At 65.3% G+C, this 57,671-nt stretch carries 49 protein-coding genes, 2 tRNA genes and 1 riboswitch (1 of these 52 running past the window's edge); of the genes, 42 read left to right on the forward strand and 9 right to left on the reverse strand.

The annotated features are described in order from the left end of the window. The 16 genes from DAD99_RS16420 to DAD99_RS16495 all read left to right on the forward strand — a co-directional run. A partial coding sequence (locus tag DAD99_RS16420) for a dihydroxy-acid dehydratase (RefSeq protein WP_193342384.1) occupies positions 1 to 611 on the forward strand: 611 nt, incomplete at its 5' end. 383 nt (positions 612 to 994) lie between these two features. Next, the gene (locus DAD99_RS16425) at positions 995 to 2,902 is read left to right on the forward strand and encodes an acetolactate synthase large subunit (RefSeq protein WP_193342385.1); all 1,908 of its coding nucleotides are present in this window, start codon (positions 995 to 997) and stop codon (positions 2,900 to 2,902) included. A gap of 2 nt (positions 2,903 to 2,904) precedes the next feature. Next, positions 2,905 to 3,417: an acetolactate synthase small subunit gene (gene ilvN / locus DAD99_RS16430; protein WP_028271611.1), complete on the forward strand. Its 513-nt coding sequence runs from the start codon at positions 2,905 to 2,907 to the stop codon at positions 3,415 to 3,417. Between the two features lie 98 nt (positions 3,418 to 3,515). After that, complete coding sequence (gene ilvC, locus DAD99_RS16435) at positions 3,516 to 4,541, forward strand: ketol-acid reductoisomerase (RefSeq protein WP_193342386.1); 1,026 nt, start codon at positions 3,516 to 3,518, stop codon at positions 4,539 to 4,541. Positions 4,542 to 4,668: 127 nt separating this feature from the next. Beyond that, a complete protein-coding gene (serA, locus tag DAD99_RS16440; protein WP_193342387.1) occupies positions 4,669 to 6,258 on the forward strand; it encodes a phosphoglycerate dehydrogenase in 1,590 nt (529 codons plus the stop codon). Positions 6,259 to 6,462: 204 nt separating this feature from the next. After that, on the forward strand, positions 6,463 to 9,258 hold the full coding sequence (locus DAD99_RS16445) for an ABC transporter permease (protein ID WP_193342388.1): 2,796 nt from the start codon (positions 6,463 to 6,465) through the stop codon (positions 9,256 to 9,258). After that, positions 9,255 to 10,010 (forward strand): ABC transporter ATP-binding protein, encoded by a 756-nt coding sequence (locus tag DAD99_RS16450; RefSeq protein WP_185260865.1) that lies wholly within the window; start codon positions 9,255 to 9,257, stop codon positions 10,008 to 10,010. Before DAD99_RS16445 ends, DAD99_RS16450 begins: the two co-directional genes overlap by 4 nt. A gap of 34 nt (positions 10,011 to 10,044) precedes the next feature. Then, positions 10,045 to 11,604, forward strand: a complete 1,560-nt coding sequence (gene metG / locus DAD99_RS16455) for a methionine--tRNA ligase (RefSeq protein ID WP_193342389.1) — start codon at positions 10,045 to 10,047, stop codon at positions 11,602 to 11,604. 269 nt (positions 11,605 to 11,873) lie between these two features. Further along, a complete protein-coding gene (locus DAD99_RS16460; RefSeq protein ID WP_193342390.1) occupies positions 11,874 to 12,677 on the forward strand; it encodes a hypothetical protein in 804 nt (267 codons plus the stop codon). A 116-nt stretch (positions 12,678 to 12,793) separates the two neighbouring features. After that, positions 12,794 to 13,516 (forward strand): class F sortase, encoded by a 723-nt coding sequence (locus tag DAD99_RS16465; RefSeq protein ID WP_193342391.1) that lies wholly within the window; start codon positions 12,794 to 12,796, stop codon positions 13,514 to 13,516. 43 nt (positions 13,517 to 13,559) lie between these two features. Continuing rightward, positions 13,560 to 14,612, forward strand: coding sequence for a 3-isopropylmalate dehydrogenase (locus tag DAD99_RS16470; protein ID WP_193342392.1), 1,053 nt, complete (start codon positions 13,560 to 13,562; stop codon positions 14,610 to 14,612). Positions 14,613 to 14,724: 112 nt separating this feature from the next. After that, on the forward strand, positions 14,725 to 15,837 hold the full coding sequence (locus DAD99_RS16475; protein ID WP_193342393.1) for a branched-chain amino acid aminotransferase: 1,113 nt from the start codon (positions 14,725 to 14,727) through the stop codon (positions 15,835 to 15,837). A 177-nt stretch (positions 15,838 to 16,014) separates the two neighbouring features. After that, positions 16,015 to 16,812 (forward strand): MBL fold metallo-hydrolase, encoded by a 798-nt coding sequence (locus DAD99_RS16480; protein WP_309233334.1) that lies wholly within the window; start codon positions 16,015 to 16,017, stop codon positions 16,810 to 16,812. A gap of 56 nt (positions 16,813 to 16,868) precedes the next feature. Then, positions 16,869 to 17,645 (forward strand): fumarylacetoacetate hydrolase family protein, encoded by a 777-nt coding sequence (locus DAD99_RS16485; protein ID WP_193342394.1) that lies wholly within the window; start codon positions 16,869 to 16,871, stop codon positions 17,643 to 17,645. A 20-nt stretch (positions 17,646 to 17,665) separates the two neighbouring features. Next, positions 17,666 to 19,180 carry a glutamate--tRNA ligase gene (gltX, locus tag DAD99_RS16490; protein ID WP_193342395.1) on the forward strand — a complete coding sequence of 505 codons (1,515 nt, stop codon included), beginning with the start codon at positions 17,666 to 17,668 and terminating at the stop codon, positions 19,178 to 19,180. After that, on the forward strand, positions 19,180 to 19,917 hold the full coding sequence (locus tag DAD99_RS16495; RefSeq protein WP_193342396.1) for an HAD family hydrolase: 738 nt from the start codon (positions 19,180 to 19,182) through the stop codon (positions 19,915 to 19,917). Before gltX ends, DAD99_RS16495 begins: the two co-directional genes overlap by 1 nt. 92 nt (positions 19,918 to 20,009) lie before the next feature. Here DAD99_RS16495 and DAD99_RS16500 read toward each other — a convergent pair whose 3' ends face one another. Then, positions 20,010 to 20,447, reverse strand: a complete 438-nt coding sequence (locus DAD99_RS16500; RefSeq protein WP_227008142.1) for a hypothetical protein — start codon at positions 20,445 to 20,447, stop codon at positions 20,010 to 20,012. A gap of 230 nt (positions 20,448 to 20,677) precedes the next feature. On the opposite strand from DAD99_RS16500, the gene DAD99_RS16505 reads away from it, so the two are divergent. From DAD99_RS16505 to DAD99_RS16520, 4 genes are all read left to right on the forward strand, one after another. Then, positions 20,678 to 20,749: transfer RNA gene (locus tag DAD99_RS16505), tRNA-Gln, on the forward strand. A 144-nt stretch (positions 20,750 to 20,893) separates the two neighbouring features. After that, a tRNA-Glu gene (locus tag DAD99_RS16510) sits at positions 20,894 to 20,969 on the forward strand. A 163-nt stretch (positions 20,970 to 21,132) separates the two neighbouring features. Beyond that, entirely contained in the window at positions 21,133 to 22,902 is a 1,770-nt protein-coding gene (locus DAD99_RS16515; RefSeq protein ID WP_193342397.1) for a dynamin family protein, read from the forward strand. Continuing rightward, on the forward strand, positions 22,899 to 24,515 hold the full coding sequence (locus DAD99_RS16520; protein ID WP_193342398.1) for a GTPase: 1,617 nt from the start codon (positions 22,899 to 22,901) through the stop codon (positions 24,513 to 24,515). Before DAD99_RS16515 ends, DAD99_RS16520 begins: the two co-directional genes overlap by 4 nt. A gap of 6 nt (positions 24,516 to 24,521) precedes the next feature. Here the strand turns inward: DAD99_RS16520 and DAD99_RS16525 are convergent, their stop codons facing one another. After that, positions 24,522 to 25,061 (reverse strand): DUF1697 domain-containing protein, encoded by a 540-nt coding sequence (locus DAD99_RS16525; protein ID WP_193342399.1) that lies wholly within the window; start codon positions 25,059 to 25,061, stop codon positions 24,522 to 24,524. Positions 25,062 to 25,108: 47 nt separating this feature from the next. After that, entirely contained in the window at positions 25,109 to 25,828 is a 720-nt protein-coding gene (locus tag DAD99_RS16530; RefSeq protein ID WP_193342400.1) for an IclR family transcriptional regulator, read from the reverse strand. Positions 25,829 to 25,941: 113 nt separating this feature from the next. Here DAD99_RS16530 and leuC point away from each other — a divergent pair, with 113 nt between their 5' ends. From leuC to DAD99_RS16560, 6 genes are all read left to right on the forward strand, one after another. Then, positions 25,942 to 27,396, forward strand: coding sequence for a 3-isopropylmalate dehydratase large subunit (gene leuC, locus DAD99_RS16535; protein WP_185260851.1), 1,455 nt, complete (start codon positions 25,942 to 25,944; stop codon positions 27,394 to 27,396). A 9-nt stretch (positions 27,397 to 27,405) separates the two neighbouring features. Next, a complete protein-coding gene (gene leuD, locus DAD99_RS16540) occupies positions 27,406 to 28,008 on the forward strand; it encodes a 3-isopropylmalate dehydratase small subunit (RefSeq protein WP_185260850.1) in 603 nt (200 codons plus the stop codon). A 158-nt stretch (positions 28,009 to 28,166) separates the two neighbouring features. Continuing rightward, on the forward strand, positions 28,167 to 29,492 hold the full coding sequence (gene murA, locus DAD99_RS16545; protein ID WP_193342401.1) for a UDP-N-acetylglucosamine 1-carboxyvinyltransferase: 1,326 nt from the start codon (positions 28,167 to 28,169) through the stop codon (positions 29,490 to 29,492). Between the two features lie 10 nt (positions 29,493 to 29,502). Next, entirely contained in the window at positions 29,503 to 30,270 is a 768-nt protein-coding gene (locus DAD99_RS16550; protein ID WP_185260848.1) for a 1-acyl-sn-glycerol-3-phosphate acyltransferase, read from the forward strand. Next, the gene (locus DAD99_RS16555; RefSeq protein WP_193342402.1) at positions 30,270 to 31,319 is read left to right on the forward strand and encodes an NAD(P)H-dependent glycerol-3-phosphate dehydrogenase; all 1,050 of its coding nucleotides are present in this window, start codon (positions 30,270 to 30,272) and stop codon (positions 31,317 to 31,319) included. The genes DAD99_RS16550 and DAD99_RS16555 overlap by 1 nt, the downstream gene beginning before the upstream one ends. A 2-nt stretch (positions 31,320 to 31,321) precedes the next feature. Continuing rightward, positions 31,322 to 32,470, forward strand: a complete 1,149-nt coding sequence (locus DAD99_RS16560; protein ID WP_193342403.1) for a D-alanine--D-alanine ligase family protein — start codon at positions 31,322 to 31,324, stop codon at positions 32,468 to 32,470. Between the two features lie 47 nt (positions 32,471 to 32,517). Here the strand turns inward: DAD99_RS16560 and DAD99_RS16565 are convergent, their stop codons facing one another. Next, complete coding sequence (locus DAD99_RS16565; protein WP_193342404.1) at positions 32,518 to 33,021, reverse strand: DUF3515 domain-containing protein; 504 nt, start codon at positions 33,019 to 33,021, stop codon at positions 32,518 to 32,520. Between the two features lie 212 nt (positions 33,022 to 33,233). Between DAD99_RS16565 and thiL the strand changes: the two genes are divergently transcribed. Genes thiL through rsmD form a run of 4 tightly spaced genes read left to right on the forward strand, consistent with a single transcriptional unit; the run spans position 33,234 to position 38,077 of the window. Beyond that, positions 33,234 to 34,184, forward strand: a complete 951-nt coding sequence (gene thiL / locus DAD99_RS16570) for a thiamine-phosphate kinase (RefSeq protein WP_255527496.1) — start codon at positions 33,234 to 33,236, stop codon at positions 34,182 to 34,184. Positions 34,185 to 34,206: 22 nt separating this feature from the next. Beyond that, entirely contained in the window at positions 34,207 to 35,214 is a 1,008-nt protein-coding gene (locus DAD99_RS16575; RefSeq protein WP_193342405.1) for a DAK2 domain-containing protein, read from the forward strand. Beyond that, entirely contained in the window at positions 35,204 to 37,486 is a 2,283-nt protein-coding gene (locus tag DAD99_RS16580; RefSeq protein ID WP_193342406.1) for an ATP-dependent DNA helicase RecG, read from the forward strand. The genes DAD99_RS16575 and DAD99_RS16580 overlap by 11 nt, the downstream gene beginning before the upstream one ends. Before the next feature lie 9 nt (positions 37,487 to 37,495). Continuing rightward, positions 37,496 to 38,077, forward strand: coding sequence for a 16S rRNA (guanine(966)-N(2))-methyltransferase RsmD (gene rsmD, locus DAD99_RS16585; protein ID WP_193342407.1), 582 nt, complete (start codon positions 37,496 to 37,498; stop codon positions 38,075 to 38,077). A 3-nt stretch (positions 38,078 to 38,080) separates the two neighbouring features. Here rsmD and DAD99_RS16590 read toward each other — a convergent pair whose 3' ends face one another. Beyond that, complete coding sequence (locus DAD99_RS16590; protein WP_193342408.1) at positions 38,081 to 38,869, reverse strand: spermidine synthase; 789 nt, start codon at positions 38,867 to 38,869, stop codon at positions 38,081 to 38,083. Further along, positions 38,869 to 40,098, reverse strand: a complete 1,230-nt coding sequence (locus DAD99_RS16595; RefSeq protein ID WP_227008144.1) for an aminotransferase class I/II-fold pyridoxal phosphate-dependent enzyme — start codon at positions 40,096 to 40,098, stop codon at positions 38,869 to 38,871. Before DAD99_RS16595 ends, DAD99_RS16590 begins: the two co-directional genes overlap by 1 nt. A 43-nt stretch (positions 40,099 to 40,141) precedes the next feature. Here DAD99_RS16595 and coaD point away from each other — a divergent pair, with 43 nt between their 5' ends. From coaD to ftsY, 7 genes are all read left to right on the forward strand, one after another. After that, on the forward strand, positions 40,142 to 40,642 hold the full coding sequence (gene coaD, locus DAD99_RS16600; protein WP_185260839.1) for a pantetheine-phosphate adenylyltransferase: 501 nt from the start codon (positions 40,142 to 40,144) through the stop codon (positions 40,640 to 40,642). Positions 40,643 to 40,766: 124 nt separating this feature from the next. After that, positions 40,767 to 41,291: a DUF177 domain-containing protein gene (locus DAD99_RS16605; protein ID WP_185260838.1), complete on the forward strand. Its 525-nt coding sequence runs from the start codon at positions 40,767 to 40,769 to the stop codon at positions 41,289 to 41,291. Between the two features lie 36 nt (positions 41,292 to 41,327). Next, on the forward strand, positions 41,328 to 41,531 hold the full coding sequence (gene rpmF, locus DAD99_RS16610) for a 50S ribosomal protein L32 (protein ID WP_009356569.1): 204 nt from the start codon (positions 41,328 to 41,330) through the stop codon (positions 41,529 to 41,531). Positions 41,532 to 41,552: 21 nt separating this feature from the next. Next, on the forward strand, positions 41,553 to 42,311 hold the full coding sequence (gene rnc / locus DAD99_RS16615) for a ribonuclease III (RefSeq protein ID WP_193342434.1): 759 nt from the start codon (positions 41,553 to 41,555) through the stop codon (positions 42,309 to 42,311). Positions 42,312 to 42,319: 8 nt separating this feature from the next. Further along, positions 42,320 to 43,267, forward strand: coding sequence for a bifunctional DNA-formamidopyrimidine glycosylase/DNA-(apurinic or apyrimidinic site) lyase (gene mutM / locus DAD99_RS16620; RefSeq protein ID WP_193342410.1), 948 nt, complete (start codon positions 42,320 to 42,322; stop codon positions 43,265 to 43,267). A gap of 141 nt (positions 43,268 to 43,408) precedes the next feature. Next, entirely contained in the window at positions 43,409 to 46,999 is a 3,591-nt protein-coding gene (gene smc, locus DAD99_RS16625; protein WP_193342411.1) for a chromosome segregation protein SMC, read from the forward strand. A 56-nt stretch (positions 47,000 to 47,055) separates the two neighbouring features. Continuing rightward, positions 47,056 to 48,258, forward strand: a complete 1,203-nt coding sequence (ftsY, locus tag DAD99_RS16630) for a signal recognition particle-docking protein FtsY (RefSeq protein ID WP_193342412.1) — start codon at positions 47,056 to 47,058, stop codon at positions 48,256 to 48,258. Between the two features lie 80 nt (positions 48,259 to 48,338). On the opposite strand, the gene DAD99_RS16635 is transcribed toward ftsY, so the two are convergent. Next, the gene (locus DAD99_RS16635) at positions 48,339 to 49,580 is read right to left on the reverse strand and encodes an MFS transporter (RefSeq protein WP_375372260.1); all 1,242 of its coding nucleotides are present in this window, start codon (positions 49,578 to 49,580) and stop codon (positions 48,339 to 48,341) included. A gap of 226 nt (positions 49,581 to 49,806) precedes the next feature. Between DAD99_RS16635 and DAD99_RS16640 the strand changes: the two genes are divergently transcribed. Together DAD99_RS16640 and DAD99_RS16645 are read left to right on the forward strand one after the other, a co-directional pair. Then, positions 49,807 to 51,156 carry an ammonium transporter gene (locus DAD99_RS16640; RefSeq protein WP_193342413.1) on the forward strand — a complete coding sequence of 450 codons (1,350 nt, stop codon included), beginning with the start codon at positions 49,807 to 49,809 and terminating at the stop codon, positions 51,154 to 51,156. After that, positions 51,153 to 51,491: a P-II family nitrogen regulator gene (locus DAD99_RS16645; protein ID WP_056349123.1), complete on the forward strand. Its 339-nt coding sequence runs from the start codon at positions 51,153 to 51,155 to the stop codon at positions 51,489 to 51,491. The genes DAD99_RS16640 and DAD99_RS16645 overlap by 4 nt, the downstream gene beginning before the upstream one ends. 135 nt (positions 51,492 to 51,626) lie before the next feature. Here the strand turns inward: DAD99_RS16645 and DAD99_RS16650 are convergent, their stop codons facing one another. Beyond that, positions 51,627 to 53,030, reverse strand: a complete 1,404-nt coding sequence (locus DAD99_RS16650) for a glucose-6-phosphate dehydrogenase (RefSeq protein WP_193342414.1) — start codon at positions 53,028 to 53,030, stop codon at positions 51,627 to 51,629. An 88-nt stretch (positions 53,031 to 53,118) separates the two neighbouring features. Here DAD99_RS16650 and ffh point away from each other — a divergent pair, with 88 nt between their 5' ends. Both ffh and DAD99_RS16660 read left to right on the forward strand, forming a co-directional pair. Then, positions 53,119 to 54,699, forward strand: coding sequence for a signal recognition particle protein (gene ffh / locus DAD99_RS16655; protein ID WP_193342415.1), 1,581 nt, complete (start codon positions 53,119 to 53,121; stop codon positions 54,697 to 54,699). 103 nt (positions 54,700 to 54,802) lie between these two features. After that, a complete protein-coding gene (locus DAD99_RS16660; RefSeq protein WP_193342416.1) occupies positions 54,803 to 55,537 on the forward strand; it encodes an alpha/beta hydrolase in 735 nt (244 codons plus the stop codon). Between the two features lie 4 nt (positions 55,538 to 55,541). On the opposite strand, the gene thiC is transcribed toward DAD99_RS16660, so the two are convergent. Further along, on the reverse strand, positions 55,542 to 57,359 hold the full coding sequence (gene thiC / locus DAD99_RS16665; RefSeq protein WP_193342417.1) for a phosphomethylpyrimidine synthase ThiC: 1,818 nt from the start codon (positions 57,357 to 57,359) through the stop codon (positions 55,542 to 55,544). Continuing rightward, a riboswitch (TPP riboswitch) is annotated at positions 57,354 to 57,461 on the reverse strand. Its footprint overlaps the gene before it by 6 nt. A 155-nt stretch (positions 57,462 to 57,616) precedes the next feature. Here thiC and DAD99_RS16670 point away from each other — a divergent pair. Next, a protein-coding gene (locus DAD99_RS16670; protein WP_193342418.1) for a VOC family protein crosses the window boundary here: on the forward strand, positions 57,617 to 57,671 show its start. The gene runs 821 nt beyond the window's last position; only the first 55 of its 876 coding nucleotides appear in the window; it begins with the start codon at positions 57,617 to 57,619; the stop codon falls past the right edge of the window.

Below are 57,671 nucleotides of genomic sequence, written 5' to 3' on the forward strand. Positions count from 1 at the left end.
CTGCGATCAACCCGCCGGACCTGGACGGCAAGATCCTGCGTGCCATGGACAACCCGATCCACAAGACCGGCGGCATCACCATCCTGCACGGCTCCATGGCGCCTGAAGGTGCGGTAGTGAAGAGCGCCGGCTTCGATGCCGACGTCTTCGAAGGCACCGCCCGTGTGTTCGAGCGTGAGCAGGGCGCCCTGGCCGCACTGGACCAGGGCCTGATCAAGGCCGGCGACGTTGTGGTCATCCGCTACGAGGGCCCCAAGGGCGGCCCGGGCATGCGCGAGATGCTCGCCATCACCGGCGCAATCAAGGGCGCCGGGCTGGGCAAGGACGTCCTGCTCCTCACCGACGGCCGCTTTTCCGGTGGAACCACAGGCCTGTGTATTGGCCACGTGGCACCGGAAGCTGTCGACGGCGGCCCCATCGCCTTCGTCAAGGACGGCGACCGGATCCGGGTGGACATCGCCGCCCGAAGCTTCGACCTGCTGGTCGACGAGGCCGAACTCGAATCCCGCAAGATTGGCTGGGAGCCCCTCCCTGCCAAGTTCACCAAGGGCGTGCTCGCCAAGTACGCCAAACTGGTCCACAGCGCCAGCACAGGTGCATACTGCGGGTGATACCCAAGTACCTCAAGCCTCCGGTGGCGATGCAACCGCCGGAGGCGGCAGGGCTTAAGAAGGGCTGATCCATAGGCCCGGGCGGACGGCGCTTGCGCCGAAGGGCCGGGGTAGGATCAGTCCGTGGACAATGGAGTCCACACTGTGAGATGCGCACAGTCCTCGTTGACAGGCATCTCACGCAGAGGGAAAACTGAACGCATGATCGCATTCGTTACTGTCGGCGCCGCTTTGGGTGTATCCGTCGTCCTTACCAAGCGCGTGGCTGACTAGCCCGACTGGTAACGAACCGTCACGCGCAACCCCTCGAAAGCCACCAGGCTGAGGGGTTTTTTTATTTCCGCATTTTCCAAGTACACAGATGATCCACAAGGAAGAGTCCGATGAGCAAAGGATCGCCGATCAGCCCCTCGCTGATGGCTACTAAGTCCGCTGGAGCCCCGAAGGCTCCGGAACGCGCCGACCGAACGGCTGACCAGGCCGCCGTCGTCGCTGATCTTGCCGCTGTCTCTCCTGTCCTTGGGCCGAACAACGTTGTACCCCCAACGGTGATGACCGGCTCACAAGCTATTGTCCGATCGCTCGAAGAACTCGGCGTCGACGATATTTTTGGTTTGCCTGGTGGCGCGATCCTGCCTACCTATGACCCCTTGATGGCCTCCAGCATGAATCACGTCCTGGTCCGTCACGAACAGGGAGCCGGCCACGCCGCGCAAGGCTATGCCATGGTTACCGGCCGGGTGGGCGTCTGTATCGCCACCTCGGGACCCGGTGCCACCAACCTCGTTACCGCCATCATGGATGCCCACATGGATTCCGTGCCGCTGGTGGCCATTACCGGCCAGGTATCCAGCGGTGTGATCGGCACCGACGCGTTCCAGGAAGCCGACATTGTCGGCATCACCATGCCGATCACCAAGCATTCGTTCCTGGTGACCGACCCCAATGACATCCCTCACGTTATGGCGGAGGCCTTCCACCTGGCCTCGTCCGGCCGTCCCGGCCCGGTCCTCGTGGACGTCGCCAAGGACGCCCAACAGGGTCAGATGACCTTCTCCTGGCCGCCGAAGATCGACCTCCCCGGTTACCGTCCGGTGACGCGCGGCCATAACAAGCAGGTCCGCGAAGCAGCCAAGCTGATCGCTGCGGCCACCAAGCCGGTGCTGTACGTGGGCGGCGGCGTGGTCAAGGCACACGCTTCCGCGGAACTCCGCGAACTGGCGGAACTCACCGGCGCCCCCGTTGTCACCACCCTGATGGCACGCGGCGTGTTCCCCGATTCCCACCCGCAGCACGTAGGCATGCCGGGTATGCACGGCACCGTTTCCGCCGTCACGGCGCTGCAGCAGTCCGATCTGCTCATCACCCTCGGGGCCCGCTTCGATGACCGCGTGACGGGCATCCTGAAGTCCTTCGCGCCGCACGCCAAGGTGATCCATGCGGACATCGATCCCGCTGAGATCTCCAAGAACCGCACCGCCGACGTTCCGATCGTGGGATCTGTCAAGGAAATCATCCCCGAACTCACCGAGGCGGTCCGCTCACAATTCGAGTCCGCCGGCACGCCGGACCTCACCACCTGGTGGGCTTTCCTTAACAACCTTAAGGAGACGTATCCGCTGGGATGGACCGAGCCGGAGGACGGGCTCAGCGCCCCACAGCGCGTCATCGAACGTATCGGGGCGTTGACAGGGCCGGAAGGCATCTACGTTGCCGGCGTTGGCCAGCACCAGATGTGGGCCGCACAGTTCATCAAGTACGAGCGTCCGCATGCCTGGCTGAACTCAGGCGGCGCCGGCACCATGGGCTATGCCGTCCCGGCCGCCATGGGTGCCAAGGTGGGAGATCCGGACCGTGTGGTCTGGGCCATCGACGGTGACGGCTGCTTCCAAATGACCAACCAGGAACTGGCCACCTGCGCCATTAACAAGATCCCCATCAAGGTTGCCATCATCAACAACTCCTCGCTGGGCATGGTCCGCCAGTGGCAGACCCTGTTCTACGAGGGCCGCTACTCCAACACGGACCTCAACACCGGCCACGAGACCGTCCGGATCCCGGACTTCGTCAAGCTGGGGGAGGCCTACGGCTGCGCTTCCTTCCGCTGCGAGCGGGACGAGGACATTGATGCCACCATCCAGAAGGCCCTCGAAATCAATGACCGACCCGTGGTCATCGACTTCGTGGTGAGCCCCGACTCCATGGTGTGGCCAATGGTGCCCGCCGGCGTGAGCAACGACCAGATCCAGGTTGCCCGCAACATGACCCCGGAATGGGAAGAGGAGGACTGAACATGACCCGCCACACATTGTCCGTTCTGGTTGAAGACAAGCCCGGTGTACTGACCCGCGTCGCGAGCCTCTTTGCCCGACGCGCCTTTAACATCAACTCCTTGGCCGTGGGCCCGACGGAAGTTCCGGGCATGTCCCGGATGACCGTCGTCGTCGACGCCGACGGTGACCTCATTGAACAGGTCACCAAGCAGCTCAACAAGCTGGTCAACGTGATCAAGATTGTTGAGCTGACCTCCGAATCTTCCGTACAGCGAGACCACATCCTGGTCAAGGTACGTGCGGATGCCGCAACTCGTCTGCAGGTGACCCAGGCTGCAGACCTGTTCCGTGCTTCAGTGGTTGACGTCTCCACAGACTCCGTGGTCATTGAAGCAACAGGCCACCCCGAAAAGCTCACGGCGCTGCTCTCAGTGCTCGAGCCGTTCGGCATCCGCGAAATTGTGCAGTCCGGCACCCTGGCCGTTGGACGGGGATCCCGCTCCATGAGTGACAGGGCTTTGCGCAGCGCTTAGTCAGGCGGGGCACGTCCCACCTGCGGCGCATTGCCCGTGCAGTACCGCAACACCCCAGACTATTTACCCAGCAAAAACACTCAAGAGGAGTTACCCAAGTGACTGAAATGTTCTACGACGACGACGCAGACCTGTCGATCATCCAGGGCCGCAAGGTTGCCATTGTTGGCTATGGCTCCCAGGGCCACGCCCATGCGCTGAACCTGCGCGATTCCGGCGTCGAGGTTGTTATTGCCCTCAAGGAGGGCTCGAAGTCGATCGCCAAGGCCGAAGAAGCCGGCTTCAAGGCCCTGACCGTTTCCGACGCCGCCGAATGGGCCGACGTCATCATGATCCTGGCACCGGACCAGCACCAGCGCTCCATCTACAACGAATCCATCAAGGACAAGCTGACCCCCGGCAAGGCACTGGCCTTCGCCCACGGCTTCAACATCCGCTTCGGCTACATCGAAGCGCCTGAGGGCGTTGACGTCATCCTGATCGCTCCGAAGGCTCCGGGCCACACCGTGCGCCGCGAATTCGAAGCCGGCCGTGGCATCCCGGACATCATCGCCGTGGAGCAGGACGCCTCCGGCGCAGCCTGGGACCTGGCCAAGTCCTACGCAAAAGCCATCGGCGGCACCCGCGCCGGCGTCATCAAGACCACCTTCACCGAAGAGACCGAAACCGACCTCTTCGGCGAGCAGGCTGTCCTGTGCGGCGGCGTGTCCCAGCTGGTCCAGTACGGCTTCGAGACCCTGACCGAGGCCGGCTACCAGCCCGAGATCGCCTACTTCGAGGTGCTTCACGAGCTCAAGCTCATCGTTGACCTCATGTGGGAAGGCGGCATCGCCAAGCAGCGCTGGAGCGTATCCGACACCGCAGAGTACGGCGACTACGTCTCCGGCCCGCGCGTCATCACCCCCGCGGTGAAGGAAAACATGCAGGCCGTCCTCGGCGACATCCAGAGTGGTGCCTTCGCCAAGCGGTTCATTGACGACCAGGACAACGGCGGCGCCGAGTTCATGGCCCTTCGTGCCAAGGCTGAGCAGCACCCGATCGAGGCCGTTGGCCGCGAGCTGCGCTCCCTGTTCGCCTGGCAGCAGACGGACGAGGACTACGTAGACGGCTCCGCAGCCCGCTAAGTCTGCCCTTCCGGCGCCATTCACCGTGCAACAGTGAGGCCGGGCTCACACTTAACAATGTGAGCCCGGCCTTTCTGTCAGCCTAGACTTGTTCCCATCCCAAGGACTGCAACGCAGAGGATCAGCCGTGTCAAAACCCGTAGTACTGCTCGCCGAAGAACTTTCGCCCGCCACCATCGAGGCCCTCGGCCCGGACTTCGAGATCCGCCACACCGACGGCGCAGACCGGACCCAGCTGCTCGCCGCCATCGCAGACGTGGACGCCATCCTGGTCCGCTCCGCCACGCAGGTGGACGCCGAAGCCATTGCCGCCGCGAAGAACCTCAAGGTCATCGCCCGCGCCGGTGTTGGCCTGGACAACGTTGACATCAAAGCCGCCACACAAGCCGGCGTGATGGTGGTCAACGCCCCGACGTCGAACATCATTTCGGCAGCGGAACTGACGGTGGGCCACATCCTTAGCCTCGCACGCCACATCCCGCAGGCCAGCTCCGCGCTGAAAAACGGTGAATGGAAGCGCTCCAAGTACACCGGCATCGAACTCTTCGAGAAGAAGATTGGCATTATTGGCCTGGGCCGGATCGGCGCCCTCGTTGCTGCCCGCCTCCAGGGTTTCGACACCGAGATCCTTGCCTATGATCCGTACATCACCTCTGCACGCGCCGCGCAGCTCGGCGTCAAGCTCGTCACCCTCGACGAACTGCTGAGCCAGGCTGACTTCGTCACCATCCACATGCCCAAGACGCCGGAAACCGTCGGTATGCTCGGCGCCGACGCGTTCACCAAGATGAAGTCCACCGCATACGTTGTCAACGTGGCCCGTGGCGGCCTCGTGGACGAAGAGGCACTTTACGCCGCCCTGCAGGACCGCCAGATCGCCGGCGCAGCCGTGGACGTCTTCGTCAAGGAACCCAGCACGGACCTGCCGTTCTTCGCCCTGGACAATGTAGTGGTCACCCCGCATCTGGGTGCATCCACCGACGAAGCCCAGGAGAAGGCAGGCGTCTCCGTCGCCAAGTCCGTGCGTTTGGCGCTGGCCGGCGAACTCGTACCGGATGCCGTGAACGTGGCCGGCGGCGTGATCGCCCCCGACGTCCGTCCGGGCATCCCGCTGATCGAAAAGCTGGGCCGGATTTTCACCGCCCTGACCCACGCCTCCCTGACCCAGATCGACGTCGAGGTGTCCGGCGAGATCGCGGCCCTTGACGTGAAGGTCCTGGAACTTGCCGCGCTCAAGGGTATCTTCGCCGATGTGGTGACCGAACAGGTTTCCTACGTCAATGCCCCGGTCATCGCCGAACAGCGCGGCATCAACGTCCGCCTCATCACGTCGGCGGAAGCGGAGGACTACCGCAACGTCCTGACCATCCGGGGTGCTTTGAGCGACGGCAGCCAGATCTCAGTGGCAGGTACGCTCACTGGCCCGAAGCAGATCCAGAAGCTCGTCGGCGTCAACGGCTACGACGTGGAGATCCCCATCAGCGAGCACCTCGTGGTGGTGGCCTACGCCGACCGGCCCGGTGTGATCGGAACCATCGGACACGTTCTGGGCATGAACAACATCAACATTGCCGGCATGCAGGTGGCACGGCAGGCGGAAGGCGGCCAGGTACTGGCATTGCTTACCATCGACAGCTCCGTTCCGCAGCAGGTGCTTGACGCCATCAAGGCAGGCATCGGCGCCGAGATGGTCCGCGAAGTGGACCTCGAGGACTAAGTACCGCACCGCCATCAACTACGCGTGACCGAAGATTAACGTCGGCCACGTATGATTGGCCGGTCTGCTTACAATGGCTGGGTCCCGTTTCGGGACCAGGCCGGCAGACCGGCCAATACTTTTTGCACACCAGGCAGGAAATCCTTCATGTCCGCCGCCTGCGGATCCCGGTGTGCGCACGCAATCCAGGTTTCAGGGAGCCCAATGAACGCCGTCCAGCGATTCATCAGAAGCAAAGTGCTGCTGCTGACCGCGGCCATCTTGATCGCAGCCATGTGCTTGTCGGTCCTCGTCCAAGGCCAGTCTCAGGCCGCGCTGAACCGAACGGTGGATGAGAACTCACGGGGTCTCTACGACGTCCTCGTCCAGGCCAAGGCAGGCTCCGGGGAGCTGATGCAGCCGGAGATCGCCAACGGCGGCGGCGGCATCAGCTTTGACCAGCTCGAGAACATCCGGAAACTTTCCGGAACCTCCGTGGCGGCCCCCATCAGCCTGGTGTCCCGCGTGACACAGAACCTGGAGGCTCCGCGGCTCGACGCCATGGACTACCTTGGCTATAACTCCGGATTGGCAGGCACTGCCGCTACAGACCAGGCCGCCGGCGCCACAGAGCCCAGCAAATGGCCCGCCGCCGAGTCAGTTCTCGGCGACACCGCCAAGAACTACCGCCTGACCGCCAGCGCCGTCAGCTCCGACGGCGTCTCAGAGCAGACCCTGTTCAAGTCCAGCGCCGAGGGCAGCCTGGGCAAGGCCCGACTGCTCGAAGAGCAGACGGCAGGGGGCACCAGCATCCGGATCGCACCTCCCGCAGGCGAGACGGGCATCAAGTTCCCCGCTCCTGCCGGCGGCTCCGAACACAATCTGTTCAACCTTTCTGTATCCCTGCCGCTGTCTCCCGAAGTGACGGAGTCCGTGGTGGCCGTCGATCCCGTTTCCGAGCGCGCATTGCTTGGCTCCGCCGGCGACTTCCTGGCCCCGTTGGAGAAGGCTCCGCCCGCTGACGCGCGCAACGCCGGAGCGATCGGCCGGCACTTCGAAAGCCTCTTCACCAACGGCATCAGCACGGAAGAGCTCAATGAAGGCCCCGACTTCCTCGGCGTCAAACTCAAATACTGGGCACCGCTGATGACGCAGTACCAGCTGGCCAAGCGCAGCGGACAGCTGACCGCGGAATCGCAGGCGATTCCCCTGATTGTCCGTTCAGGCACCTCCCTGGACCTGAAATACAACGTAAAGATCGAGGAGATCGACGCCGCGGGCAAGGTGGTCAAGGAAGTCGGCACGGCCACGCGGTCCCTCGGCAAGGACTACCTGCCTTTCGTGTCCAAGGACCCCTTCGCGTTGTCCTGGCCCGGTTCCACCGATCACTCCGGCCTCTTTGGCAGCGCCGGCAACTTCAACCAGGGGCTCTATACCCCGGCTACGTGGAGCAACGACTTCGCAGCCGCGCCGAAGTACACCGACGGCGAAGCCGCAGCCAATGGCGCAGTCCAGAAGACCGCCGTTCCCAGCGACTGGGTCACCGTTAACCGGCTACCGGAGAAGGGTGCCAACGGCGCCCCGGTGGACCAGACCCAGCGTGAGCCCGTGGATGAACGTTCCTACCGGGAAGACCTGGCAACGGGGGAGAAGCTCGCAGCTCCGCTGGCCATGGTCTATGGGACCTTTGACCCCTCGGCCGTCGAAAAGGCCGCCGGGGACGTCAACCGACTCCCGCTGGGTGGCTACGACCCCACACCGTTTACCCTCACCAAGGACGCCGAAGGCAAGTCGGTCACCGCTGCCGAACTCAAGCCTTCACTCAGTGCCACCGGACTGGCAAGCCAGTCGGCTGGCGCCATCACCGACTTCTACGGCCTGGCCGCGGCCCGCGGCTACAAGGACAACGCCTCCGTAATCGATGCGGTGCGTGTCCGGGCCAAGGCCCCCGGCAGCTGGAAGGAAGCCCAGCCGGACGTCGACAAGCTCGCCAGCGAGATCCGCGGGATGGGTCTCGAGGCTACTGTCGTGGCCGGTTCCGCCCGTGAAGACGCCAGCATTTTTGTCCCCGGCTACTCAAAGGACGACGCCGGCAAGGAGTCAGCGCTGGGCACTGTCCAGCAGTCCTGGGTCCGGCAGAACGCCGCCGACGCAGTCTCCGGCTCGCTGACCGGGTCCAACGTCACACTTCTTTTCCTCACCCTCTGTGGAGCCGCGCTGCTGACCGGCGCCTCCACCGTCAGCTACATCCGGAAACGCAAACGCGAAGCCGGAACCCTCCGCGCCATGGGCTGGACCCAGCTGCGCATCAGGAAATGGGTGCTCGAGGAATTCGCCGTCGGCGCTGCGCTGCTCGCAGTAGCCGGGATTGTCCTGAGCCTGGTGAGCTGGAGCGTGACCACAGCCATCGTCTCGGCCTCCGTCCTGGTCCTGTATGCGGCAGCAGCTTTCTTCGCCGCGCAACAGCTGCGCCACCGCGATGAGGTGGACCAGGAACCGCAGCACGACGAGCGGCTGATCCCGGTCGACTCTCCGCTGACGTTTGCCAACCGGCAGCTCAGCACGAACAAGTTCAACACCCTGTCCCTGGCCGTCGCAGTGGGCGTGTTTGGAGCCGCGGTAGGCGGGCTGGTTGCCTTGCTCATCGACATCCCCCGTGCAGCGGGGGCGAGTGCGCTCAGCGCACTGGCCGCAACAAGCGTGGCGCTGCCCAGCGTGCTCCTGGCTCTCGCCGGCGTCGCCGTGGGCCTGACCCTGACGTTGGTTACCGGCAGGTTTGAGCTGAACGCCAAACGCCAGTACCTGGGCATCCTTGAGGCCATGGGCTGGAACCCGGACATGCTGCGTCAGGTCCGGCTTTTCGAAAACGCGCTGGTAGGCACGCTGGCCCTGCCGCTGGGCGTCCTGGGCGCGCTGGGCATCGGGCTGCTTCTTGCCCCGTATGCCGCGCTGTGGGCCGGAGTCGCCGGCCTGGTGGCTGTACTTTGCTGGATACCGATTGCAACGAAAGTGGTCCAATGACAAACGAGACGAATGTTCACCGGAGCCGGAGGTCCGGCCTGGCTGAGGCGCCCCTGCAGACCCGTGCCAACACCATCGTCAAGGCCGCGGACCACGGGACCCCGCTGGAACTGAGCGGCATCACCATCCGCTACGGCGGCGGCAAGGGCGGTGCCGAAGCAGTCAGTGTCGTGGAGGGCTTCGACCTCACGCTGCACGCCGGCGAGATGCACTGCGTGGCCGGCCGAAGCGGATCCGGCAAGACCAGCATCCTGACCGTCGGCGCGGGTCTGACCCTGCCGACGTCGGGCCGTGTCTTCTGGGAAGGGGATTCCCTCGAAAGCATGGGCGACGACGAAATCGCCGACCGCCGTCGGGCCCTGATCGGTTACGTTGACCAGGGCGGTGCACTTATCGACGGCATGAGCGCCCTTGAAAACGTGCTCCTGCCGGCAGTGCCCGACGGCGAGGTGGACCAGCGCCGCGACATGGCCAAGGACCTCCTGGACCTGGTGGGCCTGGGCCGTCGGATGCGGCACCGTCCGGCCCAGTTGTCCGGTGGCGAACGCCAGCGAGTGGCGATCGCCCGCGCCCTCATCCTGGGCACGCGGGTGCTGGTGGTTGATGAGCCCACGGCCAGCCTGGACCGGGCCTCCGCCAACCGCATCATCAGCATCCTGAAGGACACCACCTCGGACGGAATCGCAGTACTGGTCGCTTCACACGACCACGAACTGGTCCGCCTGAGCGATACGCTGACTGAACTGATCTAGCCCTACCCCTTCGCACCAAAGGTAACGTCCGCACGTGAGCGCAACAGCCAAAACCCCGTTCTACATCACTACGGCCATCACCTACCCGAACGGTGTTCCGCACATCGGGCACGCCTACGAGTACATCGCCACCGACGCCATGGCGCGCTTCAAGCGGCTTGACGGCTTTGACGTGATGTTCCTGACGGGCACGGATGAGCACGGCATGAAGATTGCGCAGGCGGCCGAGAAGGAAGGCCTCACGCCCAAGGCGCTGGTGGACCGCAACGCGGAAGTCTACAAGTCTGCCCACGCCGCCCTGGGCATCACCTACGACCGCTTCATCCGGACCACGGACGCTGACCACTACGCCGCGTCGCAGGCCATCTGGAAGAAGATGGAAGCCAACGGCGACATCTACCTGTCCAAGTACGAAGGCTGGTACTCCGTCCGGGACGAGGCCTTCTACGTCGAGGACGACACCGTGGTCAAGGACGACGGCGTGCGGTACTCAAAGGAGACGGACACCGAGGTGACGTGGACGGCTGAGGAGAGCTACTTCTTCCGGCTGTCCTCCTACCAGGACCGCCTGCTGGCACTGTACGAGGCCCAGCCGGAGTTCGGCGCACCGCAGTCCCGCTTCAACGAGGTCATCAGCTTCGTCAAGCGCGGCCTCGAAGACCTGTCGATCAGCCGCACCACCTTCGACTGGGGCGTCCCTGTCCCCGGCAACGACAAGCACGTCATGTACGTCTGGGTGGACGCGCTCACCAACTACCTGACCGGCGTCGGCTACCCGGACGTGGAGTCGGAATCATTCAAGAAGTTCTGGCCCGCCGACGTCCACGTGATCGGCAAGGACATCTCGCGGTTCCACGCCATCTACTGGCCGGCGTTCCTGATGAGTGCCGGCATCGAGCTGCCCAAACGCGTGATGATCCACGGCTTCCTGCACAACAACGGTGTGAAGATGTCCAAGTCGCTCGGCAACGTGGTGGCGCCGGCAGACTTCGTGGCGCAGTACGGCCTGGACCAGGTACGGTTCTTCTTCCTCCGCGAGGTCCCGTTCGGCGCCGACGGCAGCTACAACCATGAGGCCATCGTGGGCCGCATGAACTCGGACCTGGCCAACAACTTCGGCAACCTGGCGCAGCGTTCGCTGTCCATGGTGGCCAAGAACTGCGAGGGCCGCGTGCCGGTTCCGGGCGCCTTCACTGCTGAAGACACCGCGATCCTGGCGCAGGCCAACGGCCTCCTGGAGACGGCCCGGGCCGCGTTCGAAAAGCAGGAATTCAGCCGCGCCCTCGAGGCCATCTGGGGGGTCCTGGGGGACACCAACGCCTACTTTGCCGAGCAGGCTCCCTGGGTACTGCGGAAGACCGACGCCGAACGCATGAACACCGTGCTGTACGTGACGCTGGAAGTGCTGCGCATCGTGGCTATCCTGGCCCAACCCGTGATGCCCACGGCCACAGCCGCGCTGTTGGACACGCTGGGACAGCCCGACGGCGGATCCCGCCAGTTCTCCGCGCTCACCACGCCTATTGTCGCCGGAACTCCGCTACCGGCTCCGGCGCCCGTCTTCCCCAAGTATGAGGAACCGGCCGAAGCCTAGGTATGTCCCTGCTGGCTACTTGCTGGTACGCGGACTGAGTACGGTTCCGGGGCCGGTCAGTAGAGCCCACGTTGTAAGGCGGGTACTGAGTACTGGAGACATCTTGGTGTCCGTCTGTCTAGCCTTATCTGGTTAGCAAACTGATGATTCGCATCTGGGAGAACCGTCGCCCCGATGCTGTCCGTTTGCCTTTAGCCCTCCGTGTCGGGGATGGCGCCGTTCTTCCACCTGTCTGATCAGTTTGGACCAGACAATGGATGGAGACGGAAATGAAACGGATCCTTGCCGCTTTTGGTGTCGCGGGTCTTGCGCTATTGGGTGCCACAGCGCCGGCCACCGCGTCGCCCGACAGCGAAAAAATGATCACCATTTGCCATGCCACCGGCTCGGCAACCAACCCCTACGTGTCGGTGACCATCAACCTTAACGGGCTCAACGGCCACGTGGGCCACCAGGATGATGAAGACATCATTCCGGCCAACGACGGAAATGTACTTCCCGGAGGCCAGAACCTTGACAGGGTCGATGTCTGGAATGCCGGCTGCGCGGCACCGGGTGAGTCGGGGAACGGCAACGGGGGTCACAAGATCACCATCTGCCACGCCACCGGATCGGCAACCAACCCGTACGTGTCGGTGACGATCGACCTGAACGGGCTCAACGGCCACGCCAATGCCAACCACCAGCACTCTGAGGACATCATCCCGCCGAACGATGGCACGGTGCTGCCTGCTGGCCAGAACTGGACGGCTGAGGGGCAGGCAACCTACAACAACGGTTGCGTTCCCACAACTGTGCCGCCGGTGGTCCCCCCGGTGGTCCCGCCTGTGGTGCCGCCGGTGACGCCGGGCGAAACTCCCAGAGGGGCAGTTGTGGGTACACCGACGGGTCAAGGTGCCGTAGCTGCCAACAACCCTGGCTTCAATGTCCAGACTGCAATGGCAGGTTCGACTGACGTTTCCATCGCCCCCTGGGCCGCTGGCATCGTCGTGATGTTGCTCGCTGCAGCGGGAGTGGCTGCCCGCAAGACCCTGGCAGCCAGCGGTACCGTATCCCGGCCCCGGAAGGAATGACGCCGGCTACTGGCGCCCGCAGGGGTGCTGTTTGAATCACCGGCAGGCGCCGTGGCCACAAAGGGCACGGCGCCTGCCGGCAAACCGGGCAAATCCGACTGACAAGCGGGGTGACCATGGACAGCGATGGAAGGCTCTTCCCCGCCAAGAGCATTGTCTTTGTGGCGCTGAGTGGCGTGCTGGCCTACCTGGCGTTCGCATTTCTGCCATTCCTGGCCGGGCCGGGACCGTCGCCGGCCGTGACCGGGGCTGCTGTGCAGCCGACCACCCAGGGCCCAGCGCCGTCCACCCCCACGCCCTCCACGGACACCCAGGGCCCAGCGCCGTCCACCCCCACGCCCTCCACGGACACCGGCGCCCCGGTCCCGGCGGGTCCGGCAGCGTCGCCGCCGCAGCGGCTGGTGTATCAGGCCGCAGACATCGATGTGGTGGTCCACCCGCTCGAACCCACCGGCGAGGACCAGGCCACCCAGACCATCGTGCCGCCGCCCACCATGGACGGCTACTGGCTGTCGCCCTACGGTGTGCCCGGAGTGGGCTCGGTCAATACCACCTACATTGCCGGCCATAGCTGGGTGGACAGGGACGCGCCGTTCAACCGGCTGAGTACACACGCGGCGGCAGGTGACAGGCTGACCGTGGCCACAGCCACGGGCGAAGTGGCCTACGTGGTGGATTCAGTGACTACCTACGAAAAATCCGGGCTCAAAGACAGCCACATCTGGCAAGTGGCACCCAACAGGCTGGTCCTCATTTCCTGTTACACGGATGATTTCTGGGGCACCAACGTGGTGGTGGTGGCCTCACCGGAGGACCCAGTCCTCCGTCTCAACAAATGAGACTGATTGTCCGGCATGCGGATGATCTTAATATTCTTGGAGCATGAGTGCATCCACGATCAATCTAGCTGTCATTCCCGGTGACGGCATTGGCCCAGAGGTCATTGCCGAGGCACTGAAAGTCCTCGAAAAGGCTGTCGCCGCTGAAGGCGTGGCCCTCGAGCAGACCCACTACAAGCTCGGTGCCGAGCACTGGCTGGCCACAGGCGAGACCCTACCGGACGAGGTCCTCGCCGACCTGCGCACGCGGGATGCGATCCTCTTCGGTGCGGTCGGTGCCGCCCCCGGTGACACCCGTATTCCGTCCGGCATCATCGAGCGGGAGATGCTGCTCAAGCTCCGCTTCAGCCTGGACCACTACGTCAACCTGCGGCCTTCGCGGCTGTACGGAGCGGTAGGCAGCCCGCTGGCGAATCCCGGCGTCATCGATTTTATCGTCGTCCGGGAGGGAACCGAGGGGCCTTACGTGGGCAACGGCGGCTCCCTTCGCACCGGCACACCGCACGAGGTGGCCACCGAGGTTTCACTGAACACGGCATATGGCGTGGAGCGTGTTGTCCGCGATGCCTTCCGCCGCGCCAGTGCCCGCGAACGCAAGCATGTGACCCTGGTGCACAAGCACAACGTCCTGGTCTACGCAGGCCACCTGTGGAAACGCACCGTCGAGGCGGTGGCCCAGGAATTCCCGGAGGTCACCCACGATTACCTGCATGTCGATGCGGCCACCATTTTTATGGTCACAGACCCCTCCCGCTTCGATGTCATTGTCACGGACAACCTCTTCGGCGACATCCTGACCGACCTCGCAGCAGCCATCACCGGCGGCATCGGGCTGGCGGCGTCCGGCAACATCAACATGGACCGTACGGCTCCGTCCATGTTTGAACCGGTCCACGGCTCGGCCCCGGATATCGCTGGCCAGCAGAAGGCCGATCCCACTGCGGCCATCCTGTCCGCGGTGCTCCTGCTGGACCACCTTGGCTACACCGCTGCGGCCCGCAGGATCGAAGCTGCAGTGATCGCCGACGTCGAAACCCGCGACGGCGGCGCCCGCAGTACCAGCGCCGTCGGGGATGCCATCGCTGCCGCGCTGTAGGCCGTGCTCTTGAGACTCGGTTAACCGGCGTAAGCTAGTTTCGAATCACCAAATGCTGCCCTGCGGTTCAGTGCTGAACCACATCCAGAAGGCAGCCGATTGTGGAGGAACCATGACTCAGACCGCCCATGGCGTCGAATTTAACCAGCAACTCTCGGCAAACCCGAAGTCAGCTGAAGAGCGTGCAGCCATCCTGGCAAACCCGGGATTTGGCAACTACTTCACCGACCACACCGCCGTCGTCGACTACAGCGTCGACGAACAAGGCGAAGGTGGCTGGCACAAAGCGCGCGTTGAGGCCTACGGACCCATCTCCCTGGATCCCTCGGCGGCGGTGCTGCACTACGGCCAGGAGATCTTCGAAGGCCTCAAGGCATACCGCCACGCTGACGGCTCAATCTGGACCTTCCGTCCGGAGGCGAATGCGGCCCGCCTGAACAAGTCGGCCCGCCGCCTGGCGCTGCCGGAACTGCCCGAGGAATACTTCCTGGGCGCCATCCGGGAACTTGTGCAGGCGGACAAGGAATGGGTTCCTGCCGGTGAGGGCGAGGCCCTGTACCTGCGCCCGTTCATGATCGCCACCGAGGCGTTCCTGGGTGTCCGGGCAGCGCGTGAGGTCTCCTTCCGGGTGATCGCATCGCCTGCCGGCAATTACTTCGGCGGCGAACTCAAGCCTGTGTCCATCTGGATCTCCCGCGAGTACGCCCGCGCTGGCCGCGGCGGCACTGGTGCGGCCAAGTGCGGCGGCAACTACGCAGCTTCCCTGATCGCGCAGCAGGAAGCCGAAGCCAACGGGTGCAAGCAGGTGCTGTTCCTGGACCACTTCAACGATGACGCCGTGGAAGAGCTCGGCGGCATGAACGTATTCTTCGTGATGAAGGACGGCTCACTGGTCACTCCCGCGCTGAGCGGCACCATCCTGGAAGGCGTGACCCGCATGTCCGTCATGCAGGTGGCCAAGGACATGGGCCGTGAAGTGACGGAGCGCAAGATTACCCTTGATGAATGGCGCGACGGCATGGCCTCCGGCGAGATCGTCGAGGTATTTGCCTGCGGCACCGCAGCGGTGATCACGCCGATCGGTGTCCTGAAGGACACCACGGAATTCATCGGCTCCGAGGACGCGACGGCGGGGGAGACCACCATGGCCATCCGCGAACAGCTCCTGGGCATCCAGACTGGAACCGCGCCGGATACCCACGGCTGGCTGACGCGTCTGGCCTGACCTCCGCACCCCTGGCCCATACAACGCGGGGTTACTTAGCGCCCATTATCTGCATCGGGACGGGCGCTAAGTGACCCCGCGTTGTCCTGGAACTGCGGGCAGGTCCGTCCCAGCCGTTGGGCTCACCAGCCCTGGGGGTGCGGTTATTCCTTGCCGGCCGGGTGCGAAGATGGTGCAGTGAACTCCATCCCGAGCGGCTCCCTCCACACCTGCAGCCCGCTGACGGCTTTCATCCTGGCGCCCAACCCCGGGCCTATGAGCCTGGACGGCACCAATTCGTACGTCATCGCCTCCCCCGGAGCCAGCGCATCTGTGGTGGTGGATCCGGGCCCCGCGGACGACGGCCACCTCCGCCGACTCGCGGACGCAGGCCCCGTGGAACTCATCCTTGTCACGCACCGGCATGCCGACCACACCGCGGGCTCCCTGCGGCTCCATGAGCTCACCGGAGCCCCGGTCCGTGCCGCCGATCCCCGGCACTGCCACGGCGGCGGCGAACCCCTTGAGGACCGTGAAACCATCCAGGCAGCGGGAGTGACGGTCCAGGTCCTGGCCACGCCGGGCCACACCTCCGATTCCGTCTGCTTCCATCTTCCCCACGACGGCCCGCACGGTTCAGTACTGACCGGCGACACTATCCTGGGCCGGGGCACCACCATGCTGGACTACCCGGACGGCAGGCTGGGGGACTACCTCCGGTCCCTGGACCGGCTCGAAGCCCTTGGTGCGGCCGCGGTCCTGCCGGCCCACGGCCCGGTGCTGCCCTCCCTGGAGGCCATCACCCGCGCCTACCGCGAGCACCGGCAGGAGCGGCTGGCGCAGATCCGAGCAGCACTGGCCCGGCTCGGCGGGGACGCCACGGTGGCCGACGTGGCGGACGCCGTGTACGCCGACGTCGACCCTTCCGTCCGGCGGGCGGCCGAAATGTCGGTTGCCGCGCAGCTCGACTACCTCCGTGGGCTGACCGGCACCTGACCACAGGACATGACGCAAAGGCAGGTGCCGCCGCTCAAGACGGTAGGCTGGAGACCATGCGTATTGCCAGGTTTGTAGTCGATTCTGATCCCCTCTACGGCGTAGTTGAAGGTGAGCCCGGCAGTGAGGAAATCACTGTCATCAATGGCGACCCCTTCTTCAACGGGGTGGAGCGCACGCACGTCAAGCACAAGCTCGAAGACGTCCGGCTCCTGGCTCCGATCATTCCCCGCAGCAAGGTGATCGGCGTGGGCCGCAACTTCGCCGAGCACGCCGCCGAACTGGGCAATGAAGTCCCTCAGCAGCCGCTGCTGTTCCTGAAGCCGAACACCTCCGTCATCGGCCCGGGCGATCCCATTGTGCTGCCGGAATTCTCAGACGAAGTTTCGTTCGAGGCCGAACTGTGTGTGGTCATCGGCCGGATCTGCAAGGACGTCCCCGAAGACCGCGTCGACGACGTCATTTTCGGCTACACCTGCGGCAACGACCTCACCGCCCGCGATGTCCAGAAAACGGACCTGCAGTGGGCCAGGGCCAAGGGCTTCGACACCTCGGCACCCCTCGGACCCTGGATCGAGACCGAGCTGGACACCGAAGACCTGGCCATCAAGGGCTGGCTCAACGGCGAACTGCGCCAGAACGGCAGCACCAACCAGATGATCCGCGGTGTCCGGGAAATCGTCTCCATCGTGTCCCAGGCCTTCACGCTGCTCCCCGGGGACGTCATCATGACCGGCACCCCGGCCGGCGTCGACCTCGTCACCGCGGGGGACCGGTACGACGTGGAGATCGAGGGCATCGGCCGCCTGTCCAACCCGGTGGTCCGCCGCTGACGGGTAATGTTGGAACCACTATGACTACTGCCTCCGAGCTGAACCCTGCCGCCATCCCGTCCGTCACCGCCGAAACCCCGGTCCGGGTGCGGTTCTGCCCGTCACCGACGGGCACTCCGCACGTGGGCCTGATCCGGACGGCGCTGTTCAATTGGGCCTACGCCCGGCACACCAAGGGCACCCTGGTCTTCCGCATCGAGGACACGGACTCGGCGCGCGACAGCGAGGAAAGCTACCACCAGCTGCTGGACGCGCTGAAGTGGTTGGGCATCACCTGGGACGAAGGAGTCGAGGTGGGCGGCCCGCACGAGCCGTACCGCCAGTCCCAACGCAGCGATATCTACCAGGATGTCATCGCACGGCTGAAGGCCGGGGGCCACATTTACGAGTCCTACTCCACACCGGCTGAAATCGAAGCCCGCCACCGTGCGGCATCCCGCGACCCCAAGCTGGGGTATGACGGGTTTGACCGGCACATCACCGACGAACAGCTGGCCCAGTACAAGGCAGAAGGCCGCCAGGCCGTGCTGCGCCTGCGGATGCCGGACGAGGACCTCACCTTCAAGGACCTCGTCCGCGGCGAGATCACGTTCAAGGCAGGCTCCGTGCCGGACTTCGCGGTGGTCCGTGCCAACGGCGCGCCGTTGTACACGCTGGTGAACCCGGTGGACGATGCCCTGATGGGAATCACCCACGTGCTGCGCGGCGAAGACCTGCTCAGCTCCACGCCCCGCCAGATCGCCCTGTACCGCGCCCTCTACGCCATTGGCGTGGCCGAGTACATGCCCGAGTTCGGCCACCTTCCCTATGTCATGGGCCAGGGCAACAAGAAGCTCTCCAAGCGCGACCCCGAATCCAGCCTGTTCCTGCACCGCGAACGCGGCTTTATCCCCGAGGGCCTGCTGAACTACCTGTCCCTCCTGGGCTGGTCGCTGAGCGCCGACGAGGACATCTTCACCGTCAAGCAGCTCGTGGAGCATTTCGACATCCACGATGTGCTGGCCAACCCGGCACGTTTTGACCTGAAGAAGGCAGAGGCGATCAACGGCACGCACGTCCGGCTGCTTGAGGCCGCCGATTTCCGTGCGCGCATGGTGCCGTACCTCCGGGCCGCGGACCTGGTAGGGGAGATCCTCACCGACCGGGAGGAAGAGATCCTCACCGAGGCCGCTCCCCTCGTCCAGGAGCGGATCACCCTGCTGGGGGAGGCCCCGGAGATGCTCGCCTTCCTGTTCAAGGCCGACGACGCGATTGACGTCGCAGACGACGCCCGCAAGGGCCTGCCCGCCAACCTGACCGAAGTACTTGACGCCGCACTGGCGGCCCTTGAGCCTGTTCAGGACTGGAACCCGGAGGAGATCCAGGCGGCCCTGAAGCAGGCGCTCGTGGAGGACCTCGGGCTGAAGCCGCGGCTGGCCTTCGGTCCTGTGCGCACAGCCATCTCCGGGCGCCGGATCTCCCCGCCGCTCTTCGAATCCATGGTGATCCTGGGCAAGGACTCGTCCCTGAGCCGGCTCCGCACCTTTCGCGGCTGATGTCCGCCACCGGCACCACCGCTGACGGAGTCCTGAAGACGCGCTTCGGGACCATCCGGGGCGTCCTGTTCGACATCGACGACACCCTCGTGGACCTCGAATACGCCATGACCACAGCCCTGCGCGAGGTCAGCGAACATCTCCTGCCCGGTCTGGACCAGACCTCGTGGGAGCGTTTCGGCAGGATCTTCACGCACGAGACCACCCACTATTACGACAGGTACCTGGCGGGGGAGTTGACCTTCAATGACCAGCGCCTCCTGCGGGGGCGCGCCGCTCTGGGGCACTTCGGGGTGGAACTTGCCGACGGCGAAGAAGCGCACGGGTGGCTCTCGGCCTACAGCCGGCTGCAGCCCAGCTATGTGCGGGCCTTTGAGGACGTGCTGCCGCTCCTGGATCACCTGGACGCGGCCGGCATCCCCTATGGTGCCGTAAGCAACAACGTGCACGACTACCAACGGGCCAAGCTCGACAGTGCCGGCTTGGAACGCGTCATGCGCCTCGTTGGGACCGACACCGTAGGGGTAGCCAAGCCTGAGCCAGCCATCTACCTCGAAGGCGTCCGCCTGTTGGGGATCGCGCCGGCGGAGACCCTCTATGTGGGGGACAACAGGCTGCTGGACGCTGAAGGTTCGACGGCGGCGGGCCTGATCGGCATCTGGCTCAACAGGGTGGGGGAGCCTGCGCCGGATTTCTCCGGTCACGAGGTCACCTCGCTATCGCAGCTGCTGGGCTGAGTGGCCTTTTACTCCGCAGACTGCAGCCTTCGCCTGTTCCACGGCACGACGTAGATGCTTGCGGATCCGAACAAAAGCACAGCAACCAAGGCCTAGGGCAACGGTGGTATGCGATTTTCCCACCGTGTTGGTGGGTAAATGGCCGCGCTGGAGTACCGGGTATCCCTGCCGTCCGCAGTCCGGGCGTTGCCATCAGCAAGTTTCGAGGCCCCGGTCGCCAACGCTTGGGTACCGAGCAACACGCCAGGATTGTTGGGATCGCGGCTGTTGAGCTTTTCACCCAGCGTGGCGAAGCCGGCGGTCAGGCGCCCTGTTCGGGCGTGTAATTGTGACGCCCCCTGATCGAGCCTGCCGGCGCCGGCAGTCAGATGGGTTACCCCGGCGTCGAGCTTGTGGGCGCCAGCAGTGATCTTGTACACGCCCGGCGCGGTCGTTGAGTTGTTCAGCGACCGCTGAAGCCTGCCCAGCGCCGTCCAGGAGTTTGGCCGGTCCGTCTGCGATCCTGCCGGTGACCGGGGTGTAAAACCCAAGCAAAGCAATAAGCAATAGGGCCAGGACAGCTATGGCGAGCTGCTGTGCCCGGACTCGGGCCTTGATGGGCGCGCCGGCATAAACTTACTCCGGGGATATGGCGAGGGCTTCGGCACCCAAACGGTCAGCGCCGATTTGTGCCAGCCCAAAGTCTCGGGTAAAGTAATTTCTCGTGCTGAGGCGCACGGAGCGCGGCTTGAAGCCTGAAACTCCGGCCCGAAAGTATCATTGGGATATGGTGTAATTGGCAACACTACGGTTTCTGGTACCGTCATTCTAGGTTCGAGTCCTGGTATCCCAGCTCTGTTTGGTCGCAGGCTAACCGCGGCAAATCAGTGGTTTCTGATCAGTTCGCCGATTTGAAACAGGCGCTGAGTGTATGAAATACTCACTTAGCAAGACCGGCCAAGCGCCGGTTGGAAGTGAAAACTTCCTGGAAGTACGCGGCCCCATCGTATAGCGGCCTAGTACGCTGCCCTCTCACGGCGGTAACGCGGGTTCGAATCCCGCTGGGGTCACCAAGGAACGGTCCCGGGCATCAGCCCGGGGCCGTTTTTCGTTGTGGAACCGGGCAATGCCGGTAACAGGACAAAAACCGGGACCCGGTCGAAATGCTGTCCCAACTGGCATGATGATGCTGTGACCTCCTCAGACGGGCTTCGTCCCACGCAGCCTCCGCAGCCCATGCGCGCACCGAAAACGCAGGCTGGCCCGCCCAACCCGACGCCTGCTCCGGCCGTGGCCTTGCTCGAGGCGGTACGTGAGGACCTTTCCGCGGTGCTGTTGCCGCTTGCCCTTGCGGACGTCGAACAGGCACGCCAGGACACGCGGAACGCCGTTGCCCAGCTGGATGACTACATCCTGCCGCGGTACCGCAGCCTGGACGCACCGCTGCTTGCCGTCGTTGGAGGTTCCACCGGTGCCGGCAAGTCAACGCTGGTGAACGCGCTGGTGGGACATCCGGTCACTCGATCCGGCGCCATCAGGCCCACCACCCGGCAGCCCATTCTGCTGCACCACCCGGCCGATGCCGGCTGGTTCGAGGGCCACCGAGTGCTGCCCACCCTCAACCGGATCCGGGGCACAGTCTCCACGGACCCCGTCCCGGCCAGCCGGGCCGGCGCAACACCCGATGCAGAGGCCATTTCCTCCCTGGTACTGGTATCGGACCAGGCTGTGCCGCAGGGGATCGCGCTGCTTGATGCTCCCGACGTCGACTCCATTTCCGACGACAACCGCAGGCTGGCCGGACAGTTACTGGCTGCCGCCGACCTCTGGGTTTTTGTGACCACCGCCAACCGCTACGCGGATGCGGTCCCGTGGAAGCTGCTGCTGGACGCGTCTTCGCGGGACATTATGGTGGCCGTGGTCCTGGACCGTGTGCCGGCGGAGGCGGAAGTCGAAGTCAGCGCCGATCTCCGTGCGTTGCTGCAAAAAGAAGGGCTCGGCGATGCCGGACTGTTCATTGTGCCGGAGACTGACCTGGACCATCTCGGCATGCTGCCAACGAACGCGGTGGAGCCGCTACGGCGCTGGCTGCAGGACCTTGCAGCCGACGCCGCCGGTCGGTCCGAAATTGCCCGCCGTACGCTCAACGGAACGGTGAAGGCGTTGGCCGGGCGGGTCGGCACGGTGGCGCACGCGGTCCACGGACAGGAGCGGGCCGCGGCCACGCTCCGCGCAGACGCTGAAGCTGCCTATCGCAGCGCCGGAACCCGGATCCTGGACGCAACAAAGGACGGCGCCCTCCTCCGCGGGGAAGTACTGGCGCGCTGGCAGGATTTCGTTGGAACCGGGGAATTCTTCCGGGCGCTGGAACAGAACATCGGACGGCTGCGGGACCGGGTGGGAGCCTTCTTCCGGGGGGAGCCGACGCCTGCCGTCCGGGTTGAGGCCGCCATCGAAACGGGGTTGCAGGCGGTCATCCTCGACGAGGCCGCCAACGCCGGCGAGGAAACTGACCAGCGCTGGCGCTCGGACCCGGCCGGCCGCGAGCTTCTGGGGACGGACGATCTGTCCGGCACCAGCCCAGGTTTCGCCGAGGTGGCCGCAGCGGAGATCCGGGCCTGGCAGGCGGGCTTGATGGAACTGATCCGCACGGAAGGGCAAGGCAAGCGGACGCAGGCGAGATGGCTTTCCTTCGGGATCAACGGGCTGGGTGCCGCCCTGATGATCGTGGTATTTTCCATGACCGCCGGCCTCACCGGGCTGGAGATTGGTGTGGCGGGCGGTACCGCCGTCGTCGGCCAACGACTTCTGGAGGCAGTATTCGGTGAAGACGCTGTCCGCCGGCTCGCGCAGACGGCGCGGGATGACCTCCACGCCCGTTGCCAGCGGCTGCTGCAGGCAGAGCAGCAGAAGTTCCTCCAACGCCTGCCGGAGGGCGGCGCGGACACGGGCCGTATCCTGACGGATCATGCCGCTGCCCTGGCCCGGCTGGCGGACAAGGCATGAGCCGCCACAGCGTCGCCCGTGAAGCGTCGCAGCTGGACCGCAGGCTCCAAGCTCTCAACGATGCCCGCGAACTCGCCGAAGGCGTGCTGCCGGATGCCGCACTTGAGGAGGTGTTCCGGCTCCTCGAACGCGCTAGTTCCCGGCGGTCGCTTTCGGCTGATCACACCGTTGTTGGCTTCTTCGGTGCCACCGGCAGCGGCAAGTCGTCACTCTTCAACGCGGTCAGCGGCGCTGAAATCGCGACGGCTGCCGCCCGCCGGCCCACAACGTCGGAACCGTTGGCAGGTGTCTGGGGCGCGGACGGCAGCGAGCCGCTGCTGGACTGGCTTGAGGTGCGCAACCGCCATCATGCCGAGCCCGTGGCCGGCTTCGCGGACGAGGGCACGGGACTGATCCTGCTGGACCTGCCTGACTTCGATTCCACCAGGGCCGCGAACCGCGCGATCGTGGAGCGCATGGTTGGAATGGTTGATGTCCTGGTCTGGGTCCTGGATCCGCAAAAGTACGCCGACGCGGCGGTCCACAATGATTTCCTCACGCCCCTGGCCGCGCATGGAGCTGTAACCCTGGTGGTCCTTAATCAGGTGGACCGCTTGCCCGAACGGGACGTGCAGCCTGTGCTCGAGTCGTTAAAAGGGATCCTTACCCGCGACGGGCTGGGCAAGGTTCAGGTGCTGGGCGCATCCGCCCTGAAGGGCACCGGCGTGGACAAAGTCAGGGGCGCCATCCGCGGTGTTGTGGTGCAGCGCCAGGCACTTTCGCAGCGGCTGGCCGCGGACGTTTCGCGGGCCTCCGGGCAGCTCCGTGAAGCCGCCGGTGCTGGGGAAGCCGCCGGTGTCAGGCCGGCGTCGAAATCCCGCCTCACCGATGAGCTGGCAACGGCCGCCAACGTGCCCGTGGTGGTGGATGCAGTTGCGCGGTCCTACCGGATCGAGTCGACGCGCCGCACGGGGTGGCCGGTTACGCGGTGGCTGGTGCGGTTCCGGCCCGATCCGCTCCGCCGGCTCAATCTGAGAAGTTCTTCTCCGTCTCAACTTAACCGGACGTCGCTCCCGGCAGCGGGGGCTCCGGAACGCGCCCGGACGGATGCTGCTGTCCGTGAGTTTGCGGACGCGGCGAGTGCGGGAGCACCCGGACCGTGGCGTGCGGCAATCCGGGGTGCTGCCCGGGAAGGGCGGGAGGCGTTACCGGATGCCTTGGACCAGGCCATCGCGGGAACAGACGTGCTGGCGTCCCGGAAGTCCTGGTGGTGGGGGGTGTTCAATGTGGCCCAGTGGCTCGCGCTGCTGACCGTTCTGGGCGGCCTGGGCTGGCTTGGCGTGCTGGGAGGGCTCGGCTATCTCCAACTGCCCGTCCCCGAGGTTCCGAAGGTGGAAGGCTGGCCGGCGCCGACGCTGATGATTGCCGGCGGCGTGGCGCTGGGGATCTTCCTGGCGCTGACCGGTAAGTACATTGGGGCAGGAGCCGCGAGGGCGCGCGCAGCCAGGGCAAGGAAGCGACTGAGGGCAGCGGTGGGCGAGGTTGCCTGGGACTTCGTGGTGGAGCCGGTGGAAGTAGAGGTCAGCAGGCTCGCGTCCTTCAACGCGGCCCTGAAGTCTGCGGCCGGAAACTAAAGGCCGCTACGCCAGGTCGGTCGCGGCATCCCTGACCTTGATCAGCGTCCGCAGGTTCCGGGTGGTTGTGGTTGCCTTGAATTTTGTCTTCGACGAGATCTTGCTGAACGGGCTGTCCAGCGTCCCGCCAGCAGGGGCCAGCCAGGCCAGCGCTTCCGGGCCGAGGCGTTTCTGTTCAGTTCCGTCAAGGGCTGCGCCGGCCGCGTCCAGCTCATCGAGCATGGCGGTGTCTGAGGCCAGTGTGATGTAGGTGTGCGTTGCCTTGTCGTCAGAGGGGTAAGGGCAGGCCGCCACGAGCCCGGAGAGCCGCTGGGCGGTCAAAACCACCACCCAGGCGTCGTAGCCGAACGTGTCACGCAGGCACTGCTCAAATGTCCGTTTGACGGCGGCAGGATCCTCGTCGCTGGCAAGCACCACGTTGCCGCTGGCCAGCAGGGTCTTGACTTCCGCGAACCCCTGCGATGCGAGGGCGTTCTTGAGGTCAGCCATCTTGATGTTGATCCCGCCGACGTTTATACCGCGGAGGAAGACTGCGTAGCTGTTCATGCCGACAGCCTAGCTGTGGGTGGCCATGCCTGGACGGAGGCGGGACTTCAGTCGGTGCTCTTGCGCAGGGCCTCGGTGAGGAGGCGCGCGGCGTTGCAGACCACCTCGGCGTGGAGGCGGCCCGGCTGGCGGGTGAGCCGCTCGATGGGGCCGGAGATCGAGACGGCGGCGATGACGCGTCCGGACGGTCCCCGGACGGGGGCCGAGACTGAGGCGACCCCGGGCTCGCGTTCGCCGAGGCTCTGGCCCCAGCCCCGCCGTCGTACGCCTGCCAGCACGGTGGGCGTGAACCGGGCGGCCTGCAGCCCCTCAAGGAGCCGGTCGTGGTCTTCCCAGGCGAGCAGCACCTGGGCGGCGGAGCCGGCCTTCATGGAAAGTTTGGTGCCCACGGGGATGGTGTCACGCAGGCCGATGGGCCGTTCTGCGGAGGCCACGCAAAGACGCCATTCGCCCTGGCGGCGGAAGATCTGGGAGCTTTCGCCGGTGGCGTCGCGCAGCTGCATCAGGACCGGGCCTGCGGAAGCGATGAGGCGGTCCTCGCCGGCGGCGGAGGCGAGCTCCACCAGGCGGCTGCCGAGGACAAACCTGCCCTGGATATCGCGGCTCACCAGCCGGTGATGGATCAGGGCCAGGGCAAGCCTGTGCACAGTGGGCCGTGCCAGGCCTGTGGCGGCCACCAGCTGTGCCAGCGTGGTCGGTCCGGCCTCCAATGCATCAAGCACATGTGCCGCTTTATCAATGACACCGACTCCACTAGAATTGTCCATGTAATGATATTGCCGTCTCATTATCTGAGATGCAAATCTTTGGGCTGGCACATATTGCAGCCCTGCTGGTTCAGTGGAACCAAACAGCCAAACAGCAGTGAAGGGAGATGGCCGTGGCAAAGACACTGGCCGAGAAAGTCTGGGACGCACATGTGGTGCGCAAAGGCGACGGCGAAGGAGTAAACGCCCAGCCGGACCTCCTCTTCATTGACCTTCACCTTGTCCATGAGGTGACGTCTCCACAGGCGTTCGAGGGCCTGCGCCTGGCTGGCCGCAAGCTGCGCCGCCCGGACCTCACGATCGCCACGGAGGACCACAACACTCCCACGCTGGACATCCACAAACCCATCGCCGATCTCACCAGCCGCACGCAGATTCAGACGCTGCGCAACAACTGCGCGGAGTTCGGCGTCCGCCTGCACTCGCTCGGCGACGCGGAACAGGGCATCGTGCACGTTGTTGGCCCGCAGCTGGGCCTCACCCAGCCTGGCATGACCGTTGTCTGCGGCGACTCCCACACGTCCACCCATGGCGCGTTCGGTGCCCTTGCGATGGGCATCGGCACGTCCGAGGTGGAGCACGTCATGGCCACCCAGACGCTGTCCCTGAAGCCGTTCAAGACCATGGCCATCAACGTTGAAGGCACCCTGCGCCCGGGCGTCACCGCCAAGGACATCATCCTGGCCGTGATTGCCAAGATCGGTACCGGCGGAGGCCAGGGCTACGTCCTGGAATACCGCGGTTCCGCCATCCGCGCGTTGTCCATGGATGCCCGGATGACCATCTGCAACATGTCCATCGAAGCCGGTGCCCGCGCCGGCCTGGTGGCCCCGGACCAGATCACGTACGACTACATGGATGGCCGCCCGCATGCGCCACAGGGTGCGGACTGGGATGCCGCCGTCGCGTACTGGAACACGCTGAGGACCGACGACGACGCGACGTTCGATGTCGAGGTGGACCTGGATGCCGACACGCTGGAGCCGTTTGTCACCTGGGGCACGAACCCGGGCCAGGGCGTTTCGCTTTCTTCCAAGGTGCCGTCCCCGGAGGACTTCGGCGACGAAAACGCCAAGGCTGCCGCCGAACGCGCCCTGCAGTACATGGGACTGACCGCCGGTACACCCATGAAGGACATCCGCGTGGACACGGTCTTCCTGGGCTCCTGCACCAACTCACGCATGGAGGACCTCCGCGCCGCCGCGGACATCATCCGTGGCCGCCAGAAGGACCCCAACATCCGGATGCTGGTGGTACCCGGTTCGGCGCGCGTGCGGCTCGAAGCAGAGGCCGAAGGCCTGGACAAGGTCTTTAAGGACTTCGGCGCCGAGTGGCGCTTCGCCGGCTGCTCAATGTGCCTGGGCATGAACCCGGACCAGCTGGAGGTGGGGGAGCGCTGCGCCTCGACCTCAAACCGCAACTTCGAAGGCCGTCAAGGCAAGGGCGGCCGCACCCACCTGGTTTCTCCGGTGGTGGCAGCGGCCACGGCCATTCGCGGCACCCTGAGTTCGCCGTCGGACCTCGATCCTGCTCCCGAGTCCGCCGCCATCCGCACCAACGCAGCCTAGGAGGCCGCCATGGAAAAGTTCACTACCCACACGGGCATCGGCGTCCCGCTGCGCCAGAGCAACGTTGACACGGACCAGATCATCCCCGCGGTCTACCTCAAGCGGATCACCCGTACCGGCTTCGAGGACGCCCTGTTCTCCGCCTGGCGCAAGGACCCGGCCTTCATCCTGAACCAGGCGCCGTTCAACGCCGGCTCCGTCCTGGTGGCGGGCCCGGATTTTGGCACCGGGTCGTCCCGTGAACACGCTGTCTGGGCCCTCAAAGACTACGGCTTCAAGACCGTCCTGTCGTCCCGTTTCGCCGATATATTCCGCGGCAACTCCGGCAAGCAGGGGCTGCTGGCCGCCGAGCTCGCCCAGGACGATATAGAGCTGATCTGGAAGGAACTGGAAAACGCCCCGGGCACCGAAGTTACCGTTGACCTGCCGTCCAAGACCGTCAGCTGCGGCAGTATCGTGGCGCCTTTTGAAATCGACGATTACACCCGCTGGCGCCTCCTGGAGGGCCTGGACGATATTGGCCTGACGCTCCAGCACGAAGAGGACATCACCGCCTTCGAGGCCACCCGTCTGGCCTTCATGCCCAAGACCCTTCCAGCCCGCCTTTCCTGAGCCGGAGCCTGGAATTTCCAGCCCCGGACGGAGCCGCCTCCGCGGCGCCGCGCCGGAGGCTTTCGGCGCCCGTATTTCGGTTCGGTAACGCAACCTCCTATGCTTAGCTGGAGCCTTTGCAAGGATTTTGGGGCGAGTAATCGTAAGGAAACCGGTTTATGAGTAGTGTTCTGACAATCCGCGGCGGAGTCCCGCTTACAGGCCGCGTCAGCGTCCGGGGGGCCAAAAACCTTGTTCCGAAGGCCATGGTGGCAGCATTGCTGGGCAACGAGCCGTCGGTGTTGCGGAACGTTCCGGAGATCAAGGATGTCGAGGTTGTCACCTCGCTCCTGAAGCTGCACGGAGTCACAGTGGTCAAGGATCCCGTCAGCGGCGACCTCACCCTGGATCCGAAGGGGGCAAAAACCGCCCCGAGCACTGCGATCGATGCCCACGCCGGTGATTCACGGATCCCCATCCTGCTCTGCGGACCCCTGATCCATGCGATCGGTGAGGCTTTCATTCCGGACCTTGGCGGCTGCAAGATCGGTGACCGGCCCATCGACTACCATCTCAACGTGCTCCGCCAGTTCGGGGCCGTGGTGGAGAAGCGCCCAGGCGGCATCCATATCTCCGCGCCCAAGGGCCTGCACGGAGCCAAGATCAATCTGCCGTATCCCTCGGTCGGCGCCACGGAACAGGTGCTGCTCAGCGCCACCCGCGCCGAAGGGATCACCGAGCTTTCCGGCGCCGCCACCGAGCCTGAGATCATCGACCTCATTGCCGTGCTGCAGAAGATGGGCGCCATCATCAGCGTCCAGACCGACCGGACCATCCGCATTGAAGGCGTCCGTGACCTGGGCGGTTATAACCACCGCGCCCTTTCGGACCGCAACGAATCGGCGTCGTGGGCCTCCGCGGCGCTGGTGACCCGCGGTGACATTTTCGTTGAAGGCGCCTCGCAGCGGGACATGATGACGTTCCTGAACACCTACCGGAAGGTGGGCGGCGGCATGGACATCGGCGAGGACGGCATCCGCTTCTACCACCGCGGCGGCAAGCTCAACCCTTTGGTCCTGGAAACGGACGTGCACCCCGGCTTTATGACCGACTGGCAGCAGCCGCTCGTGGTGGCGCTGACCCAGGCCGAAGGCGTATCAATCGTCCATGAAACCGTCTACGAAAACAGGTTTGGCTTCACGGATGCGCTTATCCGGATGGGCGCCAGCATCCAGGTTCACCGCGAGTGCCTGGGGAGTGTGCCGTGCCGCTTCGGCCAGCGCAACTTCCTCCACTCCGCCGTCATCTCCGGCCCCACCCAGCTCAAAGGCACCGACATCGACGTACCGGACCTGCGCGGCGGCTTCAGCCACCTGATCGCGGCGCTGGCCGCTTCCGGCACGTCGCGCGTGACCGGGATCGACATCATCAACCGCGGCTACGAGCGTTTCACCGAAAAGCTGTCCGGCCTCGGCGCCGACTTCGACATCACCTCGACAAAGTAGCGGTGGGTACGTGAAGGAAACGGCCAAGAGCCAGGCCACATTCGTTGTGGTCGCAGCCATAGTGCGCACGGTGCTGAACGCAATGATGAACAAGAAGTGGGAAGGCCTCGAGAACCTCCCCGCCGGCGGATTTATTGCCGCGCCCAACCACTGCACGGAAATCGATCCGCTGATCGTGGGGCATATTCTCTACAACCAGAAGCGCGCTCCGCACTTCCTGGCCAAGGCCGGACTCTTCAAGGTTCCGGTGCTGGGCGCGGTCCTGCGTGCCACCCGGCAAATCCCGGTGGAACGCTCGACGGCGGGAGCGAACCGCTCGCTGCAGCTTGCCCAGGAGATTGTGGCGGACGGCGGTGCCATCATCATTTACCCCGAAGGTACGCTCACACGCGATCCCGCCATGTGGCCGATGAAGGGCCACACTGGTGCCGCCCGTCTTGCGTTGGAAGGCGGCATTCCCGTGGTTCCGATCGCTCACTGGGGCGCACATGAGGTGTTCCCGCGCTATGCGAAGCGGTTCCACCTTTTCCCTCGCAAGACGTCCAGGGTGATGGTGGGCAAGCCCGTGGATCTGAGCCAGTACGCGGACCGGCCACTGGATAAAGCAACGCTCACCGCGGCTACGGAGACGATCATGGACGCAGTGACCGGTTTGTTGGCCGGTATCCGCGGGGAGGAGCCTCCCGCTGAACGCTGGGACCCGTCCAAGCACAAACAGGCCACGCACGGCCGCTTCGTTGAGCCGGGAAATCCTGACGACGCTGCGGATGCCACCTGATGGCGGACGGAACACGTCAGGGTTCGGCCCGCTCTGTCGCCGTCCTGGGCGCCGGTTCCTGGGGGACCACATTCGCCAAGATTCTCGCCGACGCGGCCGGCGCAGCGGGGGAAGAACGTAGCATCCGGATTTGGGGCCGGCGCAGCGAAGTGGTGGAACAAATCAATAGCTCCCACCGCAACGTCCAGTACCTGAAGGACACCGAACTGCCGCCCTGCATCTCAGCGTCCACGGACGTCCGTGCCGTGCTGGCGGGCGCGGACCTGGTGGTCCTCGCTGTTCCTGCCCAGTCACTGCGCCTCCAGCTCCGTGAATGGAAGCCGCTGATTGCTTCTGACGCCGTGGTGGTGTCCCTGATGAAGGGCCTGGAACTCGGCACCGACGCTCGGATGAGCGAGGTTATCAGCGAAGAACTGGGGATTCCCGCGGACCGCATCGCCGTGGTTTCCGGCCCCAACCTGGCCATGGAGATCGCCCGCGAGGAACCCACGGCCTCCGTAGTGGCCTGTACCGACGCGGCTGCCGCAGGCTGGATCGCGAGGAGCTGCACCGCACCGTACTTCCGTCCCTACACCACGGCGGACGTGGTCGGCGTGGAAATCGGCGGCATCGTCAAGAACGTTATCGCGTTGGCCGTGGGCATCTGTGAAGGTAAACAGATGGGGGACAATACCAAGGCCTCCGTGATCACCCGGGGCCTGGCCGAAACGTCAAGGCTCGCGCTTGCCCTTGGTGGCGAGGCCCGGACCATGGCAGGGCTGGCCGGCCTGGGGGACCTGGTGGCAACGTGTTCCTCACCGCTGTCACGAAACCATACGGCCGGCCGGATGCTGGGCCAGGGACTTACCCTCGAGCAATTGGCCCAGCAGATGACCCAAACAGCCGAAGGCATCAAATCCGGCCAGGCTGTCCACGAACTTGCCGGGAAGCTGGGTGTCGAAATGCCCATTACAGCCGCCGTCGTAGCAGTCCTGGCCGGCAAACTGTCCGTTGACCAACTGGGGCCGCTGCTGCTGGCCCGGGACCTGAAACCCGAAGGCGATTACTGACGATGTCCGACGATAACCTGACCGCAGCGGACTCAGCCCCCCGGGCCAAACCCCGCGTCGCGGTGCTTTTTGGTGGCCGGTCCAGCGAGCATGCCGTGAGCTGCGTGACCGCCGCCGGCGTGCTGGGCGCCATCAACAAGGATAAATACGAAGTCATCCCCATCGGCATCGCCAAATCGGGGCAGTGGGTGCTGGCCGCGGGGGATACCACCCAGTGGTCGCTGTCTGCGTCGGCATTGCCGGAGGTCGCTCCGTCGTCACAAACCGTGACACTGGCCGAGATCGGCGGCGAGCACCAGCTGATCGTCGCCTCGCCGAACCAGGTCCCGCAGGAACTCGGCACGGTGGACGTGGTGTTTCCGCTGCTTCACGGTCCCTTTGGCGAGGACGGCACCATCCAAGGACTCCTGGAACTGTCCGACACCCGCTACGTCGGCGCCGGCGTGCTCGCGTCGGCTGTGGGCATGGACAAGCACTACATGAAGGTTGTTTTCGAGTCCGCCGGGCTGCACGTGGGGCCGTACATTGCCGTTACGGACCGGCAGTGGGTCAAGGACGCGGAGGCCGTGCGCAAACGGGTGGACCAACTCGGCTTTCCCGTGTTCGTCAAGCCGGCGAGGGCGGGTTCGTCCATGGGGATCTCTAAAGTGGACTCGCTCGAAGAGCTCGACGCCGCCGTCGAGGAAGCCCGACGCCACGACCTCAAGCTCGTCATCGAGGCCGGCATCGTAGGGCGGGAAATTGAGTGTGCCGTCCTGGAAGGACGCGGGACCGATTCCCCCCGGACGTCCATGCCGGGTGAAATTTCCGTCGCCGCCGGAACTCACGAATTTTACGATTTCAACGCCAAGTATGTTGAAGACGACGCCGCCTCGCTGAGCTGCCCCGCCGACATTCCCGAGGAAGCCATCGTGCGCGTCCGGGAACTCGCGTCGGCCGCCTTTGATGCGGTGGGGGCCGAGGGCCTGAGCCGCGTGGACTTCTTCTATACGCCCGACGGTGACCTGATCATCAACGAGATCAACACCATGCCGGGGTTTACGCCCAAGAGCATGTATCCGCAGATGTGGGCAGCATCGGGCCTGGACTATGCGGCCCTGATTGATGAACTGATTTACCTGGCCTTGAACCGGAAGACCGGCCTGCGGTAGTCGGTGGTTGAGCCTGTCGAAACCCCCGGTGGACGAGCCTGCAGAGGCTACTTGCTGGACGGCAGGTTCTGAAGATCTTCCTGGCCCACGCAGTTCCGGCTGGCCGGGACCTTTCCGGCTGAGGCGGAAAGATCCGCCAGGACGGTCGCGGAGCTGATCTTGTCCGGATCCAGCAGGATTTCCGTGGCGGGTTCGCGGCCGAAGGTAGTCAGCGTCCATACCGGATCGCCCTCCTTGATGACCCAGTCGATGCCGTTGACACTCACGCACCGGTCCGTCGTCGGGCCTGGAACGTTGACGCCGCAGCGCAGAATCACCTGGGACGGGTCCCCCCACGCGGCAGTGGCCTGGCTGTTGGTTTTCCGCAGGGCGGCATCGCCGATGGCGTCCGGAAGGGCCACCATCATGGGAGCGCAGGCAGGGTTCGCTGCATCGCCGGCGGCGGTGACATCCACGGTCGGGGCGCAGGCGGACAGAAGGGCTCCTGCGAAGGAGGCAGTCAGCAGGATTCCGGACACGCGGACAGGCAGGGAAAAACGGGGATTGCGCATCCATCCAGCCTATCGTCGCTGCCGTGTGGTGCGGGACGCACAATGGACCGTGCGGCCGTTTAGCGCACCTGACCAGCGACGGGCCGATCAGCAATGCCGGTGCCGCGCTGTAGCGTAGAGGCGTGCCTGAAATCCCGTTGACTGAAGAAACGCTGACTGTCGCCGCGCTGTCCGAAACCGAATTGCTGGCCCGGATCTTTCCGCGGCTGGAAATGGGTGGAACTCACGGTTCGGCAACCCTGCTCGGCCCTGGAGACGATGCCGCCATTGTCGCCGCTCCGGATGGCAGGACGGTAATCAGCATCGATACGCAGGTGCAGGACCAGGACTTCCGGCTTCAGTGGCCCAACGGGTACCGGACCACGGGCTTCGACGTCGGCTGGAAGGCGGCGGCCCAGAACCTGAGCGACATCAACGCCATGGGCGGCGTGGCCACGTCGCTCGTGGTGAGCCTGACGTTGCCGCCCGCAACTCCTGTCAGTTGGGTGGCGGACCTGGCGGACGGACTGACCGCGGGTATCAGGGAACTCGGGGCCACCAAATGCTCGGTGGCCGGGGGTGATCTGGGCCGCGGCAGGGAAATCTCTGTGACGGTCGCCGTGCTGGGCTCACTGGCTGGCGGCAAGGCGGTTCTGCGGTCGGGGGCCCGTGCCGGTGACGTCGTGGCCCTGGCCGGGACGGTGGGCCGGGCCGCGGGCGGGCTGGCGCTCCTGGAATCGGAGAACGCGGTGCAGTCACTGCCGCCGGCGCAGCGGGTGCTCGTGGAACTCCAGTGCAGACCGCGGCCGCCGCTGGCGGCCGGTCCGGCCGCAGCGCGGGCCGGTGCCACCGCCATGCTGGACATCTCTGACGGACTGGTGCGCGACGGCGGTCGCCTCGCCGCCGCCAGTGGCGTGGTTGTTGACCTTGACCCCGGTGCACTGAAACCTCTCGCGGAGGCGCTGCGTCCGGCGTCGGACCTTCTCGACGCTGACCCCATGGCCTGGGTACTTGGCGGGGGAGAGGACCACGGGCTGCTGGCCACATTCCCTGCCGGCGTTCAGCTGCCTGCCGGATTCACTGCGATAGGCTCAGTACAAGCTCTGGACAGCACCACACTTCCGGGCGTCACAATTGCGGGCCACGCCGCTGGCACCGGGGGATGGGATCACTTTGCAGACTAAGGTTGCCGCCAACGCGCTAGCGATGAAGCGGTGGTTGGACAACGCTGAAACCGCCGTTGCCAACCACAGCGACCGCCTGAATGCCATCAACATCTTCCCCGTGGCGGACGGTGACACCGGCACGAACCTTTACCTCACCGTGCGGGCAGCCGCCCGTGCCCTGCACAACCCGGCAGGGCAGGACGAGGCAATCCCTGCTGACGCTGGCCAGTCGGATGTCGGGGCAGTGCTGGCGCGCGCCGGCCGGGCCGCGATGGAGCAGGCCCGCGGTAACTCCGGAACCCTCTTCGCGGTCTTCCTCTGCGCCGCGGCTGAGCCCCTGGCCGGTCACACCCGCCTGACGTCTACCCTCCTGGCCGCCGCTTTGAACCGCGCCCAGATCCGGGCCTGGTCCGCGTTGAGCGATCCCGTACCAGGCACCATGCTGTCGGTCATGGAGGCCGCCGCCCGGGCCGCCGCGGCGGTGGACGCCGGGCACAACGGCGACGACAGCAACCAAGCCCTGGGCAAAGCCCTCGACGCTGCCGTCAACGGTGCATTAGAAGCCGTCGTCAGCACCGAGAGCCAGCTGGCCGCCCTTGAAGCCGCCCATGTGGTCGATGCCGGAGGCGTTGGCATGCTGCTCATCCTTGACTGCCTCCGTTCAGCCGTCCTGGGCGAAGGGCTGCAGGGCGAACTCCTCGACGGGCTACATGGCTATGACGTGCAGGACCCCCACATCCATGCTGACATGCCGGTTGACGACGGCGTTGAGGTCATGTGCACCATCAGCCTTTCGCCGCTCAGCGCGGCCACCCTGCGCCAGCGGCTCGACGAAATCGGCGAGTCCGTCATCATGAGCCAGGTGGACAGCCTGGCCGATGCTGAGGGCAGCTACCGGTGGCGGGTCCACGTCCACGTCCCGGACTCCGTACCCGCGGTCGCCCTGATCCGATCCCTTGGTGAACCCAGTGACATTTCGGTCAGCGAACTCGCCATGGCCCGGGATCCCGAACCAGCTCCGGTGAACTCCAGTGGGCATGAGCGCTGAACTCGGTCTGGGCCTGGAACGCCTGATCGGAAAGCGGTCAGCGCAGGCTATTGAGAAGCACCTGGGCATCGCCACAGTGGGCGGCCTGCTGAACTACTTCCCCCGCCGCTACCTGAACCGCGGCGAACTGACACCCATCAGTGACCTCCCCGTGGACGAGGAGGTCACGCTCATTGCGCGGGTGCTCTCCAACAGCACCCGCAAGATGCACACCCGCCGCGGTTCCATCACCGACGTCGTGATTACTGACGACGCCGCCTCCCATGGACGTCCGCGCCTTGCCGCCGTGGGACCCGGCAGCGGGCACGGCACGCTCAAGATCACCTTCTTCAGCGGCTACCGGGCCCAATCCCAGCTCCTGCCCGGCCGCCGCGTGATGTTCTCCGGCAAGGTGACCAGGTACGGCCCCTCACTGGGGCTGACCAACCCGGACTTCCACCTTCTGGACGAGGACCCGGACATGCCGGCCACGGACCCCGAAAAGCTCGCCGCCATGCCCATCCCGGTGTATCCGGCCACCGCAAAACTCACCAGCTGGTCGATTCAGAAAGTCATTTCCACGCTGTTGGAAACAGTGGATCTGGACGCCCTGCCGGATCCGCTGCCGGACGCGGTCGCCGCGCGGGAGGATTTCCTGCCTGTGGCTGAGGCCTACAGGCTCATCCACAAGCCGGAATCGCACGCCGACTGGAAGAAGGCCCAGGAGCGATTGCGCTACCAGGAGGCCCTGGTCCTGCAGGCGGCATTGGCACGACGCCGGGCCCAGCTTGCGGCCGAAGAAGCCACGGCGCGGCGCCCGGCCACCAACGGGCTCCTGACGGCGTTCGACAAGCGGCTTCCCTTCACCCTCACCGCCGGGCAGGCCACCGTCGGAAAAACGCTTGCCGCTGAACTGGCGCAGGACAGTCCCATGAACCGGCTGCTGCAGGGCGAGGTCGGCTCGGGCAAGACCATCGTCGCGCTGCGGGCCATGCTGCAGGTGGTGGATGCCGGCGGGCAGGCTGCGCTTCTGGCGCCAACGGAGGTCCTCGCCGCCCAGCACTTCGATTCCATCCGGCGGACCCTGGGCTCCCTGTCCCGCGACCCCATGCTGTCCCCTGACGGGCTGCTGGGCAGCCTGGCCGAAGGGGCCGTGCAGGTCACTCTCCTCACCGGCTCCATGCCCACCGCCGGGCGGAAACGGGCCATGCTGGACGCCGCATCCGGCGCGGCCGGGATCGTGATCGGCACGCATGCGCTGCTCAGCGACAATGTCGTGTTCTACGACCTTGGCCTGATCGTGGTGGATGAACAGCACCGGTTCGGCGTGGAGCAGCGGGACGTCCTGCGGTCAAAGGCCAACAAGCCGCCGCACCTGCTGGTCATGACGGCCACGCCCATTCCACGCACCGTGGCCATGACGGTCTTCGGCGACCTCGAAACCTCCATTCTGGACGAGCTCCCCGCCGGCCGGGCGCCGATCTCCACGCATGTGGTGGGCCTGGCCGAGAACCCCGGCTGGGCAGACCGCATCTGGTCCCGATCCCGTGAGGAAATCGACGCCGGGCACCAGGTATATGTGGTGTGCCCCAGGATCGGAACGGACGACGACGGCGATTTCAGTCCCGGGGAAGCGGAACCTTCCGCCGCTGACCTGGCAGGGGACGGCGCTGCACGCGAGCTCGCGTCGGTGACTGCCGTCGTCGAACATCTCCAGCAGGAGCCGGCCCTTGTCGGTGTACCGCTGGGGCCCATGCACGGCCGTCTGGACACTGCGGTCAAGTCCGCCGCGATGGCGGATTTTACGGCCAACCGGACCAAGCTCCTGGTCTCCACAACTGTCATCGAGGTGGGGGTCGACGTCCATAACGCAACGTTGATGGTGATCCTCGACGCTGACCGCTTCGGCATTTCCCAGCTGCACCAGCTGCGCGGCAGGGTGGGCCGCGGCGGGCTTCCCGGGACGTGCCTGTTGGTCACCACCCTGGAACGCGGGCACCCGAGCCGGCGCCGGCTGGACGCCGTGGCGGCAACCACCGACGGCTTCGAGTTGTCGCAGGAGGACTTGAAGCTGCGCCGCGAGGGCGACATCCTCGGCGCTTCGCAGTCCGGCGGCCGCTCCACACTGAAACTGCTGCGCGTGCTGGAGCATGAGGACATCATTGCGCAGGCGCGCCAGGACGCCCAGGAAATTGTGGGCGCAGATCCTGCCCTGGCGCGGCATCCGCGGCTGGCGGAGGCCATCGACGAGTACTTGAACCCCGAGAAGGAGGCGTTCCTTGAGCGCGGATAGGAGGCGGCCATGAGCCGCATCATCGCGGGCGCCGCAGGCGGGACCCCTCTGGTGAGCGTCCCCGGCTCCCTGACCAGGCCCACCACCGACCGCGTTAAGGAGGCGCTGTTCTCCCGGCTCGACGCCTTTGGGATCATTGCCGGTGCCCGGGTCCTGGACCTGTACGCAGGGTCCGGCTCGTTGGGCGTGGAGAGCGGCAGCAGGGGCGCTGACACCGTTGACCTTGTGGAATTCGATGCCAAGGCCAGTTCCGTGTGCCAGCGCAACGCGGACCTGATCAACGGTGTACTGGGCCGCAAGGCCGTGACGGTCCACCGGTCCAAAGTGGAGTCCTTCCTGGAGCGCGCGGTGGAGACGTCCAGCTGGGACCTGGTGTTCCTGGACCCGCCGTATCCGCTGGATGATCCTGCCCTGTCGGCGGTGTTGGGCAAACTAGCCGATCGTCTGGCCCCTGCTGCCGTGGTGGTGGTGGAGCGGTCCACGCGTTCACCGGAGCCGTTCTGGCCGGCCGGCCTGGAACGGTTCGCGGAGAAGAAGTACGGTGAAACGCGGCTCTGGTTTGCGGAGCCGTCGGTGCTTCCGGAGGACTGAGATTCAGCCGGAGAGGCCATCCAGGTCCACGCCCGCAAGAACCTTCGCAGGGTGTGGGCCTCGTACCGTCAATTCGGCTGTCCAGGTTTCAGGCCACGCGGTCTGCGTTCCGGCGAGGATGATGTTGCCGGGGTAGCGGCCCGCGAACATCCCGGTTTCGGCGAAGGCGGCAACGTCAGTCATGGCGTGGCGCATGGCGGCCGCCTGACTTCGCACCAGGGTCAGTCCGGGTTCGTCGCCCACGTTGACGATCAGCAAGCCTCCCGGTGCGAGGCGTGCACGGACCTCCTGGTAGAACTCCTGGCAGGCGATGTGGGCCGGGGCTTCCGGACCAGAGAAAATGTCCAGGATCACGACGTCGAAGTGAAGTTCAGGGTCCAGGTCCGCCAGGGCGTCGCGGGCGTCGCCGATCACGGAATGCAGGTCGGTTCCGTCAGGAAGGGGGAGTTGCTGCAGGACAAAGTCGAGGAGCTCGCGTTCCAGTTCCACCGCATACTGGACGGATCCAGGCCTCGTCGCCTGCACATAGCGGGCCAGGGTCAGGCCTCCAGCCCCAAGATGCAGGGCTTTGATCGGCTGACTTTTGGGAGCGGCGAGATCCACCAGATGGCCGATCCGTCGCAGGTACTCGTAGAAGATCTCCTCAGGATGCGCCAGATTAACGTGGGACTGCTCGGCCCCGCCGATGCTCAGCACGTAGCCGCCGTCGGTGAAAGCATCGGGCTCGATGGAGGCGTGCTGTCCCGTGGTCCGCAGGAACCGCGTGGATCGTGTGCCGCCGGGATCCGCCATCAGAGCTTTCCGCTGAGGGTCGCCAGCCTGGCGGCGGCCTCCTCGAGGAGCGCCACTTTCTTGCAGAACGCGAACCTGAGCAGGCTCCGTGTTCGTTCCGCGCCCTCCGGGTGGCAGAAGACGGGGACGGGGATGGCGGCCACTCCCACCAGTCCGGGTAGCCTTCGGGCCAGGTCCACGGAGTCGCTGATGCCAAGGGGTGATGTGTCCACGCTGACGAAATAAGTTCCGTGCGGCGTGTAAACGTCGAATCCTGCGGCGCGGAGGCCCTCGCTGAGGATGTCCCGCTTCTTCTGGAGACTGGCCGAAACGCCCTGGTAAAACTCGTCCGGCAGTGCGAGGCCGGTCGCAATGGCCGACTGGAACGGTGTACCGGAGCTGTAGGTCAGGAACTGCTTGACCGTGCGGACAGCCGCCACCAGGTGTTCCGGGCCGGTCAGCCAGCCGATCTTCCAGCCGGTGAAGGAGAAGGTCTTTCCTGCGGACGAGATGGTGATGGTCCGCTCAGCTGCACCCGGCAGGGTGGCGACGGGAATGTGCCTGACACCGAAGGTGAGGTGCTCGTACACCTCGTCGGTGACGATGAGGCAATCATGCTTTGTGGCAAGCTCGACGACGCGCTGCAGGACATGCCGGGGGAAGACTGTGCCGGTGGGGTTGTGCGGATTATTCAACAGCACCACCCTGGTGCGGTCGGTGAAGGCCGCTTCCAGCGCCATCATGTCCGGGTAAAAGTCCGGAGCCAGCAGCGGGGCCGTGACGTGGGTGGCGCCGGACAGGCCGATTACTGCGCCGTACGAGTCATAAAAGGGTTCAAACGTCAGCACCTCATCACCGGGGCCGACGAACGCCAGCAACGTTGCGGCGATCCCTTCGGTGGCGCCGGTGCTGATGATGACCTCGGTCTGCGGGTCCGGGGTCAGCCCGTAGAAACGCTCCTGGTGTGCGGACACGGCCTCACGCAGTTCCAGGACGCCCTTGCCGGGCGCGTACTGGTTGGCTCCGGCTTCGATGGCGGCCATGGCGGCCGCCTTGATTTCCAGCGGTCCGTCCTCGTCAGGAAAACCCTGCCCGAGGTTGATGGCGCCGGTCTGCGCCGCCAGCGTGGTCATCTCCTCGAAGATGGTGACGCCAAGTTGGCCGGCGGGTCCCAGCAGGTTGGCGCCTGAGGCGGCGCGCTGCCACGGCGCAGGCACTGTGGGCATGGAAAGGTCCCGTGGTGGATGCATGGAGTCATGGTATCCCGGCAGTCCCATGCGGTAGGTTCGGTGCATGAGACGCGCTGTCTGCCCCGGATCCTTTGACCCCATTCACAACGGCCATCTCGAGGTCATCGCCCGTGCCGCGGGCCTCTTCGATGAGGTGATCGTGGCGGTGTCGACCAATTATGCGAAGAAGTACATGTTCAGTCTGGGGGACCGCCTGGACATGGCGCGTGAAACCCTGGCGTCCCTCAAAGGCATTGTGGTGGAACCGGTGGGCGACGGTCTTTTGGCCGAGTACTGCCGCCAGCGCGGGGTCTCCGCGATCGTCAAAGGTCTCCGCTCGTCCTCGGACTTCGACTACGAACTTCCGATGGCCACGATGAACCGCCAGCTCAGCGGCGTCGAAACGGTGTTCCTGCCGGCCGAGGCGCACTACCTGCATTTGTCATCCACCCTGATCAAAGAAGTGGCCGGTCTGGGCGGCAGCGTGTCCGACTATGTGCCCCGGTCGGTGCATAAAAGGTTGCTCGCGGGCGGGTCTGCGTCCGATCAGCCGCCAAGAGGGTAGGCTAGTCCGGTACTTCGACGGCCGTCCGTCGCCTGGTTTGAGTCCCTGCGGTTCTTCAGGCTAAGATGGTACGTCGGTCATATGTTCAACAGGAGTTCTCATTAAACGAGATGCTAGTTCGCCCTTGGCGTTCGACGTCAAGGATATCGGGCGCAGCCCGGGAAGCATGCGGACACTGAAAGAACATGTACCTGCACCAAGTGACCTTGGTGTGGCACTCATTGGCGTTCAGGAAGGCTCGGACATCGAGCTGGATCTGAGGCTTGAGGCCGTACACGAAGGAATTCTGGTATCAGGAACCGCGGTCGCCGAAGTAAAAGGCGAATGCGGCCGATGCCTGGATCCCCTTGCGTATGACCTTGAGGTCAATGTGCAGGAACTTTTCTTCTACGAGGGCGCTCAGTTCTCCGACGGAGAAGACGAAGAAGAGCAATATCGAATCGAGTACGATCTAATCGATCTTGAGCCGGTGTTGCGGGACGCAGTTGTAACCATGCTGCCGTTCCAGCCGGTGTGCCGGGAAGACTGCCAGGGCCTTTGCTCCGAATGCGGAGTACGCCTGGAAGACGAGCCGGGGCACCACCACGAGGTCGTAGATCCTCGCTGGGCTGCCCTAGCTGACTTGGCTAAGCCTGACCGGCAAAACTGATTTGTAAGTGTTTTTCTAGAGAGAAATGAGTTAGCCGTGGCTGTCCCGAAGCGGAAAATGTCTCGCTCGAATACCCGCGCCCGCCGCTCCCAGTGGAAGGCAACTGCCCCTCACCTGGTGAAGACCGTAGAGAACGGCCAGGTTACTTACAGCCTGCCGCACCAGGCGAAGGTCGTTACCGACTCGGCTGGCACTGCGTTGTTCCTTGAGTACAAGGGCCGCAAGGTCGCAGACGTCTAATCGGCCGCTTGGGCTGACATGATGTCTTCAACTGAAGAGCTTCTGAAGCGTCTCGGTGTCTCCATTGACGCCGGGACGCTTCGTCTTGCTCTCACACACCGTTCCTACGCCTACGAAAACGGCGGCATCCCCACTAACGAGCGGCTCGAATTCCTGGGCGACTCCATCCTGGGCTTCTCCGTGACCGATGCCCTGTACCGGGACAACCCCACCCTGCCGGAAGGCGACCTTGCCAAACGCCGCTCTGCGGTGGTCAGCACGCGCGCCCTCGCCGGCATCGGCCGAAGCCTCGGCATCGGGGATTACATCTACCTGGGGCAGGGCGAAAAGCTCACCGAGGGCAAGAACAAGGCTTCCATCCTGGCGGACACCATGGAAGCCCTCATTGGTGCCACCTACGTGTCCAACGACATCGAGACTGCCCGTCAGTTGGTTATGCGCCTGATTGGCCCGCTCCTGAAGGATGCTGCCGCCCTCGGCGCCGGCACCGACTGGAAAACCAGCATCCAGGAACTGGCAGCCAGCAGGCAGATGGGCACTATCTACTACGCCGTTGAGGGGGCGGGGCCGGACCACGCCCGAACCTTCACAGCGGTCCTGAATATTGGTGGCAAACCGTACGGCAACGGATCAGGCCACTCGAAGAAGGAAGCGGAGCAGGAAGCTGCCGCGGACGCCTGGCGTCAGCTCTCCGGAACCGCCGGAACCGCCGGAACCTCCGGAACCGCCGCTGCCCCTGCAGCGGAGGGCGCATCACCAGAGTCTTCCCGCAGCGCCTAGGCTGAGCCGTGCCCGAACTGCCTGAAGTTGAAGTGGTCCGCCGCGGACTGGTGAGTTGGGTCCGCGGCCGAACCATCACGGGGGTAGACGTGCTGGACCCGCGCTCCCTCCGCCGGCATGCCATGGGCCCTGATGACTTCAGGGGCAACCTCCAGGGCACCACGGTTGTGGACGTTGTGCGCCGCGGAAAATTCCTGTGGATGCCGCTGAGTGAGGCTGCGGAGTCCGCTGGCGCACCGCCTGTCGCCCTGATGGCCCACCTCGGGATGAGCGGCCAGCTCCTGTTGCAGGACGGCGAAGTGCCGGACGAGAAACACCTCAAGGTCAGGCTGCGGCTGAGCCCCGTGGCCGGAATGCCTGAACAACTCAGGTTTGTTGACCAGCGTATTTTCGGCGGGCTGTTCGTCACCGGAATGATTCCGACGGACGACGGCGGCCCCGGCGGCCAGTCGGAATCTCCCGTGGCGCTGATCGCTGAGGAAGCTTCCCACATCGCCCGGGACCCGCTGGACCCGGCGTTTTCCTTTGACCTTTTTTACGGCAGGCTGCGGAAGCGCAAGACGGGCCTCAAACGCGCGCTATTGGACCAGGGACTCGTCTCAGGAATCGGCAACATCTATGCCGATGAGGCCCTGTGGCGGGCAAAGCTGCACTACGCCAGGCCCACCGATACGCTGCGCCGCGGCGACGCGGAACGGCTCATCACCAGCTCCCGCGAGGTCATGCTGGACGCTCTGGCGGCAGGCGGCACCAGCTTCGATGCGTTGTACGTCAACGTCAACGGGGCCTCTGGTTACTTCGACCGCTCCCTTAACGCCTATGGGCGGGAAGGTAAGCACTGCAGCCGTTGTGCCGCCGTCGGAATTAACTCCACGATCCGCCGCGAGCAGTTCATGAACCGCTCCTCCTACTCCTGCCCGGTCTGTCAGCCGCGCCCGCGTAACGGGCGCTGGTAGGCGGCCGTCGCCCTGCAGGGCATGATCGGGCGCTGTCCGGTGCAGGGACAGACACCCGGAAATCCGCGGGTTTCCGCCATAACGCAGTAGATTTGGGGCAGCAAAGCAGCCGCTTCAGCCACTCAGGAGACCAGAAACACCTTGCACCTCAAAAGCCTTACCGTCCGTGGGTTCAAGTCGTTCGCATCGGCAACAACCTTCGATTTTGAGCCTGGCATCACGGCAGTGGTGGGGCCGAACGGCTCCGGCAAGTCCAACGTGGTGGACGCCCTCTCCTGGGTGATGGGGGAGCAGGGAGCCAAAACGCTCCGCGGCGGCAAAATGGAGGATGTCATTTTTGCGGGGACCTCCGGGCGCCCGCCGCTTGGCCGGGCCCACGTCTCCCTGACCATCGACAACACCGACGGCGCTCTGCCCATCGAGTACAGCGAGGTCACCATCTCGCGGACTCTCTTCCGCACCGGCGGCTCCGAATACGCTATTAACGGTGCCAGCTGCCGCCTCCTCGATATCCAGGAGCTGCTCTCGGATTCCGGTATGGGGCGGGAGATGCATGTCATTGTGGGCCAGGGCCAGCTGGACAAGGTCCTGCACGCCACGCCGGAGGACCGCCGTGGCTTCATCGAGGAGGCGGCCGGGATCCTCAAGCACCGCCGCCGCAAGGAAAAAACGGTCCGCAAGCTTGAAGCCATGCAGGCGAACCTGCAGCGGCTGAGCGACCTGACCGGGGAGATCAGGCGCCAGCTCACGCCGCTCGGCAAGCAGGCTGATGTTGCGCGCCGCGCCCAGCGGGTCCAGTTCGACGTGCGCGACGCACGGGCGCGGCTGTTGGCCGACGACCTCGTCCGCCAACAGAATTCACTCGAGCAGGATGTGGCCGACGAAACGGCGCTGAAGGCCCGCCGCGCGGCGGTGGAGCAGCAGCTGGAGGCGGGGCGCCGGCAACAGGCGGCCGTGGAACAGCTCGCAGCCGAGGCCACACCAAAGCTCAACGCCGCCCGGGATATCTGGTACCGGCTCTCCGCTTCAAGGGAACGGCTTCGTTCCCTTGGCTCGCTGGCGCAGGAACGCGGCCGGCTGCTGGGTGCCGTTGATGCTGAACCGTACTCGGGCAGGGATCCTGAGCAGCTGGAACGGCAGGCCGTCCGGGTCCGGGATGAGCTGATGGAGCTGGAGCGCCACATCCTTGACCGCCGCAGCGCGCTGGACTCGAGTACGGCGGCGAAGAACGCGGCCGAACTCGAGGCGTCTGCCGAGGAGAAAAGGCTGACTGCCGTCCTCCGGGCCGCAGCGGACCGCCGCGAGGGCCTCGCGAAGCTTGCCGGACAGGTCGGTGCCGCACGATCGCGGGTTGAATCCGCGCAGGCCGAGCTGGGCCGGCTGCGGGAGTCACTCGCCGCAGGACAGGAACGCCGCCGCCGGGCCCAGTCCGAGTTCACCGCCCTGGAAACCCAGGTGGCGGGGGTGGAGGAGGGGGAGGAAAGCCTCGACGCCGACTACGAGGACGCCAGCGCAGAGCTCGACGCCGTCGTCCAGGAGATTGCCGAGCTGACGTCCGTGAGGGGAGAAGCTGTCCGCGAACGTGACGCCCTCGTGGCCCGCCGGGACGCACTGCAGCTCGGCCTTAACCGAAAAGACGGCGCGGCGCACGCCCTCAACTCCGGGCTGGATGGCGTTGCGGGAGCGCTTGCCTCGAGCCTCACTGTTCAGCCGGGTTATGAGGCTGCGATTGCCGCGGCGCTGAGCGGGGCCTCCGAAGCGATCGTGGTCCGGGATCCTGACGTGGCCGCCGTCGTGGTTCAACTTCTTAAAGACGACGATGCGGGGCGTGCCTCCCTGCTGTTGGCGTCTGCTGTCCCCATGCGGGACGCAACTTCCGGCACGGGTGAACCCCTGCCGGCAGGCGCACGCTGGGCTGTGGACTTGGCATCCGCCGGGGGTGGGCCCGCCCTTGCCGTGGCCGCGCTCCTGACCGGGGTAGCAGTTGTTGAAGACCTGGATGGGGCGGGGCTGCTGGTCGCCGAACGCCCGGATCTGACAGCCGTGACCCGGGCCGGGGACGTGTTTACCGCCCTTACGGTGACTGGCGGCTCGGCGAAGGCGCCGTCCCTGCTCGAGGTGCAGGCCGCCGTGGACGACGCCGAGGCCCGGCTGGCCGTTGTCACCGCGGACCTGGAACGGAACCGGTTCGCCCTGGCCGGCGCCGAGGTCCGGCGCGCCGAGGCCCGGACAAGGGCGGAGGCTGCCCTGGACCGCCTGCACGATTCCGACGCCCGGCTCGCGGCCGTGGCCGAAAAGTTCGGCCACCTCAACTCCATCCTGCGCAGCGCCGTCGGTGAAAGCGACAGGCTGGCCACTTCGCTGGCCAGGGCGGAGGCCAGTGTTGTGACAGAGGAGCAGACGCTCGCCGCCGTTGCCGCGCGCCTTGCCGCTGCGCAGGAGGCGCCGGCTGAAGAGGAACCCTCCACCGAACAACGTGATGCCCTCGCTTTGGCGGCGTCGTTGGCCAGATCTGCGGAGATGGACGCGAGGCTCTCGCTGCGCAGCACGGAAGAGCAGCTGACCGCCACGAGCAACCGGGCTCTATCGCTGGAACGGGCAGCGGCCACCGAACGCCAGGCACGCGAAGAGGCCGCCGAACGGGCGCGCCGCCGTCGGCTCCAGGCCCAACGGGCGGCTGCTGTCTCCGCTGCGGTGGAGTTGGCAATCCGGTTCATCGACGTGTCTGTTGAGCTGGCCCGGCATGAACGCGACCTCGCCGAAGAGAACCGGGAAGAACGGGACCGTGCGCTGCTGGAGACCCGGACAACCAATGACACCCTGGCCCGCGAACTGGCGGAACTGACTGACTCGGTTCACCGGGACGAACTGGCCCGCGCCCAGCAGCGGGCGCGGATTGAAGCCCTGGAAACACGTTCCATCGAAGAACTCGGGATTACGCCCGACGTCCTGGTGGCGGACTTCGGCCCGGATGTTCCCGTGCCCGTCCCCGCAGAGGAAAGCGGCGACAAATGGGCGGCTCTGCGGACCCCCGTGGACGACGACGGCACACCGGTCGCCGACGGCAAGCCCTTTGTCCGCGAGGAGCAGGAGAAGCGCCTCCGGAAAGCCGAAAGGGACCTGTCAGCGCTGGGCAAGGTCAACCCGCTGGCGCTCGAGGAGTTCGCCGCCCTGGAGGAACGGCACCAGTTCCTCAGCACGCAGCTGGAGGACCTGAGATCCAGCCGCAAGGACCTGCTGGACATCATCAAGGAAGTGGATGATCGGGTCCAGCGTGTCTTTAGCGAGGCCTTTGAGGACACCCGAGACCAGTTCGTCCACGTCTTTGAACGCCTCTTTCCCGGCGGCGAAGGCCGGCTGGTGCTGACGGATCCTTCGGACATGCTCACCACCGGAATCGAGGTCGAAGCGCGACCTGCCGGCAAGAAAATCAAGCGCCTCTCACTGTTGTCAGGAGGAGAACGGTCCCTCACCGCCGTCGCCCTTTTGGTTGCTATCTTCAAAGCCCGCCCCTCGCCGTTCTATGTCATGGACGAGGTTGAAGCGGCCCTTGATGACACCAACCTCGGCCGGCTCATCACCATCTTCGAAGAGCTGCGGGAGTCCAGCCAGCTGATCGTGATCACGCACCAGAAACGGACCATGGAAGTGGCTGATGCCCTGTACGGCGTCACCATGCGCGGCGACGGCGTGTCCACCGTCATCAGCCAGCGGCTGGGCGCCGACGTATAGCGTCCGCGCAGGTGGCCGCCCCGATCCCCCTGCCACGTTTGTGAGAAGCTAGGGGAGTGAATGACATCCTCCCCATTATTCTGTCCATCGTTGCTGCCCTGGCGGTTATTGGCGGGCTGATCCCGGTCCTGTTGAAGACGCGGAAGAACATCACCCAGTACCCCGGGACCCGCGACGCCAATGATCCCGTCGCCGGCGGGGGAACGCTGCTCGAGGACGCGCCCGTGGTTCCGGCCGAGCGCAACGCTCCCGCCGGCGTCGACCTCGAAGACCTTGAAGTCACCGACGTTCCTGATGATGTGGCAGGCCTGGAAACCATCCAGGTTGAGACCCCTCTTCCCGTTGCCGGCCGCCTGACCCGGCTCCGCGAGCGTCTGGTCCGCTCGAATAACATCCTCGGCAAGAGCCTGCTTGCGTTGCTCTCCAGCGACAAGATCGACGAGAACGTCTGGGATGAAGTGGAGGAGACCCTCCTGCTGGCCGACCTCGGCACCGAACCCACCATGCAGCTGGTCGACGCTCTCCGGGAACGCGTGAAAATACTTGGCACCAGGACCCCGGAGCAGGTCAAGGCTCTGCTCCGTGAGGAACTGATCAAGCTGGTGGACCCCACCATGGACCGCGCACTGCGCACCGACAGGCACGCGGACAAGCCGGCCATCGTGCTGGTGGTCGGCGTCAACGGCGTGGGCAAAACCACCACCGTGGGCAAGCTCGCCCGCGTGCTTGTTGCCGAGGACAAGGACGTCCTGCTGGGCGCGGCGGACACCTTCCGCGCCGCGGCGGCCGAGCAGCTGGCCACGTGGGGCCAGCGTGTGGGTGTACCCACCGTGAAGTCCGACGTCGACGGCGCAGACCCGGCGTCTGTCGCCTATGAGGCAGTCAAGGCCGGCATTGACCAGGAAGTCGACGTTGTTATGATCGACACTGCCGGCCGCTTGCAGAACAAGACCGGCCTCATGGATGAACTTGGCAAGGTCAAGCGTGTCATCGAAAAGCTCGCGGAGGTTGACGAGGTCCTGCTGGTTCTGGACGCCACCACCGGCCAGAACGGCCTGAACCAGGCCCGCGTCTTCGCCGAGGTAGTGAACATCACCGGCATTGTCCTGACCAAACTGGACGGGACCGCGAAGGGCGGCATCGTGGTGGCCATCCAGAAATCACTCGGCGTGCCGGTCAAGCTGATCGGACTCGGCGAAGGCGCCGATGACCTGGCCCCGTTCGAAGCCGAGAGCTTCGTCGACGCCCTGTTGAACTAGGAACCGGGTTTACCCAAACACCGGCTTTACACAACGAGGGGTGAGTCCCCGCAGCTAAGCCGAGGCTTAGCTGCGGGAACTCACCCCTCAATGCGTTTAAGCGGCTCTCGCGTCACAGTCCAGCAAGCAGCCGCGAGCACCAGCACGGCGCCGGTGACCCCGAATGCCCAGCCGTAGCCCAGCCGGTCTGCCAAGACTCCCACCAGGACCGGTCCGGCAATGGCGCCGACGTCCGAGGCCATCTGGTAGACGGCCAGGACGCGCCCGCCGGACCGCTCATTGCCGATGACATCTGCGACGGCTGCCTGCTGGGCAGGTCCCAGCAGGCCGGACCCCGCCCCGGCCACAACCGAGGCGGCCAGGAACCAACCCAGGTGGGACGTGAAGCCGATGGCGGCCGTGGCGAGACCGGCGACCAGGAGCCCAACGACCATCAACGGCCGCCTGCCCAGGCTGTCCGCCAGCCGGCCGGAGAATGTCAGCGCTGCGGCATTTCCGGCAGCAAAAACGGCCAGCGCCAGGCCGGCGGCCTCCGGACCGGCGCCGAGCGCAGCAACCGCAAACAGCGGGACGGTGGCCATCCGCACACCGAACGTGGCCCAGCCGTTGGCGAAGCTGGACATCAGTGCCGAGCGGTACGCACCAACTCGCCAGGCCTCGGTGAACGGCATGTCAGGGGCGCGGCCCACAGTGGACCGGGCCGCCGACGGCGCGTGGCTGAGCTGGGTCTGCACCACCGCGGCAGCAAGGATCAACGCGGCCGCATAGCAAAGGAACGGTACCCGCAAGCCGAATCCAGCCAGCAGCCCGCCCACCACCGGGCCCAGGACGCTGCCGATCAGGAACGCGGACGCGTAGGCGCCGGATACCCTGCCCCGGCTTTGCGGCGGCGCCAGCCGCACCACAAGGGCCATGGAAGCCACCGTGAACATCACCGAGCCCACACCGCCAAGCCCCCGGAAGACCAGGAGCTGCCAATAGTCCTGGGCAAAGGCGCACGCCGCGGTTGAAACAGCAACAATCAGCAGCCCCGCCACATAGATCGGCCGCTCACCCCAACGGGCAATCAAGGCCCCGCCCGCCGGCGCGAACACCAGCCGCATGAAGGCGAAGATGCTCACGATCACGGCGGCGGCCGTCGCCCCGACGTCGAAAGTGGTGGCGAACTGGGGCAGGACCGGCGCCACCAGCCCAAACCCGAGGGCAATCAGGAACGCCGCAGCGAGCATCACCTTGATGTCGCGCGGAAGCGTGGGCCTCTGCGGGCGGATAACTGACAAAATCCGCGTTGTGGCGCGGCTCACGCGTGATGGTGCCGACATGTGGCGGTTTCCTTGCAAGGTAGGCAGCCGAGGCTCGGCGACAGTGGTGAAACATAACCGTAACAAGCCAGATATGCACCATTTACTTCCGGGAGGTTGTTGTAACAAGCCAGCAATGAAAATCCTCTGCGGGCGAAACACGGCAGCGACAGACTCGATGCAGGACGCAAAAGGCGTTAGTAAGGCGGAGTATTCCGCAGCATCGATCATAGGGAGGACGTGCACCATGGAACTTACCGCAGGTCACGTATGGCTCATGGTGGCAGCAGCACTCGTGCTGTTCATGACACCAGGTCTGGCATTTTTCTACGGCGGCATGACGCGCGCCAAAGCTGCACTGAACATGATGATGATGAGCTTCATCTCCATCGGCATGGTCGGCGTAGTCTGGGTGCTCTGGGGCGCTTCGATGAGCTCCGGCGAGGGCTTCCTGCAGATCGTCGGGAACCCGTTCGCCACCTTCGGCCTTGAAGGCATCACCAGCCCCGACGGGCTCATTAAGGTCGGCTACGCCGCCACATTCGCCATCATCACCGTCGCCCTCATCAGTGGCGCGATCGCTGACCGCGCCAAGTTTGGCGCCTGGACCGTCTTCGTCCCCGTCTGGGTCACCCTCGTCTACTGCCCGCTGGCCTACATGGTCTGGGGCGGCGGCCTCTTCGGCCCCGAAGGCGCCATTGGCCAGGCCCTCGGCCCGGCCATCGACTTCGCCGGCGGCACCGTGGTCCACATCAACGCCGGTGTGGCAGCCCTCGTACTCGTCCTGATCATCGGCAACCGCCGCGGCTTCGGCAAGGACCCCAACCACCGCCCGCACAACATCCCGTTCGTGATGCTCGGTGCAGCCATCCTGTGGTTCGGCTGGTTCGGCTTCAACGGCGGCGCGGCCACCACTGCTGAGCAGGGCGGCCTGATCTGGGTCAACACTCTCGCAGCCCCGGCCGCGGCAATGCTCGGCTGGCTCGTCACAGAACGCATCCGCGACGGCCACCCCACTTCCCTTGGTGCAGCCTCCGGTGTGGTTGCCGGCCTGGTTGCCATCACCCCTGCCTGTGCCAACGTCAGCCCGGTGGGCGCGCTCGGCCTCGGTGTCGTCGCCGGTGTCGCCTCGGCCCTGGCCGTCGGCCTCAAGTTCCGCTGGGGCTTCGATGACTCCCTGGATGTTGTGGGCGTTCACTTGGTCTCCGGCATCATCGGAACGGTTGCCCTGGGCTTCATCGCCCTCCCCGCCGACGGTGTGGGCGGCGGCCTCTTCTACGGCGGCGGCGCGGCCCAGCTTTGGGCCCAGCTCGCAGCGGCAGGCATCGCCATCGCCTACTCGGCGACCCTCACGGCGATCATCGCCTTCGCCATCCACAAGACCATGGGCTTCCGGGTATCCCAGGAACAGGAAGCTGTTGGCGTTGACCTCAGCCTGCACGCCGAGACGGCGTACGAGTTCGGAGTGGGCGGCCACGGCGGGAGCTTCCAGCCGTTTCACGAACTGATCACGGGCAAGGGCTCGGCCGCTGACGGCGGAGTTGCCGGCGCAAAGAAGTCCGATCCGGCAGCGGGCAAGGAAAGCGTGGAAGCATGAAACTGATCACAGCCATCGTCCGCCCGGAGAAGCTCGAAGCCATCCGGGAAGGCCTGGAGTCATACGGTGTCCAGGGGCTGACGGTCAGCGCGGCCAGCGGCTACGGCCGCCAGCGCGGCTACACGGAGGTCTACCGCGGAGCGGAATACAACGTGGACCTCCTGCCCAAGATCCGGGTTGAAGTCCTCGCTACGGACGAACAGGCCGATGACATCCTGGACGTCATCATCGCCAGCTCCAACACCGGCCGAGCGGGCGACGGCAAGGTCTGGACCGTGGACGTCTTCGAAGCCGTCAGGGTCCGGACGGGCGAACGCGGCGTCGCCGCCATCTAGCTGTTCCGGATATCTATTGATCCACACGAAAGAGCGGGCAGGGAACCTCCAAGGTTCCCTGCCCGCTCAGTTTTTTCTGGCATACGCAGCCGGCGCCTACAGCCAGGACTTAGCCAGCGAGCAGCCAGCCAGCACTTAGTCCGCAGCGGCGGAACCTGGCCATCCGGCGGGACCGGCCGAACCGGCGTCGTACTTTTCCAGCGGCACCGTGCCCCGCTGCCAGGCCTTCAGTACCGGCTCAAGAATCCGCCAGCAGTCCTCCGCTGTGTCACCGCGCACCGAGAGCAGCGGATCACCGCTCAGGACGCCCTCCAGCACTTCGCCATAGGGCAGCAGCTCAGAAGCGTTCAGCTCCGCATTCAGCGTTGTGCGGCTCAGGCTGAACATGCTGCCGGGACCGTTGACGTCGACGTCGAACGCCAGGGTATCCGGCCCGAACCCGATCCGCAGCTGGTTAGGGGAGTCCACGCCCGTGAAGCCCGCGGGAAGGTGCGGTACGGGGCGGAAGGTGACCACGGCCTCCTTCCGTTTCACGCCGAGGGCCTTGCCCGAACGCAGAATGAAAGGGACCCCCTTCCATCGCCAGTTATCGATGTCCACGCGGACTTCCGCCAGGGTCTCCGTCCCACGGGATGCGTCCACGCCTTCTTCCCGGACATAGTCCGGGACCTTCCTGCCGGCAATCGAACCCGCCGTATACGTGGCCCGGCGCGTGGATTTTGCGTAAGGGGCGCTGATGCTGCTGGCGCGGAGCACGGCCGCGATGGCGTCCCGGAGGTCCCGCTCCCCGAGGGTGGCCGGCGGCTCAATGGCCATGAGCGCCATGATCTGCAGCAAGTGGCTCTGGACCATGTCGCGCAGGGCGCCTGCACTGTCGTAGTACCGCGCCCTGCCCTCCAGCGCCAGGTCCTCGTCGAAGATGATTTCGACCTTTTCCACATGCTCGCGGTTCCACACGGGTTCCAGGAAATTATTCGCAAAGCGCAGGCCCAGGATGTTCAGCACCGTCGCTTTCCCCAGGAAATGGTCCACCCGGTGGATGTGGTCCTCCGGCACCAGCGCGGCGAGTGTGCGGTTAAGGGAACGGGCCGAGGCTTCACTGGAGCCGAAAGGCTTCTCCATGACCAGCCGTGTTCCGGCCGGAACCTGGTCACGGTGCAGCGACTCGCAGGCCAGCTGGCTGACATGGGGAGGCAACGCAAAATAGATCGCGGTGGGGCCTTCCAGCCCGGCCAACAGTCCCGCCAGGGCTCCTTCCGCCGTAACATCAAGCTGGTGGTAAGCGGTGGCTTTAGCCAAGGCGGTGAGGGCCTTTTTTCCAACCCTGTTGGCGGCCTCCGCAGCGGGGGCGAAGGCCTCGTGGACCCGGGTACGCCACTGTTCTGGCGTCCAGGCGTCGGATCCGGCACCCACCAGGGTCAGGCCATCAGTCCGGCCGGTAGCCACCAGCCGGGCCAGTCCCGGCAGCAGGAGGCGGCCGGTCAGATCGCCGGAGGCGCCGAGAATGAGCAGGGTTTTTACACTTGTTTGGCTCGTCACCCTGCCAGCATGCCATCCGGCAAGCCCGGCTTGGTACCCTAGATAGTCGAGTCCCCCCTGTAAATCCACTGAAAGAAGTGCGCGGCGCGTGTTCAATTCACTCTCTGACCGGTTGACAGCAACCTTCAAGAATCTCCGTGGCAAGGGCCGCCTCACTGAGGCCGACGTTGATGCCACAGTCCGGGAGATCCGCCGCGCCCTCCTGGATGCCGACGTCGCCGTTTCCGTGGTGCGTGAATTTACGGCCCGCGTCCGCGAGCGTGCCCTCGGGGCAGAGGTTTCGGGGGCGCTGAACCCGAGCCAGCAGATCGTCAAGATCGTCAATGAGGAGCTCGTTGAGATCCTCGGCGGCGAGACCCGCCGCATCCGCCTGGCCAAGTCCGGCCCCACCATCATCATGCTGGCCGGCCTCCAGGGTGCCGGTAAGACCACCCTCGCGGGCAAGCTCTCCAAGTGGCTCAAGGCTCAAGGTCACAGCCCCCTCCTGGTGGCATGTGATCTTCAGCGGCCCAATGCCGTCACTCAGCTCCAGGTTGTGGGTCAGCGTGCCGGCGTGCCCGTTTTCGCGCCGCACCCCGGAGCCACCTCGGAACTGGAGCACCCTGCCGGTGACCCGGTCGCCGTCGCCCGCGCCGGCGTCGAGGAAGCGCGCCAGAAGCTGCACGACGTCGTGATCGTTGATACCGCCGGGCGCCTTGGCGTTGACGCCGAGATGATGGAGCAGGCGAGCCAGATCCGCCGCGCCATTGTCCCCAATGAAGTGCTGTTTGTGATTGACGCCATGATCGGACAGGACGCCGTGAACACGGCTGTCGCGTTTGACGAGGGTGTGAACTTCACCGGAATCGTGCTGTCAAAGCTCGACGGCGACGCCCGCGGTGGTGCCGCACTGTCGGTTGCGTCGGTCACCGGTAAGCCGGTCATGTTCGCCTCCACCGGCGAAGGCGTGGATGACTTTGAGCTGTTCCACCCGGACCGCATGGCCTCCCGCATCCTGGACATGGGTGACGTCCTCACCCTGATTGAGCAGGCCGAGAAGAACTGGGACAAGGACGAAGCCGCCCGGATGGCGAAGAAATTCGCCGACCAGGAAGACTTCACCCTGGACGACTTTCTCTCCCAGATGCAGCAGATCCGCAACATGGGCTCCATGAAGAAGATGCTCATGATGATGCCCGGTGCGCAGAACATCCGCGAGCAGCTGGAGAACTTTGACGAGCGCGAGATTGACCGGGTCGAAGCGATCGTGCGGTCCATGACGCCGCACGAACGCGTCGCCCCGAAGATCATCAACGGCTCCCGCAGGGCACGCATCGCCCGCGGTTCAGGCGTGCACGTGTCCGAGGTCAACGGCCTGCTGGAGCGCTTCGGCCAGGCCCAGAAGATGATGAAGAAGATGGCGCAGGGCGGCGGCATGCCCGGAATGCCGGGGATGCCCGGCATGGGCGGCCCCGGCAGTGCGCGGAAGGGCGGCAAGAACGCCCCGAAAAAGAAGGCCCGCTCAGGCAACCCTGCCAAGGCTGCCCAGGAGCTCAAGGACGCCGAAGCCCGTCGGGCCGGCGCGGCGAAAGCTCTTCCCACGGGGGCGTCATTCGGCCAGCAGGGCGGCGACTTCGACCCTTCGCAGCTGAACCTGCCCAAGGGATTCGACAAGTTCCTCGGCAAGTAACCACCCCTCCCGGCCGGGTAGCAGCAGGTGTTGTGTTGAGCACGCAGGCGCACACTTACTGCTGCCCAACCGGGATGTCGGCGCCGTGGAATAGGGTTGGGTCATGTTCAAACAGCGGGTAGTGTACGTGCACGGCGCCGGACCTTTCGGTGCGGCGGCGTGGACCCGCCAGCACGGAATGGCGCTGAAGTACGACGCCCTGTTCCTGCGGCGGCACGGCTTTGACCCGGTTGCTGAGCCCCTGGAGTCCTCGTTCGCCGAAGACACCGCCATCATCCTGCGCTCACTGGCCGATGATGGCCGCGGTGCCGCCGGCGGCCATGTTGTAGCCCACGCCGAGGGCGCCATTGCGGCCATGATGGCTGCCGTCGATCGCCCTGATCTGGTGTTTTCCCTCACGCTGGTTGAACCGGCGTGCTTGTCCCTGACCGCCGAACTGCCGGCCACGTCTGCCCACAGGGCGCTGATGCAACCGCTGTTCGATATCCGGCACCAACTCAGTGATGACGAGTTCCAGCGTGAGTTCGTGCGGAGAATGTTCGCGGCGGACCTCCAGGAGCCCGCCACCACGGAAGAAAAACGGTCAGCTCGCCGGCTCCGGTTGCAGGCGCCGTCCTGGGACGCCCCGCTGCACATCGTTCCGGGCGTCCCCACCATGGTCCTGACTGGCGGCTGGGAACCGCTCTACGAGGAGATCGCCGGATATCTGCAGGAAACCGGTGCCCTGCACCGCATTGCTGCGGGAGGACACCGGCCCCAGGACTCTGCCGAAGGTGACCGCGCCATCCGGTCCTTCATCGCCGCCGTCGGCAGGTCACGCTCGGTTCAGGCTTCCTGAGCCGTCAGCTCCCGGCCGGAATCCGAAGCTCCGGGAGGTAGACCTTCCCGCCGGCGGCCAGGAACTCCGCACTCTTTTCGCGCATCCCGCTGTAGGCCTCGGCTATGGCCGCCTGCGAATCTGCGGAGCCGTATTCGTCCCTGATGTCCTGGCTGATCTTCATGGAGCAGAACTTCGGGCCGCACATGGAGCAGAAGTGCGCCGTTTTCGCCGGTTCGGCCGGCAACGTCTCGTCATGGAAGGCCTCGGCTGTAACCGGGTCAAGGGACAGCGCGAACTGGTCGCGCCAGCGGAACTCGAACCGGGCCTTTGACAGGGCGTCGTCCCGTTCATGGGCGCCGGGGTGGCCCTTGGCAAGGTCGGCTGCGTGGGCGGCGATCTTGTAGGTGATCACCCCGGTCTTCACGTCGTCCTTGTTCGGCAGGCCAAGGTGCTCCTTGGGCGTGACGTAACAAAGCATGGCTGTCCCGTACCGGGCGATTTCGGTGGCGCCGATGGCGGACGTGATGTGGTCATAGCCCGGGGCAATGTCCGTGACCAGGGGCCCCAGTGTGTAGAACGGGGCGCCCTTGCAGAGTTCCTGCTGGCGTTCCACGTTCTCCCGCACCAGGTGGAACGGGACGTGCCCAGGACCCTCCACCATGACCTGCACATCGAATTCCCACGCCCGCTGCGTAAGCTCCGCGAGCGTGTCCAGCTCCGCGAACTGGGCGGCGTCGTTGGCGTCCGCAGTGGCTCCCGGGCGCAGTCCGTCGCCCAGGGAGAACGCGACGTCGTACTTGGCGAAGATCTCGCACAGCTCGTCGAAGTGCGTGTAAAGAAAGTTTTCCTGGTGGTGGGCCAGGCACCAGCCCGCCATGATCGCACCGCCCCGGGAGACGATGCCGGTGACGCGGTTGGCCGTCAGCGGCACGTAACGCAGCAGCACACCGGCGTGGATGGTCATGTAGTCCACGCCCTGCTCGCACTGCTCAATGACGGTGTCCCGGAAGATTTCCCACGTCAGTGCGTTGGCCTCGCCATTGACCTTCTCCAGGGCCTGGTAGATCGGCACCGTGCCAATGGGTACGGGGGAGTTGCGGATGAGCCATTCCCGCGTGGTGTGGATGTCATCTCCGGTGGAGAGGTCCATCACCGTGTCGGCGCCCCACTGGGTGGCCCATTGGAGTTTGTCCACTTCCTCGGCGATGGAGCTGGTCACCGCGGAGTTGCCGATATTGGCGTTGATCTTGACCAGGAAGGCCTTGCCGATAATCATCGGTTCGGATTCCGGGTGGTTGATGTTGTTGGGGATGATGGCGCGGCCGGCAGCGACTTCGCTGCGGACCAGTTCCACGTCACAGTTCTCGCGGAGGGCAACGAACTGCATCTCGGTGGTCACCACACCCTGCCGTGCGTAGTGCATCTGCGTGACGGTCCTGCCGTCGACGGCGCGGCGGGGCACCGGCTGTGCCCCCTTCCACTCCGCAGAGGCTGCGCCGCGCCGCACGGCCGACTTACCGTCGTCGAGCAGGTTCCGTTTCCGTCCGCTGTACGGCTCGGTGTCGCCGCGGGCGGCGATCCACTCCGAGCGGAACGGGTTGAGGCCCACCACCGGATCGCTGCCCGGCCCGGCCGTGCGGTAGGTCCGGAAAGGCCCGTTCGCCGCGCCGTTCGGCGATGGTTCCAGCGCGATCTCGGTCACGGGAACCCGGATCCCGGTGGCGTCATCAGTGATGAACGCCAGCGAGTGGGACTTCAGTGACTGAGTGTCAGGCTGGAACGTTTGATCCTGGTCGGCTTCAATGTGGGCAGGGATCAGCTGTGTTTCTTGTGTATTCAATGAATACTCACTTCCTTCGCCGGCATTACCCGGACAGGTTCAACGGTCGCAGGCTGCGTCAGCCCGATCTCAGCCCCTGCAAGGGCTCCCGTGTGGTCAAGTCGAAGCTACCACAGGCCGAGGGCGGCCCGGTGACAGCACTCACGGGACCGGAGTTGCAGTCTGTGCGTTCAGCCACTTGAATTAAATTGAAGCTTCAAGTAAATTGAAGGTATAGCCGCCTTCGACCCCGAAGGCCAACGGACCGGGAGCGTTCAATGACTGCAGAAGCCACCAGCCGGGATCTCCTTCCTGCCGACCTCTCCATGGGCA

The organism is Pseudarthrobacter sp. AB1 (assembly GCF_014926485.1).
Taxonomy (GTDB): domain Bacteria; phylum Actinomycetota; class Actinomycetes; order Actinomycetales; family Micrococcaceae; genus Arthrobacter.

Bases quoted from the DNA above. Each gene is read 5' to 3' on its own strand.
- DAD99_RS16425 (WP_193342385.1), top strand. From the start codon at position 995: ATGAGCAAAGGATCGCCGATCAGCCCCTCGCTGATGGCTACTAAGTCC.
- ilvN (WP_028271611.1), top strand. From the start codon at position 2,905: ATGACCCGCCACACATTGTCCGTTCTGGTTGAAGACAAGCCCGGTGTA.
- DAD99_RS16445 (WP_193342388.1), top strand. From the start codon at position 6,463: ATGAACGCCGTCCAGCGATTCATCAGAAGCAAAGTGCTGCTGCTGACC.
- DAD99_RS16450 (WP_185260865.1), top strand. From the start codon at position 9,255: ATGACAAACGAGACGAATGTTCACCGGAGCCGGAGGTCCGGCCTGGCT.
- DAD99_RS16460 (WP_193342390.1), top strand. From the start codon at position 11,874: ATGAAACGGATCCTTGCCGCTTTTGGTGTCGCGGGTCTTGCGCTATTG.
- DAD99_RS16465 (WP_193342391.1), top strand. From the start codon at position 12,794: ATGGACAGCGATGGAAGGCTCTTCCCCGCCAAGAGCATTGTCTTTGTG.
- DAD99_RS16470 (WP_193342392.1), top strand. From the start codon at position 13,560: ATGAGTGCATCCACGATCAATCTAGCTGTCATTCCCGGTGACGGCATT.
- DAD99_RS16475 (WP_193342393.1), top strand. From the start codon at position 14,725: ATGACTCAGACCGCCCATGGCGTCGAATTTAACCAGCAACTCTCGGCA.
- DAD99_RS16485 (WP_193342394.1), top strand. From the start codon at position 16,869: ATGCGTATTGCCAGGTTTGTAGTCGATTCTGATCCCCTCTACGGCGTA.
- gltX (WP_193342395.1), top strand. From the start codon at position 17,666: ATGACTACTGCCTCCGAGCTGAACCCTGCCGCCATCCCGTCCGTCACC.
- DAD99_RS16495 (WP_193342396.1), top strand. From the start codon at position 19,180: ATGTCCGCCACCGGCACCACCGCTGACGGAGTCCTGAAGACGCGCTTC.
- DAD99_RS16515 (WP_193342397.1), top strand. From the start codon at position 21,133: ATGCGCGCACCGAAAACGCAGGCTGGCCCGCCCAACCCGACGCCTGCT.
- DAD99_RS16520 (WP_193342398.1), top strand. From the start codon at position 22,899: ATGAGCCGCCACAGCGTCGCCCGTGAAGCGTCGCAGCTGGACCGCAGG.
- DAD99_RS16525 (WP_193342399.1), bottom strand. From the start codon at position 25,061: ATGAACAGCTACGCAGTCTTCCTCCGCGGTATAAACGTCGGCGGGATC.
- DAD99_RS16530 (WP_193342400.1), bottom strand. From the start codon at position 25,828: ATGGACAATTCTAGTGGAGTCGGTGTCATTGATAAAGCGGCACATGTG.
- leuD (WP_185260850.1), top strand. From the start codon at position 27,406: ATGGAAAAGTTCACTACCCACACGGGCATCGGCGTCCCGCTGCGCCAG.
- murA (WP_193342401.1), top strand. From the start codon at position 28,167: ATGAGTAGTGTTCTGACAATCCGCGGCGGAGTCCCGCTTACAGGCCGC.
- DAD99_RS16555 (WP_193342402.1), top strand. From the start codon at position 30,270: ATGGCGGACGGAACACGTCAGGGTTCGGCCCGCTCTGTCGCCGTCCTG.
- DAD99_RS16560 (WP_193342403.1), top strand. From the start codon at position 31,322: ATGTCCGACGATAACCTGACCGCAGCGGACTCAGCCCCCCGGGCCAAA.
- DAD99_RS16565 (WP_193342404.1), bottom strand. From the start codon at position 33,021: ATGCGCAATCCCCGTTTTTCCCTGCCTGTCCGCGTGTCCGGAATCCTG.
- thiL (WP_255527496.1), top strand. From the start codon at position 33,234: ATGGGTGGAACTCACGGTTCGGCAACCCTGCTCGGCCCTGGAGACGAT.
- DAD99_RS16575 (WP_193342405.1), top strand. From the start codon at position 34,207: ATGAAGCGGTGGTTGGACAACGCTGAAACCGCCGTTGCCAACCACAGC.
- DAD99_RS16580 (WP_193342406.1), top strand. From the start codon at position 35,204: ATGAGCGCTGAACTCGGTCTGGGCCTGGAACGCCTGATCGGAAAGCGG.
- rsmD (WP_193342407.1), top strand. From the start codon at position 37,496: ATGAGCCGCATCATCGCGGGCGCCGCAGGCGGGACCCCTCTGGTGAGC.
- DAD99_RS16590 (WP_193342408.1), bottom strand. From the start codon at position 38,869: ATGGCGGATCCCGGCGGCACACGATCCACGCGGTTCCTGCGGACCACG.
- DAD99_RS16595 (WP_227008144.1), bottom strand. From the start codon at position 40,098: ATGCATCCACCACGGGACCTTTCCATGCCCACAGTGCCTGCGCCGTGG.
- coaD (WP_185260839.1), top strand. From the start codon at position 40,142: ATGAGACGCGCTGTCTGCCCCGGATCCTTTGACCCCATTCACAACGGC.
- rnc (WP_193342434.1), top strand. From the start codon at position 41,553: ATGTCTTCAACTGAAGAGCTTCTGAAGCGTCTCGGTGTCTCCATTGAC.
- DAD99_RS16635 (WP_375372260.1), bottom strand. From the start codon at position 49,580: ATGTCGGCACCATCACGCGTGAGCCGCGCCACAACGCGGATTTTGTCA.
- DAD99_RS16640 (WP_193342413.1), top strand. From the start codon at position 49,807: ATGGAACTTACCGCAGGTCACGTATGGCTCATGGTGGCAGCAGCACTC.
- DAD99_RS16645 (WP_056349123.1), top strand. From the start codon at position 51,153: ATGAAACTGATCACAGCCATCGTCCGCCCGGAGAAGCTCGAAGCCATC.
- DAD99_RS16660 (WP_193342416.1), top strand. From the start codon at position 54,803: ATGTTCAAACAGCGGGTAGTGTACGTGCACGGCGCCGGACCTTTCGGT.